Genomic DNA, 57,671 nt, shown 5'->3' with positions numbered 1-57,671 from the left:
CTGGATTGAAGAGAAGATCAAACTGGGACGCGTAGGCGAGTTGAGCGATATCACTGGTGCTGCAGTTTATCTTGCCTCGGATGCTGCAAGCCTTGTCACCGGAGCAGCCTTGCTGGTCGATGGCGGATGGACTGCGGACTGATGGCGGACAAAGTCACATCCTTCGACGTGGCCCGTCTTGCCGGCGTAAGCCAGTCGGCGGTCAGCCGTGTGTTTACCCCCGGTGCTTCGGCCTCGGCAGCGACGCGAGACAAGGTGACCAAGGCCGCTGAAGAACTGGGCTATCGTCCAAACACGTTGGCGCGCGCAATGATCACCGGCAAAAGCCGAGTGATCGGCGTCGTTGTGGCCTATCTGGAAAACCAGTTCTATCCGATGGCGCTGGAATATCTGGATCGCGCTTTGAAAGAACGTGGCTATCACATCCTGCTCTTCATGGCTCAAAATGATGGCAATGTCGGCCAGATCGTCGAAGAACTGATGTCCTATCAGGTGGATGGGATCATAACGGCCTCTGTCGACATGTCCAATGACATTGCCAAGCGCTGTGACGATGCGGGCATTCCGGTGGTGATGTTCAACCGGGGGCAGGAAACCGGTACTCTGGCACAGGTGACCTCGAACAATATTGAAGGCGGGCGTACGGTTGCGCATTTTCTTGCCTCTGGTGGCCATCGGAAAATCGCGCATGTTTCGGGCTGGCAGGGCTCTTCGACCGGACTTGATCGCATGCGCGGTTTTGTCGACGGCCTTAAAGATCACGGAGTTGAACCCGTCGCGATAGAGGATGGCAGATACAGTCAGGACGACGCCGCAATAATCGCACGGAAGCTGTGCGGTACTTCGGATCGGCCAGACGCAATATTTGTGGGAAACGACCACATGGCCTTTGCAGTGATGGACTGCTTGCGTTTCGAGCTTGGCCTGTCCGTTCCAGAGGATGTCAGCATCGTCGGCTATGACGATGTCCCCATCGCGGCCTGGCCCGCCTATGACCTGACAACCATTCGCCAGCCGATCAACAAGATGGTCACCGCCACCGTAGAAATTCTGCTTGCCCGGATTGAGCAGGGCGCGGCCTCTGAGCGCATTCAGATCCCTGGCCCCCTCAAGATCAGGGGCTCGGCCAGAAAACCAAAGGGCTTCAGCACATGACCTATGCCGAGAAGTGGAAAGACTTCCCCGATTATATCCTCGGGATCACCAAAGAAATTTGGGAGGATCGGGGAACCGAAACGCTCGACCGTTATTATGCAGCCGACATCCCTGTTCGTACTCCGATGGGCATAAGCCGTGGCAATCAGGGTGTCATCGCTGCGACCATGGCAACCTGCCACGAATTTCCCGACCGGCAGCTCTATGGCGAAGACGTCATCTGGTCTCAATCCGAAGAACATGGGGCTTTGTCTTCTCACCGGCTGCTGACGACGGCCACGCATTTGCAGGATGGTCAGTTTGGCAAGGCCAGCGGCAAGAAATGGACGGTGCGTGTCATTGCGGATTGTGCCGCCAGGGGCGAAACGATCTATGACGAGTGGCTGGTTCGCGATTACGGAGGTCTGGTGCGCCAGTTGGGATTTGAGCCAGAGAGCTATACCCGGGACCTGATCGCCGCCGAGGGTGGTCCGGAAGAGGCCGGGCGTCCCTTCACACCCGATATCGATGTCGATGGAGGCTATCACGGCACCGGCAATGACAATGAATGGGGCGCGCGGTATTCCGACACGCTCACCCGGATCATGAACAAGGATTTCAACCACATCCTCGCGGATTATGATCGCGCGGTGATTGGCGAATATGCTGGCGCGAAACAGGCGATTGGGCGCGAGGCAATCAGTCGGTTCTGGGTCGGTCTGCGGTCTTCGTTTCCAAATGCGACGTTCAATATCCACCATCAGATCGGCATGGACGGTGGCATGATGTCCCCGCGTGCCGCAATCCGCTGGTCTCTGGACGGATCCCATGACGGCTGGGGCACATTTGGTCGTCCAACCGGCGTGCAAGTGCATGTCATGGGGATGAGTCACGCCGAATTCGGCCCCTGGGGGCTGCGCCGGGAATTCTCGCTATATGACGAGGTGGCCATCTGGAAGCAGATTCTGTTGCAGTCCGGGGAGGTCTGAGTGACCCGCAAGGTATCATATCTGGATGCCAGCCAGGCGGCGCGGCGGTATCATACTCATCGCACCTCACTGCGCGCACGGCGGTTGAACAACCGCCCTCCGGGGGATGGGGGTTTGATCCAAACACCCCCAAATGCCAAGGAGAGAACACCATGAGCACCATCCAGCAACGCATCGTTCGTTACGGCGAGCTGAAACCCTGCAAGACCGCCTTCATCGACGCCCATACACCCGGCTCGGACCAAAAGGAGAACTTTACAATTGTCGGCGGTGGCGTGTCCGAAAGCCCCGACCAGCATGTCCACATTACAGACAAGATCGGCTTCAACATCGGCGCGGCGGGTCAACCGCCGAAATGCCGAAATTCGTTGCACAGCCACACCACGGCCGAGGTCTTTTTTGTTGTCAAGGGCCGCTGGCGCTTTTTCTGGGGTCGCCATGGCACGGATGGCGAGTTCATAGCCGAAGAAGGGGATATTTTTAACATCCCCACCGGTATTTTTCGCGGGTTCGAAAATGTCGGCCAGGATTACGGAATGATCATGGCGATCCTGGGCGGCGACGATGCAGGCGGAGGGGTGACATGGGCGCCTCAGGTTATCCAAGACGCTCAGGCCCATGGGCTGATGTTGGGGAACAATGGCATTTTGTACGACAAAAAACAGGGTCAGGAACTGCCCAAAGACGTGCGTTCGATGCCGCTATTGACCGAGGAGCAGCTCAAATCCTTCCCTGAAGTTCCGGTTGAGACCGTTATCGGCAAATATGTCGCGCGCTACTGGGATCTGATGGCGCTTTCTGCCAGCAAGCCGGTTGTGGTGATTGGCAAAAACGGCCTGATCAAGGACAAGCCCGGCTTCGAGGTCGAATTCCTAGGGCGCGGTTGCGGCATTTCAGAGCCGATCGCAGCAGAAAAGCCAGTGGTTCTAATGCCAACAAGCGGTCATTGGCGCATCACGGTCGATGAGTATGAGACCACCCTATCCGGTGGCGACACCGCACTGGTTTTGCCAGGTGAAAGCTATAGCGTCGCGCCCTCGATGACGGGTCAGGCGGGCCTCTATCGCGTCACCGCGACAGACGATCCGGCCGGTGCGACCTGGACGGGGAACTAGGCACAAAAAAAGGTGGCTGCCTGATGAATTCAGGTGCCAAGACAACATCAAATGGTAACAAGGGAGACCAGGATGACCCGAGTTCTGACGACCCATGTGGGCAGCTTGCCCCGTACGCAAGACGTCGTGGATCTCATTTTCGCTCGAGAGCGGGAAGAGCCCTTTGATGCTGCAGCGTTTGATGCCTGCATGACGGCGGCGGTCTCAAACACCGTAGGGCAGCAGAAAGAGGCCGGTATCGACATCGTTTCGGATGGTGAGACGTCCAAGATCAGCTACGCAACTTACGTCAAAGATCGCTACACCGGTTTCTCCGGCGACAGCCCCCGAAACGCGCCTGCGGACCTGAAGATGTTCCCAAGCTTCCTCCAACGATTGGTGGATTCGGGCGGCACCCCGCAATACGCGCGCCCAATGTGCACCGGTGAAGTCCGTTCAAAAGGGCAGGCAGAGTTGAACAAAGACATTGCCAACCTGAAGGCGGCGATGGCGGAACATGGGCTCGAGCGCGGATTCATGAATGCAGCCAGCCCCGGTGTCATCTCGCTCTTCCTGCAGAATGATTACTACAAATCGCGAGAGGCTTATCTTGCCGCGCTCGCCGACGCGATGAAGCAAGAATACGAGACGATTGTTGCCTCTGGTCTGGATCTGCAACTGGATTGCCCGGACCTTGCCCTGTCGCGACACATGTTGTTCACCGATCTCTCAGATGATGAGTTCGTCAAGGTGGCGCAGATGCATGTGGACGCGCTGAACCATGCTTTGTCTGATGTACCTAAGGATCGCGTCAGGGTGCATATCTGCTGGGGCAACTACGAAGGCCCCCATCTTTGCGATATCCCTATGGCCAAGATGTTTGACACACTGATGGCGACAAGAGCACGCTATGTCCTGTTCGAAACTTCAAACCCTCGTCACGGGCACGAATGGACCGTGTTCCGGGACCGAAAGGCTGACATCCCGGATGATAAGGTTTTGGTACCGGGTGTCGTCGACACAACGACAAACTTCGTCGAGCATCCCGATCTGGTCGCGCAACGCATCGAACGCTTTACCAACCTTGTTGGCAGTGATCGGGTGATTGCAGGCAGCGATTGTGGGTTTGGCACCTTTGCAGGATTCGGCGCGGTCGATCCGGCGATTGCCTATGCCAAACTGGCAGCCTTGTCAGAAGGTGCTGCTGTCATTTCGGGGAAATAGACGCCCTAACGCTCCTTCTGCCGGGCTTGATGTGTAACGCGTGGATAGGCACGCTTTCGGGTAACGACAACCACGCAGACTGGCACTATATCGATCCGGGAAAGCCGCAGCAAAATGCCTTCATCGAAATCTTCAACGGCAGCCTAAGGGACGAGTTGCAGAACGAAGAAATGTTCAACAGCCTGGAAGACGCCCGCCGCAAGCTGGTGTTCTGGCGATACGACTATAATAACGTCAGGCCACACTCATCGCTGGACAACCAAGCGCCGGCAGAAGCGCGCCGGACGCATGAGCAAATCGAAGGCTCCGCGCCCGACGCGCTTGCCCAAACCAACGACGAAGAATATGAAACCCAAACCCGCAAACTCTCGTTATGAATGAGGGAGCCTTGGGGAGCAGGTCAAACTGGCGAACGTTTTTCACCAAATCCAGGCCAATCATGCTATCTTCTTCCATTTGCGCCTCCATTCAGGTTGTTTGCAAACCCACCATGGCACATCGGGCCAGCGGGTGCGTCTACACATTCAAAACCCTGAAGTCGGCCTGCCCGCTGAGGATCAGAGGTCGATCTCTTCCCATCCTTCAGTGGATGGGCCGTTCAAATGCTCCGCCAGTTCCGACAGAGCGACTGAAACGAGTTGATTGAGCGTCGGGCCTTTCAGCAATTCAGTTGACGTTATTCGGATGTTCAATCCAGCGGCTATCCGGTTTTGCAGTTCCATCGCCATCAGCGAGTCCATCCCGAATTCCATCAACGACCGATCTCTGTCCGAACCCGTATGTTCGTCGAGGGCGAGGACACGGATAACGGTGGCGTTCAGCCAGTCGCCGATCAGGTCGCCATGCTGTTCGGCGGGGGAGGTGGCCAGAACCTCGATGAAATCAGCGTCGTCATTGACGCCTGTGTCTTGCCCGCCCTGTGGGGTGACGAGGTCACTCAGCAGGGGTCTTGCGTCGGGGGGCAGCCGGTCTCTGGTGATCGGAAGGATCGCGACCTGTGCAGAGGTCGCGCCGAAAAGGGCGTGTTCCAACATGTGGACGCCGGCATCCGGGTCGATCATGGCGAGACCCATCTCTGCCCATCTTCGTTGATGGGTTTCATCAACCCTGGCCGCCATCCCGATCTCTGACCAGCTTCCCCAATCCACGCTGAGCGCTGGAAGTCCGCGGGCGCGGCGGGCATGGGACAATGCATCAAGAAATCCGTTCGCCGCAGCATAATTGGCCTGCCCGGGGGCGCCGAGCAATCCGGCGCCAGATGCATAGGTCACGAAGAAATCGAGGGTCATGTGACTGGTCAGCTTGTCCAGAAGATATCCGCCGCGCACTTTCGGCGCCATGACCCGCGCAAGTGTCTCTGATGTCTGATCGGCTAGCATTGCATCTTCGACGACACCGGCGCAGTGAATCACGCCGCGCACTGGCGGCATGGTTCTTTCGATCTCAGCGATCAACGCGGCCATGGCGTTCTGGTCGGTCACGTCCACCGACCGCACGAGCACTGTTATGCTCTGACCCTTCAGATCATCCAGAATTGAGCGCGTAATTTGGTCCGGTTCGGTTCGCCCCAAAAGAACGAGGTTGGTCGCGCCCGCCTCTGTCAGCCATTGAGCCGTTCGCAGTCCGATCCCTTTCAAGCCCCCAGTGACCAGATAGCTTGCGTCCCTGTGGATGCGAGACGGTCGGGTCTGCGTCAGAACGATTTTGCCCCTATGCAAGCCCTGGGCCATAAAGCGAAACGCCTCTTTGGCCTGCTCAAGAGGCCAGGCCCGGACATCCGGCGGTGGAAGCTCGCCAGCTTCAATCTGGCTGAAAAGCCGCTCAAGAATACCACAGATGAGCTGGTTGTTCGTGGCTGTGACCTCACCAAGATAGAGCTGGTCGTAGCTGATGCCCGGAAACTCTTGTGCGACTCTCTCACTATGCCACTCATCATTCTTGCCAATTTCCACAAAATGTCCGCTAGGACGGAGCAGTGAAAGACTGGCCGGGATGAACTCGTTGGCGAGTGAATTCAGAACGAAATCGACGCCTTCGCCGCCCGTTGCAGCCTGAATGTCATCTACAAAACTCAGCGACCTCGAGTCTGCGACGTATTCGGCCCCCTGAGCAAGTGCCTCTGCCCGTTTTGCTGCGGTGCCCGCCGTGCCGAACACCCGCGCGCCTTGTCTTCGGGCGATATGGGCTGCGGCAGATCCGACGCCACCTGTGATGGCATGGATCAGAACCCGATCGCCTGGTTTCACCGTGCCAAGCTGGCAAAGCGCATACTCCGCCGTCAGATAGGCCACCGGCGTTGCCGCAGCTTGTGCCATTGTCAGATGCGCGGGCTTCTTGATGACCAGCGTCGAGCGCACGATTACGTAGGTTGCAAAACAGCGATCGGTCATCGCCACAACCTCGTCGCCCACGGCAAAGCCGGTTGTCGCGTCGCCAACAGCAGTCACGATACCCGCGCATTCATTGCCCAGAAACCCGGGTTCACCCGGATACATGCCCAGCGTGTTCAGCACATCGCGGAAATTCACCCCGGTCGCCGCGACCCGGATCTCGACTTCGTCGTGCTGCGGTTTTGCTCTCATCAATGGAACAAACGTAAGCCCATCCAGTGTTCCGCGCTCGATAACATCCAGCAATACCGGCTCGGATTCAGCAATGGCCGCAGTTTCACCCGATTTCAGCCGGGCGGCAAACCGGGTCTCGCCTCGGATTGCGACCTGATCTTCGCGGTCCGGAGTCCAAAGACATTGAAACAGCATGTCATCTTCATGCGGGTTTTCAGACGGGTCAAGATCTATCCGCAGACAATGCGCTTGCGGAATTTCCGAGGCGACGACCCCCGCGAACGCGTTGAGCGGTGCGCTGGCCAGATTGGGGGCCTCGCCCATGACGGATTGGGTACCGCGGGTCACGAAGCAGAGTCGAGGTCGACTGGGCAATGATTGCACTAGGTGTAGGGCAGGGACAAGAATGTCACGATGTGCCTTCTCCAGGCTGATGACATCGGGGGCGTCTGTCTCATCAAGCGGCCAGAGGTTTACGACCGCATGCAATGGGTCAGTTGCCTCATCGGCTTTTTGCAGAATCTGCGGCAACTGATCCCGGCTTTCGTCGGATTGCGGAACGAGATCTACATCGGCGCCCATTTCGGTCAGTTTGCGGACCAGCCGATCCCCGACACCGGACCGGTCGCTGAGGATCAGCCAGCGTCCCGGCAGTTCGGATCTATTGGTATCGCCGAGCGGAACCGGCTGCCAATGCACATCAAACAGCCAGTCCTGAGTTGCTTGTCGTGAGACCACCTGCATCAGTGCCCGCTTCTCGACTTTCCGGAATTCCAGATCGCTCACTTGGGCGATCTGAGTGCCGTCTGGGGCGAACACCGTGAGGCTGCAGCGTTGAAGATCGGGGTCACCGGTAGGTGTGTCGACAACGTGACAAGAGACCCGTTCGGGCACATCTGCCATCACTTCGAACTTTTGGACCGAGACCGGCATATAAACGTCGCCTGCCTGCATGACGCTTGCGATCAACTGGGCACACCCATCCAGAAGGGCAGGGTGCATTGTGAACCCGCGTGTGTTCAGGTCTTTCGACAATTCAAGCTCACCCCAGACTTCGGTATCGGTGTGACGAATTGCACGTACTGGCTGAAAGGCAGGACCGTATTTGACGCCTAAATCTTCGAAAAGCGTGTAAAATTGTTCGGGTTCGATCGTCTGCGTCGATGCTGGCGCAGGGGGGCAGGCAGTGGAAGCGTGTACAGATTTGTTGATCAGAACCCGCGCCGACATGTTGTGCCGCCATTCCGCCCCGGCATTCTGTTGATGGATCTGGCTGTAAATCTTGAGTGTTTTTATGCCGCCCTTTCCGGGTTTGAAAACGATCTGTAGCTGCAGGTCATCGCTTTCCGGCAAAATTAGACCTTCGAGAATGTGAACATCCTCAAGTGCTACATTGTCGTGACCTTCCGCAGTTCGGGCGGCTGAGAGGGCAAGGTCCAGCAGGCCTGCTGCTGGAAATGGTGCCACACCAAACAGACGATGATCACCGAGCCACGGCGTGGATTTCAAGCCGATGGAACCGTAAATGGATGTGATTGCGCCTGGAATGGCCTCGCCCATAAACGGGTGGCCGGACGAAGAGGTCGACCGCAGGGTGCGTGCGGCGGTCTCGCGCCAATAGCGCACGCGCTGGAAGGGGTAGGTTGGCAGGGCTGCGCGCGCTCCAGGTCTGGACAAATCCGGAAACAGGTTGGCCCAGTTCAGGGTTTGACCGCGCGCATAGAGTTTCGCCGCAGTTTCCAGCATTTGGGTCTGGTCTGCGGTGCCCTTGCGCAGTGACGCGAACCAGTTGGCCTTGTCGGCGTTTGGGCATTGTTGCGCCAGCCCAGTCAGCGTGGTGGAAGGGCCAAGCTCGACAATGTCTGCAAACCCGTCCTGATGCAGCGTTGAGATTGCGTTGGCAAACCGCACTGCCTCACGGGCGTGACACCGCCAATATCCTGCCGAATATGTAGACCCATCGGCAATCTCGCCAGTGACGTTGGAAACCAGTGAAATCTGCGGTTCTCTATATTGAATCTGAGAAGCGGTGCGTTCAAGCTGATCGAGGATCGGATCCATCAGCGGCGAATGGAACGCGTGCGAAACAACCAGCTTCTGGGCAGAAATTTCGTGCCGCTCAAGATCAGACAGGATATGTTCCAGAACATCCAGCCGCCCCGAAATCACTGTGTTGTTCGGGCCGTTGACCGCCGCGATCGAGCTATACTGTTCGTGCTTGGCCAGAAGATCGCGCAGCTCCGCCTCGGGAGCAAAAACGGCGGCCATTCCGCCGCCGTTCGGCAGGCTGCTCATGAGCCGACCACGCTCGGCGATCAGCGTCAGCCCTTCTTCCAGGCTGAAGACACCCGCAACGCAGGCGGCGGTATATTCGCCGACACTGTGCCCGACTGCCGCTGCGGGCACGATCCCCCAGGATCGCCAAAGTTCCGACAACGACCATTCAAGTGAAAACAAGGCGGGTTGCGAGTAAGCCGTATCATTCAGCAGCGATGGATCGATGGCCTCGTCAGAGCCAAAAATGACCGACAACAGCGGCTTATCCAGCTTGTCGGCAAGAAGCGCGTCGCAGCGGTCCAGCGCCGCTCGAAAGACCGGCTCGCTTTCATAAAGCTGCCGCCCCATACCGGCAAACTGCGCACCCTGACCGGAAAAGAGAAAGGCGACTTCAGGCGGCTCTCCACCCGGTACTGACCCGAATGCCGCTTTGTGAGGGCGGTGACCGGCCGAAATGGCGTCAAGCTGTTCAAGCGCATCGTCGCGGTCCGCGACGACAAGAGCCGTGCGCGCGGTCAGATGAGATCGGCCCAACGCCAGTTCTGCGGCAGCCTCACGGATCGATATGTGCGGGTGCTGTCGCAGATGTTCTGCCAGGTTGGTCGCGGAGTCGGTCAGGGCGGCTTCGTTACGCGCGGAGATAGCGAGCAATACCGGATCCGAATATGCGGGCGCTGGTGTCGAGGCTTGGGTCTCGAGCGCTTCTTCCAGAATGAGATGACCATTGGTTCCGCTGAAACCAAACGAGCTGACGCCCGCGCGGCGCGGAACGTCTTTGGTGCCGGGCCATTTTATCGTCTGCCTGGGGATGGCGATTGGCAGGTTGTCCCAGGGAATCAGTGGGTTCGGCGTGTTGAAGTGCAGATGCGCCGGGATTTGTTTGTGTTGCAGCGCCATGACCGTCTTGATGATCCCCGCGACACCGGCGGCGCCTTCGGTGTGGCCGATGTTGGTCTTGATCGACGCCACATGAAGCGGAGCGTCGGCAGATCGCTTTCCAAAGACCTCTCCCAGCGCCTTGATTTCGATCGGATCGCCCAACGACGTTCCGGTGCCATGCGCTTCGACATAGCTGATGTCATCAGGAGACACCCCGGCATCGCGCAGCGCGGCGCGCAGGACCTTGACTTGGGCCTGCCCGTTGGGCGCGGTCATCCCGGTGCTGCGTCCGTCCTGGTTCAACGCGGAGCCCCGAATATATGCCAGAACGCGATCCCCGTCGCGCAGCGCATCCGATTTGCGTTTCAATGCAATCATGGCGCATCCCTCGCCGCGAACATACCCGTCCGCATCGGCGTCGAAGGTCTGGCACCGTCCCACGAAAGACATCATTCGGGCGCGCGAAGTTAAAATTGCGCCGAACTCGGAGAGCGTCAGCGTCACACCACCTGCCAGCGCAAGATCAACCTCGCCGCTGCGTAACGCCTGGACCGCCGAATGCACCGACACGATCGAGGCCGAACACGCGGTATCAACGGCAAAACTGGGCCCGTGAAGACCAAAGAAATAAGACAATCGACCAGCGGCAATTGAATGTGACGATCCGGATGCGGAATAGGCGTCAGCCGTCAGATGATCATGCGCCGCCGCCGCCATAATCGCATAATCATGTGTGGTGAGACCAACATATACGCCGGTCTGGGTTCCCGATATCGAAGACGGCGCGATCCCTGCATGTTCCAGAGCTTCCCAAGACACCTCCAATAGCAACCGTTGCTGGGGATCGAGATTTACCGCCTCGCGCGGCGTTATGCCGAAGAACGCAGCATCGAAACTGTCGACCTGATCAAGAAAACCGCCGCAGCGCGTATATGCTTTGCCGGGCGCGTCCGGGTCCGGGTCATAGACTTCGTCGAGATCCCAACGCTCTTTGGGGACTTCGGTGACGGCATCCTGACCCTGCTCAACCAGCGACCAAAGTTTTTCGGGCGTATTCGCACCGCCTGGAAAGCGGCAGCCGATGCCGATGATCGCGATTGGCTCGTGGGCGCTGGATTGCGCCTTTGCGAGCTGCTCTTCCAGCCGCTTTATCGTGTCGGCCGAGCGACGCAACAGAGCATAGGTATCGGGGGTAGGACGATCGGTCATTGGTTATGTCCTTGATCCAGGCGATCCAGTTCTCGCAACAGGTGCTGAGCGAGTTCTTCTTCGGTCATGTCTGAGGTTTCCGTACCAGCGGGTTCACCCCGGGGCCCGGTTTCAAAGACGGCTGCCCCGGTCATTTCATCGGCGTCCTTAACATCGAGTTGCTCCAACAGAAAATCCGTGAGCGTAGCGATGGTCGGGTGATCAAATATGACTGTAGCGGGCAGGGGTAGCCCTGCGGCATCGCTGAGAATGTTTCTTAGCTGTACAGCCATCAGACTGTCCAAACCCAACTGGTTCAGCGGCTCATGCGCTTCAACCACATCTTCTGGTGCAAGACCGAGCACTGCGCGGGCATGGGTGCGGATAGCGTCGAGAAGCACTGCGCGCCGTCGGTTTGCCGGTGTCCGGGACAGTTGTTCGCGCAATTGCTGCACGGCCTTTACCTGAGCGGGTTCGGACGCCGCTGGCCTGTGAACCGCGCCTGCCATCCCGGAAAAAAATACGGCATTTGCGTGCGTACCGTGTGCAAGTTGTTGCCAGTCGGCATCAAGGATTGCGAGCTGCGGGCGTTGCTTGTTCGAAGATGCCGACATCGCAGCCCCAAGAGCGGCAAGCCCGATCATCGGGTCGATTTTTTGCAGGACATCCGCATCCTTGCCAACGCCGATCTCGGCACCCGCGCCGACATCACCCCACAGGCCCCAATTGATGGTGAGCGCGGAATGACCTTTCGCGCGCAGATACCACGCCAATGCATCCTCAAATGCATTGGCTGACGCATGGTTTGCTTGTCCGGCCGATCCTGCAAGCGATGCACCAGATGAGAACATCACGAAGTTCCTCAAATCCGGAAGTTGGCTGTGCAGTAACCAGCTTCCTCGTAATTTTGCGTTGAGCACTGTCTCGAATTTTGGCCAGTCCAGCGATAACAGCGCACCGTCATCAAGCGCACCAGCCGCGTGAATGACAGTTTTGACCGGCGGCAGAGCCGCGATCTGATCAAGGGCAATTTTCAATTCTTCTTCTTTGCCGATGTCGGCCTTTAGGACGGAAACTTCAGCACCGGCATCACGCATCCGGACGATTGCGCTTTCGGTTGCGGAAGAGGGGCTGCTCCTGCCAAGGAGTGCCACATCGCGCGCGCCGTGCTCGACAGTCCATTCCGCAACAAGAAGGCCCAGCCCGTTGAGGCCTCCGGTGATCAGGACCGTCTCATCCGAGGGGAATTCGGGTTTTGACGGCGACAAGTCCGAACCACAGTTGCGCAGGCGGCGCAGCAGCCTTTGGCCCTCTCGTATTGCCACCTGGGTTTCGCCGTCCTGCCGCATGAGTTCGGTCACAAGATGCGCGACAGACACTTTCCCAGCCTGCAAATCAATGCGTCGGCACTTCAATTCGGGATTTTCCATCGCCACGGTGTGGGCAAATCCCCAAAGCGTTGCCTGCGCAGGGTTTGCATTTTCTCCGGTATGGGTCGCCTGTCCACCCTCCGTGACGAAAACCAGTTCCTTTGGTGGATGTTTCAGTCGCGCAACGGCTTGAACAAGTTCCAGAGCACCGTTCAGAACTATTTTTTGGTCGGCGGAGATCTGATCGACGGGCATATCATCCGAGAGTACGGTATTCATCGCGCCAAGAAAAACGATCCGGTCAAAATCCTGAGCGTTCAAGGACTGTGCGATTTTTACTGGGTTTGCAGGGACTGAGACAACGCTCGCGCCGCTGGCCTTGATCTGGTCGGCCAGCTTCGCAGCGAATTTTCCCTCGCCTACGATCAGAGAGTAGCCCAGCAATTGCCGCTTGGCGGGCCAGTTCGCGATGAATATGGCCTGTTCCTGCAAGGTTCCCCGCGCGTCCGAACCCGGGAGCGCGATGGCGTCTTCGAAGCCGCATTCATGCAGGGTGGAAATCCAGCTGTCCCTAGGCATCAGGGCATAGGATCGCAAATTGGTGTCGGTGTAGGCCCACCATCCATCCAGCATGCCAACGGTCAAATCGCCAAAGCGTTGCGGGGCGGTGCCCTCCAAAAGAATCAACTTGCCGTTGGGGGCCATCAGGCTTGCAACATTCCCCAGCGTCCGGGAGACATCCTTGGTGGCATGCACCACATTGCCCGCGATCACGACATCAAAACCTGACTTGTCCAGGCCCTGTTCAAGCGGATCCTGACTGATATCGAGTGCTGCAAACCTGACGTTGGACAAATCTCTGAATCGCTGTCGCGCAGCGTTCAGAAACAGGGGTGAGATATCGGTAAAAAGATAGTCATAGCTGCGTTCTCCCAATCCTTCGAGGATTCCAGCTGTTGCGCTGCCTGTTCCCGCTCCAATCTCCAGAATGCGAAGGCGCCTGGCGTCGGGCGTGCGTCGTGAGACCTGAGCGACCAGACCCGCAATCGCCGCGTTGTAGGTTCTTGCAGGGGCCACGTCGGAATAAAGTTTTTCCGTTTGCGCAAGCGACCCTTCCGGGAACAGAAGCGTAAGCGGGTCGACAGCGCCCGACAGAACGGACGCCAATTCGCGCGCGCATCGGGCGGTCACTGAGATTTTCGGTTCGCAGCCCGGAAACTCGGAGAGCAGATCGCGACACAAGTTCTCCGCATCGGTCGGCTCAGGGGATCTGAGTACACGCCACCCGCCTGGAAGTTCAGCGAGAACCCCATCTTCGCCTAATATCTGTAACATCCTGACCAACAGTCTGCGATGCGCCGGTAGCACCGTCAGGTCACGCATCATGTTTTCCGCAACCAGAACCTCGTCGACCACAAAGCGAAGCCCAAGGGACTTCAGCGCATTGATGATATAGGCCGAGCAGAGTTGATCGAGGCGTTTCTGAAATGTGGGATAAGTGTCGTAAAGCCCGTTTTCGCGCGCCATCTTGTCCAGGTTCGGCAAAATCAGTTCGGCCAGTTCGCCGGGGGTGAGCTGCGGTGATTCCCTGTTCCAGATGACCTCGTGAATGATGCCTGAAACCTCTGGCGGTAGATCGACAGCTGCGAAATCCTGACGACTTACCCGCCTCAGGCTGATGTCACGAAACCGCATCAGGACCTGACCGGCATCGTCAATCAGTTGCAACTGCGCGACGAAGGCATCGCGCTGACCGATCGTATCCGGTTTGTCCACCGATACGTGGCACCAAAACCGGTCTGGCAGCGGGGCCAGGGATTCGATTCTGCTGACGGACAGCAAAAGGTACGGGTTCTCGAGTGATCCCATCGACAGAGCCGCAGCGATTACGTGCAGGCTTGAGTCAAGAAGGGCCGGGTGAACCAACAGTCCAGAGGCCTGTGCGGTAATCACATCGGGGCGCTCGACACGTGCGAGCGCTTGCCCCTTGCCTTCGAAAATCTCGGTTGCGCCGCGAAATCCCGGACCGAACGCTAGGCCCAGGCCGTCCAGCGCTGAATAGAATTCCGCGACATCGACGCGGTGGCTGAGCCGCGTGCGAAGCGCTTCCAGTGCGATCATGTCGGCAGGGCTGGTCGAGGTCAGTATCCGTCCTTCGCAGAGCCGCGTCCAGGTGTCGGCGTCCCGCTGTGCTGAGATCGTGAAGGCATGTGCGCCATTCTTAGCGCGCGCCATGGCGAACTGCACAATGACAGAGTGATCTTCCTCAAGATGCAGAGGCCGGTGCATAGTGAATTGCTCGAGCGTCGCGGTCTCACTCCCGAGAACATCCCGGCCAACCTGAAGAGCCCAGGACATGAAAACCGGCGAGGGAACGGCTAGGCCCCCATGGATGCGATGATCCCTGATCCAGCTCATCTGAGTGAGGTTGAACTGCATCTCAAGCAGGACATCGTCGCTGATCGACTGGCTGATCTTCCTTCCGGGAAAGCTTGTCGAGGCAGGTTGCGCCAGTTCAGGTTTGCTGGGCTCCTCAACCCAATACCTGTCGCGCTGAAAAGGATGTCCTGCAACCGGCACGATGCTGCGGTTCCATGGCGCATCAAACGACTGCCAATTCACCTCGGCGCCTTTAACGTAGAGTTGCGCAAGCGCAGCGAGCATCCGGGTTTCATCATCTTCACCCCGGCATAGTGACGCCACCCATTCGGGGCCATCCGAGTCGGAATTCAGTTGCGCCATCGTCATCAGAACCGGGTGTGGGCCGATTTCGAGAAGCAGATCGCACCCCGCATCCTTGGCGGTTTGCAGACCATCCTGAAACCGGACTGTGGAACGAATATGATCTCGCCAGTACCGAGCAGTGATGGAGTGCGGCGCGGCACGTTTGCCAGAGACGTTTGAGATGAGATCAATCTTGGGTCTGTCAAAATCGAAATTGGCGGCGAATGCCTCGAAACGGTCCAGAATCGGATCCATGAGTGGAGAATGAAACGCTTGCGAGACCTGCAACGCCGTTGTATGGATCCCGTCTGCGTCGAGTTTCGCACAAAATTGGTCCACGACGGCCCGATCCCCTGAAATCACCACGTTTGATGGGCCGTTCACGGCGGCAATGCTGAGGCGTCCGGGATGTTTCGAAAGACGATCCCGGATGTGCGCCTCGTTGGCGACCACCGAAACCATCGCGCCGTCCCCCGGCGCTGCGGCCATGAGGCGCCCGCGTTCGGCCACGAGTCTCAGGGCGTCTTCAGGGGAAAGAATATCGGCGACACAGGCTGCCGCAAACTCACCCAGACTGTGCCCCAGCACCATCTTGGGCCGAAGGCCCCAGCTCTGCCAGAGTTCTGCCAGCGCAAGTTCCACCGCGAGCAAAGCCGGTTGCGCCATAGCAGTGTTGTTGATGTCGGAGGCAGTCCCGTGCAGAATTTCAATCAGCGACTGCGAAAGCTCGTTTGCAAGCAGACGGTCGAACCGATCCAGCGTGGAGCGGAATACCGGATTGCGATCATAGAGAACCTTGGACATCCCGGCATATTGGGATCCCTGTCCGGTGAACACGAATGCCAATCCGGGGGGGGTGCGGGGCGCGGTCCCAGAAAAGACCGTTGCTGATGGACCGGTGTCGCGCAAGGCTGAATAGGCCTCGACTCCGTTTTTTGAAACTGTCGCGAACCGATGTGGGAAATGGTCGCGCCCAGCGTTGGCGCTGTAAGCGATGTTGGGCACTTCCAGGGCGCCGGTGACTTCTGCCGCGCGCAACGATTTGAGTTCTACCAGGGCCTCGGATGAACGGGCGGATACCGTCAAGAGGTGCGTTCCGCGTTCGGTTGGCGTTTGTATTTCCGGTGGCTTGGGTGCCTTTTCAAGGATCATATGCACGTTGGTGCCGCTGAAGCCGAACGAACTGACACCGGCCATTGCTGTAGTCGCTTCGGGCCAGGGTCCTGTCTTGTGCTGCGGCTCCAAATTCAGCCGATCCCACTGGATCAGCGGGTTCAGCGTTTCGAGATTGGCCTGCCCGGGCAGACGGCCGTGATGGACCGATAGCGCCACCTTGATCAGGCTTGCAACACCTGCAGCGGCTTCCAGATGTCCGATCGAAGACTTCACCGACCCAATCCGCAGAGGGGCTGAACTACCGCGATCAGAGCATAGCGCGGCACCCAGTGCGTGCACTTCGATTGGATCTCCCAATGCGGTGCCGGTTCCGTGCGCCTCGACAAAGCCGATATCGCCGGGCCCAACACTCGCGTCCTTCAGTGCTGCCCGCAAGACGGCCTCCTGCGCGACACCGTTCGGTGCGGTCAACCCGTTGCTGCGCCCATCCTGGTTGATCGCAGATCCACGAATGACGGCGATGATCGGATCATTGTCGTTTTGCGCGTCGGAAAGACGCTTGAGTACGATCATGCCGCAGCCTTCGCTGCGGACGAATCCGTTTGCACGCGCGTCGAAGGTTTTGCACCGCCCGTCCGGCGCCATCATCTGCGCTCGTGACAGTGCGATGGTGGTTTCGGGCGTTAAGATCAGGTTGCTGCCTCCGGCCAGCGCGACGTCGCATTCACGTCTGCGGAGGCTCTGGACCGCTTCGTGAATGGCGACCAGAGAAGACGAGCAAGCGGTGTCGATCGAGAGGCTGGGGCCATGCACGCCCAGGAAATAGGAAAGCCGGCCCGAGGCGACACTGTGCGCGACGCCAGAGGCCATGTATGCGTCATAATTTTCGGTTCCGGCGGCGCGCAAGATGCTGTGATAATCAACACCCGAAATGCCGCAGAACACCCCAGTTTTGGACCCTGACAGGCTGGCCGCCGGAAGGCCGGCATTTTCCAGAGCGCGCCAGGTAACCTCCATGAGCAAGCGTTGTTGAGGATCCAGACTTTGAGCCTCGCGCGGTGAAATTGAGAAGAATTTCGGATCGAAACGGTCGACGTCGTCGAGCCATCCCCCGAACCGCGTCGTGATCTTTCCTGCCCGCTCCGGATCAGGGTCATAAAGCGCGTTCACGTCCCACCGGTCGGTCGGCACCTCGGAGATCACGTCGCGCTGAGCCATCAGCACATCCCAGTAGTTTTCAGGACTATCGATTCCGCCTGGGAAGCGGCATCCAACCCCGACGATCGCAATCTTGTCACGGGTTTCCAGCGCTTCGACCCGATCGCGGAGTTGCGCCGCGAGCAGGGTCAGTTTCTTCTGAGAAAACTGGCTTATTCGATCAAGAAAATCGCTCATTGGTTCTCCCTTCTGCCAGCCGCGATCAGGGCATCGATTTCATCGTCGGTCAGGGCGTCGATCTCTGCAACGGTATCGGATGTTGTGGCTGCCCTGGGCTCTGCACAGTCATTCGCAACGGGTGTCGCTGCGCGATAGAGAGCGCCGAGATGATCGGATAGGGCATTGATGCTGGAGTGATCGAACACCAGCGTGGATGGTACTCCGTTGGCTGCGGGAAATGCCGATGACAGGCGGTTTCTAAGATCCACCGCCATCAGTGAATCGAGACCCATTTCGCGCAGTGGCCTTTCGGGATCCAGAAGGTCGGGATTGCCTTGACCGAGAGTCTCGGCCACCTGCGCCGTCACATAGGTGAATATGAGCTCGGATCGTTTTGCATCCGCCGCCCCGGCGAGCGCTGACGCAAGGGGCGCTCCAACAGTATCTGCCCGCTCGCCGACGGGCGCAGGTTTGGAAGCTTTGGCGGCGTGTTCCAGATGTTCAATGAGTGGTTGCAGTATCCGGCCCCTACGCGAAGTTAAAAAGTCGCGCCAACGGAAGGGTGACGCGATCACATGTGCCTGCCCGGTGTACGGTGTGGCGTTCAACAGGGCCAGGCCGAGCTCTTCACCGATACTTTCGATGCCTTTTTTTCGGAGCTTTTTGTCGACCGATTGATCGGCGGCGATGCCAACCCCGCTCCACGCGCCCCATCCAATGCTGACCGCAGGCAGCCCCATCGATTTCCGACAATGCGCCAGGCCGTCCATAAAGGCGTTCGCCGCCGCATGATTGGTTTGCCCGGCAGAGCCCATTGCGCCGGATAGCGACGAATACATAACGAAGAAATCAAGCGGGGTGCTGATCGAGTGTTGGTGCAATAGCAAACTGCCATCTATCTTCGGCCCGAAGGGGATCGCGAACCCTTCCGCATCAATCTGGCTCAGGCTTCCATCCGCCAGCAACCCGGCGGCATGTACGATGCCACGCAGGGGCGGGTGCCCGTCTGCAATTTTGTTGAACAGATGGCCCACCTGATCAGCACTCGAGATGTCACATGCGCAAACGGAGACCGAAACGCCGCGCTGGGTCAGAGCTGATACCACTGCTTCGGTCTGTGAATCTGGTGCGCTGCGGCCAGCCAGAAACAAGGTTCGAGCGCCGCAATCAGCCAGGTATCGTGCTGTCAACAAACCCAGACCACGCAGTCCTCCGGTGATCAGATAACTGGCATCGGGACGAATTGTGCTCTGGAATTCGGCCGGGGCCGGGTCCGGCAACAGAACCACTTTCCCAATATGATCTGCGCGCGCCATGTACTGGAAGGCCTCATTCGCGCTTTCCAGGGCAAAGGAGGAATGATGCAGCGGCGAGAATTCGTGATTTTCCACACGCCGAATGACATCCTGGAACAGTGCGGCGCTGACCTTGGGGCTGTCGGCTCGCAATTGCGCGATGTCGACGACATGGTATTGGCCGTTGGGACATTCCTTGTGGAATTCCTCGGTGGTCCAGATGCCCCGCTTGCCGATTTCGATGAAACGACCCATTGGCGCCAGGCAGGAAACGGTTGCCGTGATGAACTCTCCGGATAGGGCGTTCAAGGCGAGATCTGCACCCCTTCCCCCGGTGATCTGGTGGACCTCTTGCGAAAACTCCAGAGTGCGTGACGAAAAAACATGCTCGACACCTTTGTCGCGCAGCCAGGCGCGCTTTTCCGGACTTCCGGCGGTTGCGATGACATTGGCGCCGACCTTTTGGGCAATCTGTATCGCCGCGGAGCCGACACCGCCTGCGGCGGCGTGGATCAAGACCCAGTCGTCTGGCCGGAGGCCGCCTTTCTCGATCAGAGAATAGTGCGCTGTCATGAAAGCAAAGGGCAGCGTGGCGCCTTCAACCGGCGTGGCGACGCCTGGCAATGGCGCAACCTCAGTTGCCTGGGCGATCGCATAGCGCCCCAAGGCGGCTTCGGCCAGGGCAACAACCCGGTCGCCTATTCGCCATCTGGACACGCCATCTCCGACGGCGGAAATTTCTGCAACGCATTCACCCCCCAAAGGTTCAGGGTCGTCGCGCATATCCAAAGCGTTCATGACATCGCGCAGGTTCAGACCTGCGGCAATGACACGCAACTCGACCTCTCCGGCGCCCGGTGCGCGTCTTGGGGACTCGACAAGCGAAATGTCTTCGAGTGTGCCGCTGCGGCCTTTGACCAGATGCGCGTTTTCGGATTGCTGCGGCAGGATTTGGGCAGGCACCAGCCGGGGTACGAAGAGCGAGCCACGGCGCATGGCAAACTGGCGTTCGGGACTTGCCTCGGTCAAGCACGAGATGATCGCACCCGCAGCGTCATCCGGCGATGCGGTCGCGTCGATGTCCAAAAGGTGCGGGTCCAGCTCAGGCAATTCTTCGGCGATCGCCAAAGCCATTCCCCAGATTGCGGATTGGCCGGGCGAGATGCTGTCCCCGGGCGTGACGGTTTGAGATTGTCTTGTCACAACGGCCAGTTTCGGCCCAGCGTCGCCAAACGAGGTTGAAGCGATTGAGCGGACAGTTTTGCGCAGATTGTCCAGTCGTTTTTCGGTTGCGGAATTGTCCGAAAGCGTTTGCAGATAAACGATCATGCAGTTCTTGGAGATGATTCGCTTGGAAAGCGAACCACCCTCAAAGCCTTGCAGCACTTTGGTATCCTGATCGACGGCTCTTGCCGATGAAGCGATGGAGCCCGCAATACCGTCTGCGTCACCTAAAACAATCCATTGCGTGACCTGATCCGGAGCAGTCGCGTCGGCCTTCTGCGCGGCAATCAGAGTTTGACTGGAATGTTCATGAGGTGGGACAAGGCTGATTGCCGAGAATCCGGTGCCATTGAGCAGATGCAACCATTCGTCATTCGACAGCAGTGGATAGTTTTTTCGCAAGTTGGTATCGTTGAACAGCCACCAGCCCTCGGTCAGGCCAAAGGTCAGATCGACCCAGCGCTCGCGTTCGGTGATTTCGAGCATGAACAGGCAGCCGCCGTGGGCAAGCAATGATCTGAGGCGACCTATTGTTGCCGTTAGATCTGATGTTGCGTGGATCGCGTTCGCGCCAATGATGATGTCGAAACTCTCAAGCTCGAAACCCTGTTCCTGCGGATCCCGCTCCAGGTCGAATGTTGAGAATTCGATATTCGGATGGTTCGAAAACTCCTCTTTTGCACGTGAGACAAGAGCGGGGCCGATATCGGTGAACGTGTAGTGGATGGAAAGCTCGTGCAATGCGGGCAAAACCGAGGCGGTGGTACCCCCGGAGCCTGCTCCGACTTCGAGTATGCGTATTGGATGCCCGGTGTTGCGGCGATCAACGAATGCGCGGACCGCCGCGGCGGCCAGTTTGTTATAGGTCTTGGCCTCGGGTGTGTCGCGATAAAGCGCGCGTGCCGTGGACATATCTCCGTTGGGAAAGAGATCCTCGACCGGGTTTCGATCGCCTTTCAGAATGGGGCCGAGATTCGGGCCGCAAGCCGCCATCAGGGTCAGGCGTTCGCATGACGCGGGGTAGGTCTCTAGCGCGGACCTGGTCAGTTGATCCGGTTGTCCGGGGTCCGGCATGGCAATGACTTCCACGCGGTCTGCGTCGAGTGGTATAACGATGCCATCTTCGGCGAGGATTTCCATGTATCGCCGCAGCTGACCGTAGAGGTTTGGTGCGATGTCAAGGGACTGAGCAAGCTGGTGCAGATCGACGCGCTCCCCTGGCTCGGGGCTCCAGCCAAGAGTGCGCAGCCCTTGCAGAATCCAACGCGTAGCTAGGACGTCGATGTCAGGCAACGCCTTGTTGTAGGCCGCGAGAGCGTTCTCGTTTGCGGCCTGAGACAGAAGCGGGCTGGTGGCGCGCTCCAGTTCGATCAAGGTGGCTTTGTCGGCCGCGCGCTCATAAGGAACCCAGTCAATAACATAGAGTGCTTCATCGGCGGCGGCACGCGCTGGCCGCAAAAGAATGCCCTCCATTTGGCCGACCAGGCCGGATTTGTCATGGATTGCCAGATCAGCTTGCAGCAGTGCATCGTTATCGGAACCCGAGCTGCGGGTTGTGACCGTGGCTCTGAGGCTATCACCCGGGGCACGGAGCCATATGACACGTCCGAAGGAGAAGGGTAGAAACACGCGATCCTTTGCAATATCCGCTGGCAATGCACAGGCGATGACCTGAAGGCAGGCATCCAGAAGCGCGGGTCCGATAAGAAACCCGTCTGCATGTGTGACAGACCCAAGCACTCCCGAGGCGGTCATATGCCCACGCTCTGTGACCGAGTTTTGATCGACCTCTATTCGGTCCAAAAGGCGCAGGCTTTGTCCAAACTCCAGGCCGCGCGCGCTGAGAGCATCATAATGTTCTTCGGCCTCGATGACATGCTTGCTTGGTGACACGGGTAGGTTGGGCGGGCTGTCTTCGGACAATTGCGGCTCGGTGAAACGGCCTTTGACGTGCAGTGTCCATTCGTTGCTGCCCTGCTCTGCCGAGGCGATTTCAAACAGATCACCAGCGTCGTGGGATGTAACAGTGGTCTGCACTGACCGGAGTACGTCGCTATCGAATGACATCGGCTCGACAAGAAAAATATCTGCCAGTTCCTTGCTGCTTGAGAACACCTCGCGCCCGGCAGCCAGAGCCATCTCAACGAACATTGCACCAGGGGCGATACACTTACCGCGAACGACATGGTCTGTCAGGAACGCGAAATCAGAGGCTGCAAGTGTGGTTTCGAATACCCGGGTCTGCTGATTTGCGAGGAAGAGTTCGTTGCTCAGCAAGGGATGGTCCGTGGCGCGGGCACCCGTGGATGAAGCAGACCGGGCGGAGAACCAGTATCTCGATCTCTGAAACGGATAAGACGGTACGTCAGTAACAGAGGTGCCTGGATCTGCCACCGTCTGCCAGTGTATCGTGGCACCCGCCAGATAAACCTTGGCAAGCGCGCCTAAGAGTGCGCGCCGGTCGTCTTCACTCTTGCGCAGGGAACAGGCGAGGACCGGCGTATCATCGTTACATGCGTCGTGGACAAGCGGGAGCAGAGCTGCCTGTGGCCCGATCTCGATGATGAGATCAGGTTTCATATCCATGAGTGTCGACATGCAATCGCGGAACATGACGGCGTTGCGCATGTGATCGCGCCAATACCGCGCGGTCGCAATTTCGGGTCCGGCACGTCCGCCCGTCAGGTTGGAGATGAGCCGCATTTTTGGTGGGCTCATAGATATCTGCGCAGCGACACGCTCGAACTGATCCAACACGGGCTCGACGAGTGGAGAATGGAAAGCGTGAGAGACGGGCAGCGCGCGTTGGTTCACGCCCTGCGCATCGGCGATGCTGCACACTTGCTGCACCGCTTCGGCTTCGCCAGAGACCGTGATTTGTGCTGACGCGTTCACAGCGGCAATCACAACTTGACCTGATGCTTTTGCGATCATTTCTGTCACCGCATCTTGCGATGCGGAGATACTGGTCATCGCTCCGCCTTTCGGAAGGCTTTGCATGAGACGCCCGCGCTCGCAAATGAGTGTCAGCGCGTCCTCGAGCGAGAAAACCCCCGCAATCGTCGCAGCGACGAATTCCCCCACAGAATGGCCAGCCACAAAATCGGGTTCGACACCCCACGACCGCCAAAGTTGCGTAAGCGCATACTCGAGCGAGAATAGTGCCGGTTGGGCAAATTCGGTCTGGTCTATCAGCTTGTCGTCAGCTGTGTTTCCGAACATGACGTCGAGCAGCGGTAGTCTGAGTTTGGGGTCCAGAGCGGTGGCGCAACGGTCGAGCGCTTTTCGGAATACGGGCTCGGTCTCGTAGAGCTGTTTTCCCATGCCAATGTGTTGCGATCCCTGTCCGGTAAACAGAAATGCCGTCCTCGGGGGGTCCTGCCGCGTTAACCGGCCCCGCACGATCCCCGATCGATCCGCGCCTTCCGCGAAAGCGCTCAGGCTTTGGGCACATTCCTCAGGGCTATCCGCTATTGCAATCGCGCGGTGCTCAAGATGGGCTTTTCCCTTATTCGCGGTAAGGCAGAAGTTGGCGAATGCTTGCTGCGACAGCGCTTCTATCGAACTGGCGTACCTGCTTGCGACACCCAGAAGCGCGGCCTCGGGCCCGTGTGCGGACACGGCAAGGATCTGCGGGGTTCGAACCTCGGGCTCGGTTGGCAATTCACGGGGTGCCTGTTCCAATACGATATGGGCATTGGTTCCGCTGAAGCCAAACGAACTCACACCGCCTATGCGGGTGCCGTTTATCTCGGGCCAGTCCCGGTCGTCGGTCGCAAGCGCCAGCGGCATCCTGTCCCAATCGATGTAAGGGCTGGGTGTATTGCAATGCAGACTTTGCGGAATCCTCTGATGATGCAGGGACAGCGCAAGTTTGATCAGCCCGGTAATCCCGGCAGCCGCTTCGAGATGACCAAAATTGGATTTGACCGATCCTACAATCACGGGTTCAGAACGATCCTGGATGTCGGTAAAAACCTGCCCCAGCGCGTGCGCTTCGATCGGGTCGCCCAGCGACGTCCCCGTGCCGTGCGCCTCAATATACCCGACCGATGAAGCGGCGACGCCCGCGTTCTTCAGGGCGGTCCGGATCACGCTTTCTTGCGCGGGGCCATTTGGAGCTGTAAGACCGCTGGATGCTCCGTCCTGATTGACGGCACTGCCACGGATCGTTGCCAAAATCCGGTCGCCGCCAGCTTTAGCGTCGGATAGGCGCTTTAGGGCGATCATGCCGCAGCCCTCTGCGCGACCGAAACCGTCGGCATCGGCGCTGAACGCTTTGCACCTCCCGTCGGGGGCAAGCATTCGGGCTTGCGACAAGGCTACGAATATATCGGGCCCCAGTATCAGGTTCACGCCGCCGGCAAGAGCAAGGTCGCAATCTCCGGTGCGCAGGGCTTGGCAGGCCTGATGAACGGCAACCAATGAGGAGGAGCATGCCGTGTCCAGCGTCACGCTTGGTCCCTGCAACCCCAACAGATAGGATATTCTGCCCGAAAGCGTGCTATGGGCAATTCCGGAGGCGAAGTGGGCATCCAAGAGAGACGGATCGCCTGTCTTGAGTTGCAGATAGGCGTAGTCACTTGCCGCTGCCCCGACAAACAGCCCGGTTGCAGAACCATTCAGTCCGTCAGGGGCCTGAGAGGCGTGTTCCAGCGTTTCCCAGCACACTTCCAGCAACAGCCGCTGCTGTGGGTCCATTCCTTGTGCCTCGCGCGGGGCGATGCCGAAAAAACCCGGATCGAACTGATCGATCTGCTCCAGAAACCCGCCAAAGCGAGTCGAAATCTTGCCGGGCGCTTCAGGATCGGGATCGAAATAGTGATCATGATCCCAACGATCCTGCGGAACCGTTGTCACGGCGTCCACTCCATCGCGCAACAGCGACCAGAAGGAATTGGCGTCCTGCCCACCACCCGGAACACGGCAACCGAGCCCGATAATCGCGATCGGTTCCCGCGTGGCGCGTTCAAGCGCTTCCAGCTTCGTTTCAGCAGCACGCATCGCGCTGAAAGCACGTTGCAGCGGCGTTTGCGATTGCCCGGTCTGTGGATCGTTGTCACTCGCCATTTTGTCCAAATCTCGCATTCAGCAAGGACTCGATTTCCTCGTCACTTAGATCCGTCACGCTTTCGGTTGAAATCATGGTCTGATCGGCAGGCTCTGGCGGCGATTCATCGGACGTGTCGGGTTTTGCTTGCGTTGCATCAAATGTGCCCTCCAAAAATCGGGCGATTGCGTCGGGCGTCGGGTGGTCAAAGGCGAGCGACGCGGGCAGGGGCGAGGTCAGCGACAAACCTTGCGACAGTAGGTTGCGCAGGCGCAATGCCATCAGCGAATCCATACCAATATCCATCAAACGGTCATATTGCGCCGGTGGATCATCCTCGGATCGGCCAAGTACTTTGCAGACGGTACGCTTCACATAGCCACGCAACATATCTCGGCGCTCATCAGGAAGTGCGGCAGCAAGATCGGCATGCAGCGACATTGCGGGTTGGTGGGCTTCATGGGCTGTTTCTGAAAACGCCGCCGAGACTTCTCCGGGAACCGACCGGCCGGGCTTGCGGCCCAGCACCAGATGTTGCCCCATCACCGAAGCTGGCGATGCGCTTTCAGGCCAGGTGCCGGATTTCTCGAACCCGGTCCGAAGCAGTGCTTCCCGCCATAGCGTGTCGCTGAGCAACGGGTTTTCCGTACGCAGGTTATCGTCAAAGCCCTGCCAGCCTTCTATCAGTCCGGTCGAAATGTCAAACCAGTCCAAGTGGGTTGTGGATTCCACCAGCATCAGCATGCCGCCAGGGCGCAGCAGCTCACAGAGCCGCTCAAGCGTGTCCGGCAGATTGCGACTCGCGTGCACCGCGTTGGCTGAAACGATCAGGTCGAAGCTTTCTGGTTCAAAGCCTTGCCCCGCGATCGGCAATTGCATGTCAAACACGCGATAGTCGACATCCGGATTGCGGCCAAATCGTTCGCGACCGAAATCGAGAAACACATCCGACACATCCGAATAGACATAATTTACCGAACCCGGCGGCAAAGTGGCCAGCAAAGACGAAGTTGTGCCGCCGGTTCCCGCGCCAACCTCGAGAATCGAAAGTCGCCCCGCAGGGCTAAGGGCACCCGCCAGAGACAACAGGACCGAAACGGCCAGTTGATTGATATAGCGCATCGTTGCGCTGTTTTCATAGAGGCTTCTGGCAAGCGAGAAGTCGCCCTCTGGAAACAGGGTCTCGAGCGGGTTTTCCGCTCCTCTCACGACCGACCCGGCCATCCCGGCGCAATGCCGGACATATTCCAGCAGTGGTCGATTATCGCTGAACTCCTCTTCTGCCTCTTCCCAAAGCTGCGCCATTGCAGTGCGGCGCAGTTCAGCCGGCGCTGAATAGTGGTCATTCAGTACGTTCAACTCTCCCGTCCCGGCAAGGCGATCCAGCCAACGGCGGAGCAGCGGCCGATATATCCCGTCTGCGCCAAGGCGCGCTTGGACCTCCTGCAAGGAAAGAGCAGTCGATGGCGCATCAAACACACGAGCATCAACTAGCGTATTGCGGGCCGTGGCAATAGTAATCTCCGAGAAAAGGGCCCATTTCTTTGGATAGGAATAGACGTTCAAATCCAGCGGCGCACGTTCGGCCTGAAGGTCTAGGGCGGACGTGGCAAGTTCCCAGGTGTTAGGGCCGCTGCTCTCTGTGGTTTCGCGAATGTCGATCCAGTGCCGTTTGCGCTGAAATGGATAGGTCGGTGCGCTCGGGCTTGGATTGTTCGAAGGCGAACCATCGTACAGGCCTTTCCAGTTGATTGATGAACCATCGGCATAAAGCTGACCTAGCGTGCCCAGAATATCGCTCCAATCGTTTCGATCTCGATGGAGCGTGCCGAGCAGATCCAGCTTGTGCTGCGGCAGAGAATCCTCGATCAGGCCCAGGAGGATGGGGTGCGGACCAATTTCGATCACATGTGTAATGTTATGTTCAGCGAGGGCTTTCACAGCCTCATTGAAACGCACGGGTTCACGCAGATTGCGCGCCCAGTAAGCGGCGTTTGCCATTTCGCCCGAGGTGTCGAGAGAGCCAGTCACAGTGGAAACCAAGGGCAGTTTGGGGGCGCCGAAATCGACCCCCGACATTGCCTGTTTCATAGCGTCTGCAACAGGTTCGACAAAGGATGAATGGGCCGCAAAGGGCACATCCAGCAATCTGGCACGGCATCCCATTGCTTCGAACTCTCTGACAGCGTTCGCTATCGCATCTTGTGGGCCGCTGATCGTGGTGTTATTTGGGCCGTGAAACGCTGCGATGCCGACCGTGTCCTGCTGTTGCGCGATATAGTTCGCGATCTCGTGATTGGGCGCAGCAATAGCGGCCATTGCACCACCGGTGCCCAGACTTTGCAGCAGTTCGCCGCGCCTGAGCCCGCCGAGTACAGCGTCACGCCGGGTCATCAAGCCCGCATAATAGGCCGCGGCATACTCACCAAGCGAGTGGCCGAGTACAAGCGAGGGAACGAGTCCAAAACTGTGACAGAGATCGACCATCGCGCACTGCATCGCGACCAGTGCGGGCTGCGCGACCGCTGTGTTCTGTAATACCTGCCCGGCGTCATCCCCGAAAAGTGCCTCTTCCAGCGAGACCGACATCTGCTGATCCAGATCGGCAGATGCCTGCGACAGGGAATTGCGGAAAATGTGCGAACAATCCCGCAAACTTGTGCCAGCACCGGCGAAATGACCACCTTGGCCGGAAAACAGAAAAGCGATCCTGGGCTGGCTCCTGTTTGCAGTATTGCCTATGATCGCGCGTTCATTCGGTTGACCACGCTGGAAATCGTCGATCGCGTCGATCAGATCCTGCCCGTTTTGACCTGTAAGCGCCAACCTGTGTCTGAACGCTGCGCGACCAGTATTGGCCGTTTGGCACAGGTGTTCCGGATCGGCGGCCTCGCGCAACCGATCTGCATAGCGTTGTGACAGGGTTTGCAGCGCCGTGCCGGATCTTGCGGATAGCGTAAGAAGATGTGTGCCTCGCCCTGGTGTTTTCGACAGGTCGGAAACAACTTGAACGGACGGCGCCTGTTCCATGACGAGATGCGCGTTGGTTCCGCTGAAGCCAAATGAACTGACCGCGACCTTCAGAGGTCTCTCTGCCGGTGGCAGTGGAGTAGCTTTTGTCGGAACCGACAAAGGCGCGGACCAGTCTATTTCAGGATTGCCGTCTGTAAGATTCAGATGCGGCGGAATCTCTTGACGCGACAAAACGAGAAGTGCTTTCGCTGCGCCTGCTATCCCTGCCGCCGCCTCCAAATGCCCAATGACGGTCTTTGCCGAGCCGACGCAAAAAGTGTCCCGCGGCGATTTTGCGGCTCCATACACGGCTTGAAGCGCGCCGACTTCGATCGGATCGCCCAACGGAGTGCCTGTTCCATGTGCTTCGACATAGGCGACATCCCTCGCATCGACGTCCGCCGCCTGAAGCGCAGACCGGATAACCGCTTCCTGCGCGGGGCCATTGGGGGCGGTCAACCCGCCGCTGCGCCCGTCCTGGTTTACAGCGCTGCCGCGAATGAGGGCCAGAACGGATTTGCCGTCGGCGAACGCCGTGGAAAGACGCTGCAATGCGAACATTCCGCATCCCTCACCACGCACATAGCCGTCTGCGGCCGCATCGAAAGTCTTGCATCGGCCATTTGATGCCATCATGCGTCCGCGTGAGAAGGTGATGTTCATCTCTGGCGTAAGGATGACATTCACGCCCCCGGCAAGCGCAAGATCGCATTCCCGCGCGCGCAGGGACCGGCACGCCTCATGCAGCGCGACAAGGGACGACGAACATGCCGTATCGATCGACAGGGCCGGGCCCCGGGTATCGAGAAAATAGGCCAGCCGCCCAGCGGCAACGCTGAAGGCGGTGCCCGTGCCAAAATAGGTCTCTATCCGATCCCGATCCGAGAACAGGGCGCGCCCATAATCTGAATTCGAGATGCCCAGAAATATCCCCGTGTCGGACCCGCGCAGCGTCTCAGGATTTATGCCCGCTGTTTCCAGCGCCTCCCACCCGGTTTCGAGAACGAGCCTGTGCTGCGGATCGAGACTGGCGGCTTCTTGCGGTGCGATCCCAAAAAACTCGGCGTCAAAATCCTCGATATCGTCCAGAAAACCACCGTGCCGGGTTGTCATATGGCCATCCAGATCGGGGTCTTCATCGTAAAATTGGTCTATCGACCAACGGTTTTGGGGAATTTCGGAGATCGCATCGGACCCTGACCAGAGAAGGCGTTCATAGTCTCTAAGGTTGTTGACGTGCCCGGGCAGCCGAAGGCCAACGCCGACGATTGCCAACGGTTCACGTTCGGAGGACTCGACCGCTTCAAGTTGCGCGCGCAAATGGCGAATTTCGGCCAGCGCCTTCTTTACGGTGGCCCCTGCTGAATTGTCGGTTGAACCACTCACTTGGGTGCCCTCCCGTCAAGTTCGGCTTGAAGCAGGGCCAGCGCCTCTTCGTCGCTGATATCCGCCAGATCGGAGGTCTCGGATGCCGGGGCCGAAACATGTTCGGGAGATGCGGGCACGATTTCCAGTTCCCAGATCCCCGCCAACCTGGACACGAGCCGGTCAAGTGTGGGGTGATCAAACAGAAGCGTGACGGGTAGAGGGCGCCCCCCGACCCGAACCAGTGTGTTGCGGAACTCCACCGCCATCAGTGAGTCAAGCCCGACGTCTTTCAGCGCGCTTTGCGGCGGAACAACGGTTGTCGGCGTCAGCCCGATTGTGGATTTTGCCAGATCTGTCAACAGTCCCAGTAGGGCGTTGTAGCGGTCGCGTGGCGGTATGCTGCGCAACGCGTCAATCGTTGATTTTGCGGATTCTGCTGATCTCCTGGGTCCTGCAGTTTTGCCCGCATCAGGGGCCACAAATGTGTCAAAATAATCGCGATCCAAGTTGCTTGGCGCTGTGCTTGTGAACCGTTGCCAGTCGATATTTGCGACCATTGACCAAGGACAGCCCGAGGTGATCAACCGCTCAGCTTCGGCGAACCCGTTCTCGGGTTTGATTGGCAGCACTCCGCGGTCCGCCCACGGATCGCGGCCTGCCTGTCTGAGTTCTTCGGACATTCCAGCTCCGTCCCAGGGTCCCAGGGACATGCAGGTTGCAGGCAGTCCGCGGGCACGACGCCGTCGCATCAGCGCATCCAGCGCAGCATTGGCCGCTGAATACACAGACTGGCCTGGAGATCCGAGCACCAGCCCCGCGCCCGAGAACGTAAGGAAGAAGTCCAGCTCAAGGTTGAGGGTCAATTCGTCCAGAATATGCGCGCCAGCAACCTTACCTCCAAATACCTCCGAGACGTCCTGCGCCGTTTGCCTGGTAAATGCAGCGTCGCGAAGCGAACCAGCCGCGTGAACGACACCCTTCAGGGGCCCGAGTTTCTGAGCCTGTCCCAGCGCCTCTGTCATTGCACCCCGATCCGCTGCATCGGCGTTTATGACGACGATATCAGCACCGGTTTCACGAAGGTTTTCGATTTCCGGAATATTCTTGTTTGCACCGGATCGGCTGCTTAGCACTATTTTGCGCGCGCCGCCGCCAATCAGCCAATGGGCGGCGTCGAGGCCAATTGCTCCGGTGCCACCCGTGATCCAATAGCTGGCATCGGGATCAATTTCGAAATCGGGATGGCTATTGCTGAGGACGATCTTTCCAAGGTGCCGGGCTTGCGCCATATGCCGGAAGGCCGCCGCCGCTTCGGTCAGTGCGAAATTATGCACTGGCAATGGTTCCAGTGATCCATCGGCGAATCCGTCCAGAACGGGTCCGATGAGGCGTTGCACGAGCCCGGTGTTTTTCAGAGCTTCCTCGCCCAGATCAAAAGCGTGGTAACGGACGTCCGGGCGCATCCCTTGGGCATCTTGCTGGCTCAGGATGTCGCGTTTGCCGAGCTCAAGGAAGACTCCGCCGGCGGTTGTCAGCTTCAAGCTTTCGGTGATGAAATCATCTGCCAGCGAATTGAGCACAACATCGACACCGCGATTCCCGGTCAGGTCTCTGATTTGCGCGGCAAATGTGAGGTCCCGCGAGCTGAACACATTCGTGATTCCCATTTCGCGCAGATATTTCCGTTTGCGATCTGACCCGGCGGTAGCAAAAATCGTGGCGCCAATTTTGCGAGCCAGCTTCACAGCGGCCATGCCGACCCCGCCCGCAGCGGCATGGATGAGGATTGTGCTGCCTTCTTTCAGAGAAGCCAGTTCATACAAACCATAAGCTGCGGTTAGAAAAGCGACCGGCGTTGCTGCAGCGCGTGCGTCGGACAGGTTATCCGGGACCGGAACGAGAACCGAGGCCGGAGCGACCGCTTCGGTTCCATGCGCCCAAGGGATGAGGCCCATGACCCGTTGACCGACTTCAAAACCCGACACTCCGGGACCGATCTCGCTTACTTCGCCCACACCTTCAGCGCCAAGGGGTACCGGCGCGCCGGGGTACATTCCGAGCGCCGAGAGCACATCCCTGAAGTTTACGCCCGAGGCACGCATCGCTAGCCGTACCTGGCCTTCAGCAAGGGTGTGCGGCGGTATCGGGCCGAGCGCAACCGAAACAGCGGTGTTTTCTCCGGTCCTCTCGAGTCGAACATGGTCGAGCGCGTCATGTCCGGACCGCACCAGGCGCGGGCGCAATCGATCTGCACCGCGCCGTGCGACCAGACGGGGGGCGTCTGCTAAAAGTTCAGCAACTGGCAAATCGGCATCGCCCAGCAATTCGAGGTCAATAACCCTCGGACGCAGTTCGGGGTGTTCCAGTGCAAGTGTAGACATCAACCCGGTGATTGATGCACAATCCGGATTTCCTAAATCATGTGCAGCGGCAGCCACAGCACCCCTGGTCACGATCGTGATTCTGGGGGGGGCGTCCGGCAAAGCGCTCAGGACTGCTTTGGTGAGGTTCAGAACTGCAATCACGCCTTCGGGCTGGCGCACCCCTGTGCAGCCGCCGGGGGCTGTATCCCATTGGCCCGATCCACAGCACAGTATGATATGTGCCAGCCCGCCAGGAGTTGTTCTCAGCGGCTCAAGAAATGAATGAATTGCGTTCTCGTCTGTCGGATCGAGATTGAGCAATCCCCCGACGCCAGCTGTTTCGCTGCTATCGAAGCAGGCCAGCGTTACCTTTCCCTCAGACGTGGTCAGCAGGTCGGCGATGATTGCCAGCTGTGTTCGATCCCCGCCGAGATTCACGATAAGCCAGTTGTCGTCCGCTTGATTGACCTCCGGCAATTCGGGAGCAAGTTCCCAGATTTCGCGATAGGACCCGACCTGAAGCTGACTCAGCGATCCGTTGTTGTCCGCGCGCAAAAATTCGGCGCCGTCGATCTGGGCGCAGGCCGCTCCAGTCGAGTCAAAGAACGAAATATCTGCACTAAATGCATTCGCGGAACGATTGCCGAGCCTGACCTCAACCGATTTGGGCCGCGTGTCCGAACCGCTGACGCGAAAGGTCTTGACGCCGACCGGCAGAAAGGCGGCCAACTCCGGATTATCGATGCATCCGTCTACCACCACCGAGGCAAGCTGGAAACCGGCATCGAGGATGAACGGAGATATGCTGAACCCTTCAGGACCGTCGCCATCGGCAAGCAGGGCGGTTCCGGTTCTCTCAGTTGTCGTGACATCGCGCAAGCGTTGAAAAGCGGGTCCGAGATCCAGACCCGAGCGGGTGTAATTTTGTCCCTCAGGCTGATGGGATGCTCCTGACCAGTCTTTGTGCAGTTCTCGTGCGAATGTCGTTGAGGTGGCAGTTGTCTCGGCCGTCGCCGTTTCTCTCCAGCATTGGCCATCCCAGCTATGCCATTTCAGACTGCTCCCCCCATCAGGCTTGCGCTGAACGGATATCTGCCACTTCGTTTCGGACTTAGGATCCAACACAAGCGGAGCGCCTATCGCGAAGTCCAAGATTTCGATCGCGGGTCCGAACACAGCACTTGCTGCTGCGATCAAAGCCTCAAGTATGGCTGTTCCCGGCATCAGAACTTGGCCAAAGACACGGTGCTCCGACAACCAATCCCAGGCTCCGTCCAGATTGCCATCGAAGACGTCGATGGCCTGTGATGCGATATGCTGGCGGCCTGAAAGCAACGGATGGATCGAGGCCTGAACTTGATCTGCCGCCTTTTGAGTCTGGCTTTGTGGTAACCAATGCCGCTGATGGTTCCAGGCATAAGGCGGCAACGACACGACCCTTCCCTCGGGCTGAAAGGCGTTCCAATCCGGCGTCACGGCGCAACCGAACAGGGATGCAGTTGCTGCTGCAACCGTGTCGCCTTCCGGCTGGCCGCGACGGAGCGTCGCGATTGATGTGCTCTGGTCGGATGCCGTGCTGGCGTGAATCGCCGCCGCCAGAACCGGATGCGGGCCAATCTCCAGAAAGCAGTCGATGCCGTCCTGTGACATGGTCGCTACCGCTTCGGCGAAACGAACCGGCTGCCGGACATTGTCACAAAAATGTTCGACCCCGACAGGCGACGCCAATCTGTCCCCTGTGACGGTCGAATATGCGGCCATCCGGGGTTCAGCGCCTCTCACATCTGCCAGTTCCGTGCGCAACTCTGGAAGCAATGCGTCCATCTGTGCGTTGTGGAAGGCATAACGCACCGGCAGTCGGTGCATCGCAATGCCGCGCTTGACGAGCGTTGTTTCGAGCTTGCTGACCGCGTCGACCGTGCCTGAGAAGACGCAGGTTTCGGGGGCGTTCATCGCCGCGATGCTTAGATCGTCTGGAGCGATCGGTAGAAACTCTTTTGCCACCTCTGCCGACAAGTCGACAGAGGCCATCGCGCCAGAACCATCAGCCCGCTGCATGAGACGCGCCCTGTGACAGACAATGCGTGCCGCTGTGTCAAGATCGAGCGCCCCTGCCACCGTCAGCGCCGCAATCTCGCCTACGCTGTGGCCAACCACGGCCTGAGGCTCAATTCCACGGGCTTTCCACATCTCGGCCAGCGCGAACTGGACCGCAAACAAGACCGGTTGGGCAATCTCGGTCTGGGCCAATCTGGATGTTTCTTCCGGACGGTGAATCTCTTCAAGTAAGGAATGCTGCCAATGTGGTTGCAGCGTGGCTTCGCATAGCTCAAGCGCTTGTAAAAATGCAGGTGAGGATTCCGCCAATTCGCGGCCCATTCCAACCCATTGTGCGCCCTGTCCACAAAACACGAAGGCCAATTTACCCTTGGGAACTGTTTCCGGGATCGACCCGTACCGCGAGGCTTGAACCAGTTTTTCCGTCAGTTCTGCTTTGGTTTTGCCGTGGACCGCCAACCGGTAAGAGTGATGCGTGCGGCGCTGTGCTGCTGTGAAACTGATATCCTGCAGGCTTTCATGAGTTTCACCAAGAAAGGCGGCCCATGCGTTGAGGCTTGTGGTGAGCGACTCGGGGCTCTGGCCGGTCAGCGGTAGAATGACGGGATCGTTCCCACGTGTATCGGAGCTCGTCAAGCCGACCAGATCCGGTGCATTTTCGAGCACGACATGTGCGTTGGTCCCACCTACGCCAAATCCGCTCACGCCCGCTCGCAGGGGCGTGTCCAGGCGTAGCGGTGTTGTTTCCCGCGGAATAATCAGACGGGTTCCATCAAGCGAAATATGCGGGCTGAGCGTTTCAAAGCAGGGCTGTCCCGGTATTTCGCCGTTCACCAGCACCAGCACAGATTTGATGACACCAACGACACCTGCCGCAGCCTCCAGATGTCCGAGATTAGCTTTGCATGTGCCCAAATAGCAGGGATCGGTGCCATCTTCATCGTGGCCGATCGTACTGGCGATCGCTTCAACTTCGATCGGGTCGCCCAGCTCCGTCCCGGTTCCGTGGGCCTCGACGAAACTGATGGATTGTGGTGAAACCTGCGCGGCTTCCAATGCTTCGCTGATAAGTGCCTCCTGGGCTGGCCCATTCGGTGCCGTCAGCAATGTCGACTCGCCGTCCTGGTTGACCGCTGATCCGCGAATGATTGCATGGATCCGGTCCCCATCCGCGATCGCGTCTGACATTCGTTTCAGTGCGAGAACACCGCATCCCTCGCCCCTGCCGAACCCATCGGCGGATTTATCGAATGCTTTGGATCGTCCATCCGGCGCCATGAAGCCTACTTTGGACAAGGACACCATTAGGTCCGGCGTAATCATGAGGGAGATTCCGCCTGAAAGCGCGAGATCGGACTCGCCCAACCGTAGGCTTTGACACGCGGTATGGAGAGCGACCAGTGACGACGAACAAGCCGTATCGATCGAGATACTGGGTCCGCGCAAATCCAGAAAGTGAGATAGTCGGTTGGGAACCACGCTATGGACACTTCCGGTCAGCGTGCGCAAATCCACCGCAGAAATGTCTCGGTAGGCCAGGGTTTGATAATCGCTGTGATAGCTGGCAACAAATACGCCCGTGCGGCTACCGCGCAGGTCTTGCACGCGTTGTCCGGCATCATCCAGAGCTTCGACGGCGCATTCCAGAAATATCCGCTGCTGCGGGTCCATCGCATCGGCCTCGCGAGCGAGAATGCCGAAGTAATCTGCATCAAAATGGTCGATCTGGTCGATAAATCCACCTCTCCGGGTGATCGATTTGCCGGGCGTCGATATTTCAGGATCGTACCATTTATCGACGTCCCAGCGATTGCCGGGGATTTCGGTGGTGGCGTCGCGTTTCTCTTTAAGGAGTGTCCAGAATTCACCCGGAGAAGACGCACCCGGAACACGGCAAGCCATGCCGACGATTGCAATCGGGTCCGCTTGCAGAACAGGGGCGGCGCGGCCGCGCATTTCCCGCGCCAGACTGGTCAGCTTCAAGGCCGAAAGCCCTGAAAGAAGTTGCTCCGAGCGTTTCATCCAGAACTATCTCTCTTTGGTTTTCGGAGCGCGCTGTATACGTCGTCGTCAGAGCTGTTCATGAGATCGCTCATCAAATCATCAAGCCCATCCATCTGCGCCGGTTGAACTGCCGGAGCGGGATTGGATCTTGGTGACGTGCTTCGGGGCGGCCCACCAGCGAGATGCGAGGCAAGCGCGGCGACGGTGGGGTGGTTCCAGATCAGGGTTGCGGGCAACGCCCTGTCCAGGGCAGCTTCAAGCCGGTTACGCAGTTCGATGCCCATGAGCGAGTTCAGGCCAAAGCTGCCCAAAGCACGCTGCGGGTCAATGTCCACGGGGTCGGATTTTAGGATTGCGCCAAGGTTGTCGCGGATAAACTCAACCAACAGTTCCTTTCGTGATGCAGCATCAAGCTCTGCCAGCTTTTTGCTGACTTCCGATGGAGCCGCTCGTGTTTCACCGGCCAGCTGATCGAACAGGGGCGCAGGTTGACCACGCGTTGTCTGGCCATAGGTGGTCCAATCGACATTCATCACGGTTGCGGATGCGCGATTGCGACAAAGCCAGGCAAAAATCGCTTCGGATTGCTCCGGTGCCATGGCCCTGACGCCTAGCCGCTCAAGTTCGGTGGAATCGGATGCCGCCTTGCCCTCCGCATGGGATCCCACGCCTGGCCACACACTCCACCCGATATAAATCGCGGGCTGACCGCGGGTCTGCCGCTTTGTTGCAAGTGCTTCGACTGCAGCATTGGCGGCCACGTAGTTGGCCATGCCAGCCGGGGCAAAAACATGCGCGACCGATGAGAACACGACAAAAAGATCGAGATCACTCAGCAATGCGTCCAGATTTTGTGCGCCTCGGTATTTGGCTTCAAGAACCTCGTCGAACTGATCGGCGGATAAGTCGGCGGAAAGGCCGTTCCTCACTTGGCCGGCCGCGTGGACAACGGTCTTTATCGGCGGGCGGGCTTCGCACTCGTAGCTGCGCAATGCCGAGTCCAGAGAGGGTTTGGAACTGACATCTGCCTGAATGTAGTGCACCGAACTGCCCGCAGCCTCGATCTCGCGCAGGAGCCGGATGCGGGCACCGTTCACTGATGCAGGGTCAATGCCTTTCCAGTCAGAACGGACAGGCAGCACTGAGCGGCCCATCAGAACGATGTGTCGGGCACCCTGCCGCGCCGCCACCAGTGCAATGCGTCCGCCTACACCTCCGAGCCCCCCCGTGATCAGGCATGCGGCGTCGCTGCGCCACGGCGCGCGTGCATTTGGTAGGCGATCAACACCGGCACGCATGCGCAGACCGTATCGATGTCCTTTCCGATAGGCTATCTGATCTTCGCTTTCGGTAGAAAACAGATCAATCAATATGTCGCCGGCTGCTTCACTCGCATCGGATTGAGGATCAAGATCGATAAGGCGTACAGACAACTCCGGATGCTCGCTTGCGACCACCCGCGCTGCCCCCCAAAATGCGGCTTGATCCGTGTCCAATTCCGGCTCGTCCGACGTCACCGGATGGGCCCCTTTGGCGACAAAAAACAAGCGCGGCGGTTTGTAGTGGTTACACTTTGTCAGGCGTTGCAACACTTCGAGCGGCAGAAACGGCGATGTGTTTTCACCGAAACCCAAGACAACAACCCGGTCTGGCATCTGGTCGAGGACGGTAAATTCGTCGATGCCGACGCATCGCACCAGGTTTTCGAACCGACCCAACTGCGCAGTCAGGTTCACTGCGAAATTGGAAGATGCCCCTACAATGAGCCATCTGGTGCCCGACTGCGTACTCTTGTCTGGATCCGCTTCGGTTCGAACCCATTGGGACGAATACAAGCAGGACAGAGTTTCGGCATCCAGCGGCGACGGTCCTACTTGATTGTCCGTTGCATGAGAGAGCTCTGCCTCTTCCAGCCAATGGCGTTTTTTCTGCCAGGGGTAAGGGGGCAGATGCACTGCACCGCGGTTCACTGAGGCAGCCGTGTCCCATTCCACCGAAACGCCTTTGGTCCAAAGTGTCGCCAGGGATGTGAGAAAGGCAGTTCCCTCTGGTTCATCGCGCAGCGTGGTTCCAACGGACGCCACCTCTGACGCCAGATCGCGCGCGGTATCTATGATAGCGGGCAAAAGAACGGGGTGAGGACCCAGTTCCACTACAATTGCATCATGTCCGCCGATCGCCTGAACAAGCGCGTCGTGAAATAACACCGGTTGGCGCAAATTCTTCGCCCAATAGGCGTTGTCGAGCGCGGTTCCGTCGATCAATGCTCCCTGAACGGTGGAATACATAGGGGTAAGGGCATGGCGTGGCACCAGGTTGGCAAGATCTTTGCTCAATTCATTCGCCAGAGGTTCCATCTGGGGGCTATGCGATGCCACATCCACCTTGACGCGGCGGCAGAAAATTCCGTCGCGCTCAAACTCATTGAGGGCGCGTTCCAGAGCGCTGATCTCGCCCGAGATGATACAGTTGCGCGGTCCATTTCTCGCGGCCAGAGACAATTCACCCCTGTATGACCGCAGTCTTGCACTTATGGCATCCGGATCCAGTTCGACTAACGCCATGCCTCCGGTCCCACTTGTTCTGGCCATCAGCTGACTGCGGTGCACAACGATTCTGAAGGCGCTTTTCAGATCAAGTGAGCCAGCAATCGCGGCGGCGGCGACCTCACCCATGCTATGCCCGACAACTGCATCCGGTTTCACACCTTTTGCTTGCCAGAGCGCAGCGTAAGCGATCGCCAGAGCCACCAAAGCCGGCTGGATGACGTCAATTCTGTCGAGGAGGAACGCGTCATCGCCAGGGTTCGAATTGAGCTGAGCCAACAGCGACCAGTCGACCAGATCGGCCAGCAAAGAATCACACTCATCCAGTTTGTTCCTAAACGCCGGTTCGCTGGCATAGAGTTCGCGGCTCATGCCTGTCCACTGCCCGCCCTGACCGGGTGCAACAAACACGATCTTGGGCTTGATGGCGCTGACTGACCCATCTGCAATGGCCGACCCGCCGCCGGTTTCTAGCTTCAGACTGGCGATCAGATCCAACCGATCGGATCCGACAAATACCGCCCGTTCCCGCAATGCGGTACGCCCGAGAGCCATGGCCGAGCAAAACCGCCCGATCGTGGTGGCGCTTTCAGTCTCGATCAAGGCAGCACAAGTCCGGGCAAGCGCCTGAAGGCCGGGCTTGCACGCGGCGGATAGCGGCAGGACCAAAGGCTTCTGCATTGCCGGTTCGACGGGGCTGGCTGTTGGCTTGGGCGGTTCTTCAACAATGATCTGCGCGTTCGATCCGGCAATGCCAAAGCTGCTGATTGCAGCCCTACGCCTGTGATCTTCCGGAGCCCAGGCGACCGGCGCCACCGGGACTGCGAGGTTCAGCCCGTCCCAGTCGATCTTCGGGTTTGGGTGCGACATGTTCAGGCTTGCAGGTATGATGCCGGTCTGAACCGCGAGGCTTGCTTTCAGCAACCCGGCCAATCCTGCGGCGCCCTCGGTGTGGCCGATATTTGTTTTCACCGAGCCGACATAGAGTGGTTGGGACGTTGCTCTGCCCGCTCCAAGCGTTTCGCCGAGCGCGGTCAGTTCGACCGGATCGCCAGTTGCGGTGCCTGTTCCGTGCGCCTCGACATAGCCGATCTGATCGGATGGCACTTGGGCATCGCTAAGAGCTTGCCCGATCAGGGACTTTTGCCCGGCTATTGCCGGTCGCCCCATAAAGCCGCTATTTCGTCCATCGTTATTGATGGCGCTCCCCCGGATCACCGCCCGAATCTGGTCGCCGTCTTCCAGTGCGTGATCGAGACGTTTCAGCAACACCATTCCCGCTCCTTCGCTACGTACGTAGCCATCGCCGGAGGCATCGCCGAATTTGCAGCGCCCGTCGGGTGCCATCATCCGGCTTTGCGAATAACCAACTGTGATGTGTGGGCTGAGGATGGCGTTGACACCTGCTGCAAAGGCCAGTTCGCTTTCCCCTGAACGAAGCGACTGGACGGCCAGGTGAACAGCCGTCAACGAAGAGGAACACGCCGTATCCAATGTCAGGCTTGGTCCTTCGAGACCAAGAAAATACGACAACCTGCCGGCAGTGGTGTAACGGCCGGATCCAACCGTCATTTCAAAATCGGTGTTTTCGGGATGGCGCATCAGACGAGCTTCGAAATCGCTGAGCCATTGACCCACATAAACGCCCACACGCCTACCGGATAGGCTGTGCGCATCGATCTGGGCATCCTCGATCGCATGCCACGCGGTCTCGAGAACCAGGCGCTGTTGCGGGTCCATGCGTTCGGCTTCACGTGGTGAAATGCCAAAGAAACCTGCGTCAAATGCGTCGATATTGTCCAGAAACCCTCCGAAACGGGTCATGATCCGCCCCGGTGTCGCGGGCGTGCCAGAGTAGAGCTGTCCGACATCCATACGGTCTGCGGGGATCTCGCCAACAGCGTTGATCCCATTCACCAGCAAATCCCAGTAGGATTGCACTGATTCCGCGCCTCCGGGAAACCGCAATCCCATTCCGATGATTGCTACGGCATTTTCGGACTTGGTCGCGACAGTCATACCAGCTATCCCAGACCCTCTTTGGCGACCCGGCTTTGGCGCAGCGCGCTGGAAATCGAGGTCAAAAGGCGCATGGTCACATCGTTCAAATAGAAATGTCCGCCTTGAAACAGGTTCAGATCAAGCGGCCTACTTGTCCAGTCCTGCCAGGATGCCAGCATTTCGGAGGATACGAGGGGGTCCTGGTTGCCGCCATAGGCGGTAATTGGGATGGGCAGACGATGGGGCATGTCGCCTTCCACCCGTTCCAATACCCGGATATCTGCGCGCAATGCGGGCAGAAGAAGCTCTAGTATGCTAGGCTCGTCGAGAATTTCGGGGGGGATGCCTCCGTATCGGCGGTTGATCTCATCGACAAATTCCTGATCGCTCAGGTGATCAAGCGGAGACACGGGGCTTGGCCGGTGCGGCGGTTGTCGGGATGACAGGAAAAGTCGGCGCGGAGGAGTCCAGCCAGAGTTCACGATCTCTTTTGCAGTGTAAGCGGCAAAGACGGCGCCCATGCTATGGCCGAAAAAAGCGTAGGGGCGATCAGTCAGAGGCAATAGCGCTGGCAACAGACTTTGGACCAGATCGGACATTGAATCCAAGGGCGTTTCGGCATGCCTGTTAGCGCGTCCGGGTGGTTGTACCGCGACGATTTCAAGTTGATCACCAACCTCCGCCTGCCAGGTGTGATACATTGCTGCCCCGTAGCCGGCGCAGGGAAAGCAAAACAGGCGAATGGCACCGGGTTTTGCCTGCCAGGGCAGAAACCAATTCGATGGGCACATGTTACGCTGCATTGTGGTTGCGTTTGTCACGAATTTGCACCAATGGCCGCTGTGGGAGCGGATTGTCGACATTGATTGCGCAGCAAACACACCCACATATCAATACCAGGGCTGGCCAAGAGAGCGAGTTTTCCCGATCTTAAGAGATCGGATTCCGATATGCACGGCGCTCGTGACGCCCTGCATTGCCGGATTTCAATGCGTTTCACCAACATCTCCCCTCAAGGCTTAATGTGTCAGAATGAAATGTACAAATTAGACATATCAGTCTCAAACGGACTTTCAATGATTTGGATAATTCGATTCGGCGCAAGCATTACTGCAGAGTTGATCCAATGGTCAGAGCTTCGATCTTATGGCCCTCACCGTTCTTTGTACCTCCGCCAGCATCGGATGATCCGTGAGATACAGGCCAGCCACCCAGCCGATCACCGCCAAACACGCGGACGTAAGAAAGACCAGAACAGATTGATCAGGCCCGGCTATCATGGCAAGCAGACCGGGTCCAATTAGCGCGAGGATGCTTGCTTTGAGGCTTCGCTGGAGCGACACAGCAATGTCACGCCACGAGAAAGCAACGACCGACCGCACAATGTAGGTAGAGATCGCCACGCCCAAAGCTACGAGGGCGAAGGTGCTCCATGCGACTGCGGTTATTCCAAACTGGGCTGCCACGGCGATAATCGGCAGCGTTGTCGCAACCTGCAGTGCTGAGGCAAAAAAAACCTTCTTTGTGGCACCGGTCGCAATGATCAAAGGGTAGTTAATGCCGGGCGGGAAATTCAAAAACAGGGCTGCCGCGATGATCCGCACCAGGGGGGTGACCTCATCCCAGTTCGGTCCGAGAAGAAGGCGCACCAGCACCGGCGCATACAGGAAGATGAGGCCGAGCGCGGGCCAGATGACCACAGTGAGGCGATCAATGGCGGCTAGGTAAACACGACCCAGATCCACCTTTTGCCGCCCACGATTTGAGAACACCGGAAGAGCGATGGCGCTGACGCCGGCGAGAACGGTACGTTCGGGGAACTGACAGATCATGGAAGCCCGGTGAAGCAAGCCAACACCCAGCGGAGAAAGCGTGATGTTCAAAATGGAAAGGGTCAGTAGCTCGGACAATCGCTGCAGCAAGGCAGAACCACCGGTGAAGATGCTGAAGGACAGAACCTCGCTCCACGCGCTGGTATCCAGCCTGAATATCTCGAAGCGCGGTCGCACCCACATAAGCAGGACCGAGCCAACAAGCGCGGAAGCAACATTAGCCCAGGCAAAGCTCAGAAAACTCAAGCCAGACGCCGCGCATAAGATCAGGACTCCTGAATTGACAACTGAAGACGCGACATTGATGCCGGCCAGAGACTTGAACTTGAGGTCGCGTGCAAGCGACGCGTGCAGTGGAAACACGACCGCTCCGGTCACGAAGGCAAGCGCGGCCACAGGCAGATACCGCTCAAGCCCTGGGGCACGGAGCAGGGATGCCAGGACCGGGGCGCCGACAAGAAACACAATCGCCAGCACCAAGGTGATCATGAGATTGATGGTAAATACGGTCCGCATCTTTGCCGTGGTCAGGTCGGCATGCTGAACGATAAACGCCGATGAACCCAGTTCGCGCATAGCCTGAGCAACGGAAAGCGCCGCCATCCCGAGAACGGCGATGCCGAACTCACTTGGCAGGATCAGACGAGCGACGATTGCGGTCGTACCAATACTGAGAACCGCGCTGATATATTTTTCGCCGGTCGCGAAGGCGAACGCTCGTCTGACACTCGTCATGAATTCGTTTCCGCTCCAACACGCCGAAACCGGCAACAGCGGCTAATACCAACTGCTTACTGTAGATTTTCCTTATCAGGACGACGTTACTTTTGTTGCTTCGGAATGTTAACCCCTGTTAAAAGACGGGTGGAAGAGGGCCTCCACAATCGACCGCACAAAGAGGCGAAGTCTGTGTACCTAGTTTGCGAGATGGGCCAGTGCCGCCCGGTATCCAAATGGGGCAGGAATGTCCGTCAGCATAAAATCCTCTGCTTGCGCGCTTGGGTCCGAAAAGGATAACAGCTTGGCAAGTCCTGTGGATGCGACTGTTACTGAGAAGCTGTCGAGCGGCAAAGACAGGCCGCGACCGTCCGCTTTGATTGTCGCTTCCTTTCTGGTCCAGCAAGCATAGAAACTGCCGAGGCGTTCTTTGGCGGGCAATCCCATTAACGCGCTGAATTCCGCATCTGAAAACGAGCGCCTAGCAAGCTCGGTCAGGTCCTCGAGTTCTCGGATTGCCTCTATGTCCACACCCAGCTCGCCCTGTCGGGATATCGCCAGAAGGCCAAAGCCTTGCGAGTCTGAGAAGTTGAACGAGATCGGAGCGCGCCCATTCGACACCACCAGTTTGGGTTTGCCGAACGGGCCCGTGGAAAAAACCAGATCTTCGGGTGAAATTCCTGTCGCGCCCGCTAATACCATCCGTGTTTGCCCGCGCGCGGCAATGAACCTGTTTGCGAGCAGGTTCGTCGCAAAACGGCCTGCCCGATCTCGTTCGGCCTGGTTGAGCATGGCTGACAATTCGGATGGCGGCAGTGCAGGCGTGTCCAGCGACAATGTCCATAAATCGACCCGGGTCTGCCCATGCTCGATTTTGACCGCAGCCTCAGCGTCTGCTTTTAGTGTGCCCGTCTTCAGAATGTGCTGAATGATGCACAGACGGCTTCGCGCCTTTGTCATTCGTCTGGCCTCGCGCCCGCTAAATCCAATGTATCAAGATATCGCTATGAGATACAAAAGACTTTTTCCGGATACATTGTGTCGTGGAATTGATGTGTTTTCGACATGGTACATTCTTAAGTGCCTGGCAGCTAGGACCCGAGTCTGGCTTTTGAATGGGGCTTGAAATCCAGGCTGCTATGGTAGGATCGTACCTTTATCACGTTCCCTGCCGGTCTGCGGGGGAAAGCGCGGCGCTGCCCGGACGTGTTGCGGCTTGACTTGGTTCTGGCGAACTGTTTCAACTTGATGCGCTCGCCAATGCGGCGGCACTGGATAATTTTTTGTTTGCGTGTTCTAGGGAGTCGTCTGACTATTCATTCAGACCGGTTGCGGTTTCTAAAATGACTGTTTCACCTCAATCCGCTACCGTTAAATCCAATTCCTCAGATGTTTTGGAACAACAGCAGGCGGATGCACGCGCACTGCTTCAGCGCCTTGCGCAACGGCGTATTCAAGTCAAGCTGGCAGATGGAAAGCTACGCATCCTGGCGCCGAAAGGCAGTGTCGATGCGCAACTCAAGGCCGAACTGGCGCAGCTGCGCGACGTTATCGTCAAAGTGCTGGCGGACGGGCACCAGCAGAACAGAGAACCCAGAAGGCATGTGCCCTTTGGCAAGGTTTCTCGCGTAGGTGAAATGACCATGTCGTTTGCGCAGCAGAGGCTGTGGTTTCTGAACCTGCTCGACCCGAATTCGCCCGCCTATGTAATCTCGAGTGCTTCGCGGGTTCGAGGCGAAGTGAAAGTCGATCTTCTTCGAGAGAGCATAATGCTGCTCAGCGACCGGCATGAAGCGCTGAGAATGCGTTTTGGAGAGCGGGACGGTCGGCCTGTTGCGGAAACTCTTGATCACAGCCCGCCCGATGTCGATGTGATCGAGGAACCGTGTGTGCCTGTCGAAGAGAGAGAAGGCGTCGCAAGAAAGTTGATCGCCGATCAATTGCGTGTGGCGATGGATCTTGCTAACGGCCCGTTGGTCGCCTTGACCGTCATTAGTTTCGCGCCGAACGATCATGTTTTGCTGTTTCGCGTTCACCACATCGTTGCTGATGGCTGGTCGATGTCCGTTCTGACGCGAGAATTCATGGCAATTTATGAATGCCTCAAAAACGGCAAGCCATTGGCGCTGCCCGAAGTGGTCGCCCATTGCGTCGATCATGCAGCGTGGGAAAAACGCTGTGTGGATAGCGGAGTTTGGGACCGTGATGTCGCGTATTGGAAGTCTGCGCTGGTGGGTTCACCTTCGGCAGTGGAGCTTCCGCTCGACCACCCCAGACCCGCGCAAATCAGCTATCGCGGCGGGCGCATGTCAACGGAGTTCGATTCTGAAACCCTGAAACAGGTTCACAGGTTTTGCCGGACGCGGGGCGTAACGCCCTTTATGATGCTGATCGCTGTTTTGCAGGTGCTTTTGTATCGCCATTCCGGTCAAGAAGATGTTCTGGTGGGGTCACCGATTGCCAACAGAAATCTGGCGGAATTTGAGGCGATGATCGGGTGTGTGATAAACAACGTGGTGCTAAGAGGCGACCTGTCTGGCAATCCGGACTTCAGCAGTTTTTTGCAGCAGATCAGGAACACCTCGCTCAAGGCGGTTGAGCACAGCGAACCGCCGTTCGATCTGGTCGTAAACGAGCTGAATCCGGATCGCAGCCTGAACCACGCTCCGATATTTCAGGTGCTGTTTACTTTGATGAATTTTGACTATGAGGATGGCTCGCCAGAGGGCATGGAAATCGAACCTCTTCCGATTGATGCGGGGACGACCCGTTTCGATCTTGCTGTGGAAATGGCCGAGTATCGAGGCGTTTTGAAGGTTTCCTACGAATATTCAACTGATTTGTTCGATGCGGCGACAATCGAATTGTTTCATCGGCGCTATCTGTCGCTCTTGAATTCAGTGATGTCCGAGCCTGAGCGCCGACTTGATGACTTTTCAATCTCGGACTACGAGACCAAGCAACCAGTCGTATCTGCTCAGCGCGATATCGAGATTCCGCAGGACCTGACCACACCAGGGTTGATCGTCGAAGCCGCGTTGGCGAACCCCGAGCGTGATGCAATCATTCAGGGGGATGTCAGTCTCAGCTATGAACAGTTGCTGGTACGTGCCGAGGTTCTTGCAGGACACCTCATCGAGCGCGGCGTGAGGGTCGGCGACATCGTTGCGGTCGCCAAAGAACGCGGTCCTGAGCTTATCGTAGCCATGCTTGCCGTCTGGAAGGTCGGGGCTACTTACCTGCCTGTTGATCCCTATCATCCAAGTGATCGGCTGGCGATGATCTTTGAGGATGCCGAACCTTTGGCTGTGCTTGCCGATGCGAATCTATCCGGGCAATTGCCCTGTGATCCGTCATTGGTGATCGTTACGGACAGAATTTTCGAGCGGCAGCCCGTTTCCGCTGCAGCTTGGGCGGATGTTGCATCAAATGACCTCGCCTATCTGATCTACACCTCGGGCTCGACTGGCAAGCCCAAAGGTGTTGAGATCATGCACCGCAACCTCGTGACTTTCCTCAAAGCCATGCAGCAGACACCGGGCTTCGGTTCCCAGGATGTTCTGCTGTCTGTCACGACGCCAGCCTTTGACATTGCCGGGCTCGAATTCTGGTTGCCTTTGATCTCGGGCGGCACCGTCGTTGTTGCTGATCGTTCTGAAACGCTGAGCGGGAAGGCATTGGCGAACCTCATTGATCAACATCAGATAACCGTCATGCAAGCGACACCGGCGACCTGGCGAATGCTCATTGATGAGGGCTGGGTCGGAGCGAACCGCATGAAGGCCCTGTGTGGCGGCGAGGCGATGCCACGCTCATTGGCCGAAGCGCTGGTTCCAAGGGTTGGCGAATTGTGGAACATGTACGGCCCAACCGAGACTACGATCTGGTCTACGCACAATTTGATCCGGCATCCCGATCAGGCTGCCTATATCGGTCGGCCAATCGCGAATACCCAGGCATTTGTGCTCGATTCCGCCGGCAATCTGGCCTCGACGGGGGTTGTCGGCGAATTATGCATTGGGGGTGACGGGGTTGCGCGCGGGTACAGAAATCGCAAGGACCTGACCGACGAGCGCTTTGTAGAGATAAAGGCACCAAACGGGCAGATGATCCGAATCTATCGCACTGGCGATCTGGTTCGGCGCACTCACGATGACCATTTGATGTATCTGGGGCGGAATGATTTTCAGGTAAAGGTTCGGGGCTTTCGGATCGAGTTAGGAGAAATTGAAACCCGCCTGTCGGAATTGGCCGAAGTCGCAGATTGCGCCGTATCGGCCATCAACGGACCCGGTGAAGAAATGAGCCTTGTCGCTTATGTGGTTCCCAAGGGCGGCAAAGAATTTTCTGAATCCGAAGCAAAAACACGTCTGCGCGCCACGATGCCGGAGTATATGGTGCCAAGGTATTTTCTTACGCTCGATGCCTTGCCGCTCACACCGAACAACAAGTTGGATCGCAACAACCTGCCTCTACCTGATCTTTCCGCAATGAAACAAATCGAAGAGGCTGATCTCGGAAATGTCGTGATGAGCCCGGTCGAACGAAAGGTCGCGGGGATTTGGAAGTCGATCTTGCAAATTGGCGCGGTCGGGTTGCACAGCAGCTTCTTCGATGTGGGCGGCCACTCGTTGCTGCTAGTACGTCTGCACGAGGAGCTAAAGAAGGAATTCGGTGAGAAGATGTCGGTGATTGAGCTGTTTCAAAAGACAACCGTTGCGCAGCAATCTGATCGGCTGGGCGCAGAACAGCTTCGCGCTGAAACGTCAGCGGTATCGCGAGCAAAATCACGCGCGGAGCGCTTGAAGCATGACTGAAACCCCAAGTGGTTCCCAATTTCCTGAGCATGCGATCGCAATTGTTGGATTGGCCGGGAAGTTTCCCAATGCCAACACGTTGGACGAGTTCTGGATCAACATTCGCGACGGCGTGGAATCACTCGACAACCTAACCGAAGAGGACCTTGATGCCGCTGGCGTGCCGACCTCTTTGTATCAGCATCAGGATTATGTGGCGAAAGGTACCTATCTGAAGGACTCTGCCATGTTCGACGCGGAGTTCTTTGGCATTTCACCGGCCGAGGCTGAGATCATCGACCCGCAACAGCGCCTGTTCCTAGAATGCGCGTGGCATGCGCTGGAACATGCAGGCTACGCTCCGGACGCGCTGGAGGTTCCAGTGAATCTCTATGCCGGGACAAGTATGAATTCGTACTTCCTATCAAGTATTATGGCCAATCGCGGCAAGGCCGAGGCCGCAGGCGGTTATCAATTGATGCTGGGAAACGACAAGGATTTCCTTTGCACGCGCGCATCCTACAAGCTGAACCTGACCGGCGCGAGCATGACGGTCCAGACCGCGTGTTCGACGTCGCTCGTAGCGGTGGAAATGGCCTGTCGTGCGCTTGCTCGGGGCGAGTGCGATCTGGCGATGGCGGGTGGCGTATCGCTAACCTACCCGGAACGGACGGGCTATCTCTATCAGGAGGGGATGATCTTCTCGCCTGACGGTCATTGTCGGCCATTCGATGAACAGGCAAAAGGCACGCGGGCTGGTGCAGGCGTGGGGATCGTCACGCTCAAAAGGTTCAAGGATGCGATCGAGGATGGCGATACGATCCACGCTGTGATCCGTGGGGCGGCCGTGAACAATGATGGTGCCGACAAGGCCGGCTATACCGCGCCCAGTATTGATGGGCAGATCGAGGCGATCGTGCTGGCGCAGAATGTTGCCGGAGTTGACCCAGAGACGATAGGGTATGTTGAAGCCCATGGTACAGGAACACCGCTTGGTGATCCGATAGAGATTGCGGCGCTGACAAAGGCTTTTAGGGATGGGACTGACAGGGTCGGATTTTGCCGGTTGGGGTCTCTGAAAGCAAACATCGGCCATCTCGATGCAGCGGCTGGCGTCGCCGGATTGATCAAGACCGTATTGTGTCTGAAACAGAGAACGTTTCCACCTCTGGTCAACTTTCAGACGGCAAATCCCAAGCTCGAGCTTGAAACCAGCCCCTTTGTGGCTTCGGGTGAGGCCGCGCCCTGGCCGGATGAGGGCCATCCCAGGCGCGCAGGTGTAAGTTCATTTGGAATTGGGGGAACCAATGCACATTTGGTGCTTGAAGAAGCGCCCGATCCAACTCGCGCCAAGCAAGAAGACAAAGAACAGCTTCTCTTGGTTTCCGCTCGCGACGCCGACGCGCTGGCGCAGGCGTGTACGAATCTTGCCGATGCCCTCGAGGCGCCAGGGTCCCCGTCGCTTTCGGATGTCAGCTTTACCTTGGAGTCCGGGCGCAAGCATTTTGAGTTGCGCAGGTTTGTCGTTGCGAGCAATCAGACCGCTGCGGCAACGACACTTCGGCGCAAGGTACGAGGTGTACGCCACCTAGGAGGAGAGCGTCGCGTCGCATTCATGTTCAGCGGGCAGGGCAGTCAGCACTCAGGAATGGGTTCGCAGCTATACGACAACGAACCCGTATACCGCACGGCTCTGGACCGGTGCTCGGAGATCTTGCGCCCGGTTCTGGATTTGGATCTCACAGCCGCGCTTGCATCCGGGTCAAAGGCCGATCTGACGCAGACCTGGTTGACCCAGCCCGCACTTTTTGCGGTGGAATATGCGCTCTCTGAATTATTGCGGAGCTATGGAGTGGTTCCATCTGCGATGATCGGGCACAGCATCGGCGAGTATGTCGCAGCGCATCTAGCGGGGGTCATGTCGCTTGAGGCCGCGCTCAAGCTGGTCGCCGAGCGAGGCAGGTTGATGCAGTCCGTGGCTGTTGGATCGATGGCCGCGATCGAACTGCCCGAAGGTCAGCTGCGGTCACGGATTGGAGAGGAGGTCGACATCGCAGCCGAAAATGCAGTTGATATGACAGTTATCTCTGGTGAGACAAAGGCCGTAACCGATGTCATCGGACGGTTGGAAAGTGCCGATGTGGTTTGTCGGCTTCTGCACACGTCGCACGCGTTTCATTCCCGAATGATGGAGCCGGTACTTGACGCATTTCGCGACGCAGTCGGCAAGATCACGCTAAGCCCGCCGGAGAGGCCCTATGTTTCGAATGTGACCGGGGACTGGATCACCGGCGAACAGGCGGTATCGCCGGACTATTATGCGCAGCATTTGCGCGGAACGGTCCGTTTTGCGTCGGGATTGCGCAAGCTGGCAGAAGACGATTCTCTGTTTTTGATGGAAGTTGGCCCCGGTACAACCTTGAATAATCTGGCTCAGATGAACCTCAAGGGTTGGCAGGATCGCATTGCGTCGACGCAGGCACATCCGAAAGATTCAATGACACAGAGGTCAGCGCTTCTGGATGCAGCGGGTCGCTTATGGAGCGCGGGCGCCCGCGTTGACCTGGCTTTGCTACGCGGCGCGCCGGAAAGCCGCCGCGTTCCCTTGCCGACATATCCGTTTCAGCGAAAACGCTTCTGGATCGACCCAGACGTATCGCAGGCCACGACAAATTCTTCGATGTCAGCGAAGGACCGGCCCACCCAACTGATCGGCAACCGGACCTGTATCAGCAACCCGACCTGGGTGATGTCGCCCAAGGTACAAACTATTCAAAAGCATGAAGGGAGTTGGGTCATTCTGGCTGATGACCCAGAATTTGGCGCCGCGGTATCCAATGCGCTCCAAAATGCAGGGTTGGTTGCCGGACAGGTGGTTGAACTCGCTATCGACGAAAACAAGGACGACCCGTTCGAAAAACTGACCGATCCCATCAATACGGTGGTTGTAGCCCCCCATTCTGGCAAAGATACGTCGCAGCTGTTTCAGATCTTGCGTAAAGTCGGGCTGGCTGTGGAGCGTTTTTCCACCGATCAGGCGGTCCGGGTTGTGGTGCAGACCTCGGGTACCTGCAGCGTATTGGGTGAACCGGTCATCGCCCCGGATCACAGCGTGGTTGCGGGTCAAGTTCTTGTAATGAACGCAGAGTCCGAAAAGGTTCATGCCCGTCAGATCGATCTTGATCCTGCATGTCCCGAATCCGCAGCGCAGGATTTGGCGATGGAGTGCCTGCGGTTCGAACCCGAACTCGTCTCTGCCGTGCGAAATGGCAGCCGATGGCACCGCGCATATTCCGAGATTGATCTGGATATTGAACCGTCGGACTTGCAGGTTCCCCTACGCGCAAAGGGCGTTTATCTGATTACCGGAGGGTTGGGCGGCGTTGGTCTGACAATCGCCCGGCATTTGGCACAGCGTGCAAATGCACGGCTGGTATTGACAGCGCGCACGACGTTACCGCCACGGGAAGAGTGGGAAACAGCGATTGCCGATGATCATCCCAAATCAGCGATCCTGAAAGAACTCAAGACCATAGAAGAGACGGACGCCGAGATCATGGTCGTCGCGCTGGATGCGAACGATCGGGTCGGTCTCAGGCGATTGTCAGATCGTATCGCCGAGGAATGGGGGCCGGTCGATGGCATCGTTCATGCGGCCGGTGTTCTGGGCGCGAACAAGCTTTCGGCGCTGATGGACGAGGATTCATTTGACAACGTGCTGTCACCCAAGGCGGCTGGTGTTCGGGCGATCGCAGACGTGTTTAAGGATACGCCGCTCGACTTTGTTGCGTTGTTCGGATCGATCAATTCGATCCTGCCGGCGGCGGGGGCGATGGATTACTCGGCGGCAAATGCATTTTTCGATTTCTGGCCCGAGAGTTTGGAGCGTCCGCAGGCGTGGAAACATGTCATCACCTTCAATTGGGGAGGGTGGGCGCGCGTCGGAATGGCGGCGCGTCTGCGTGATGGCGACGACGATCTGATTGATCCCGATATGGCAGCGCAAATATTCCTTGGTGGGCTCGCAAGCGGTGCACAGCGGCTCGTTGTCACCAATTACGACTTGGCCGATACGCTTGCGACCATCAAGAGCGTTCTGCGATCCCGGCTGCATGGCGAGTTTGTCGAAGCCGTGCCGACAGATGTGCTGGAACCCGCTGCGCTTGACGATTCTGTTCTTACGGCGCATGCAAATTTCGAAACAGAATTTCAGAAAAAAATTGCGGCTGTTTGGATCGAATTGCTGGGCGCACAGCTGGAGGGACCCGACGACAATTTCTTCGAGTTGGGGGGGCATTCCCTGATGGCAACCCGGCTCATTTCGCGGCTGGATGTGATTGCGTCCGTCAAGCTGACGCTGCGTGACGTGTTTGACGGACCTACCATTCGTGAAATGGCAACGCGCATTGAAACCGAATTGGGAATTTCAGGATTTGAGGATGGCGATGACGACGCAATGGAGGAGATAGTCATTTGACGGCTTCGAGGCTTCTGGCGGATTTTCGTGCGCGTGGAATCACGATTTCTCTCGCAGGAGAAGATTTGAAGGCCGAGGCCCCGGTGGGCGCGATCACGGATGACCTGCGTCACGCCCTGTCTGATCACAAGCAGGCCTTGATAGCGCTTCTGAAAGAGGAAGCAGGGCCCGCCTTGGTACCTCGACCGTCAAAGGGCCAGATATCGCTCTCGCATTTTCAGGAGCGCATATGGATCTTGCAGCAACTATCGCCGCAAGCGACCGAGTACAACATTGTCACCGCGTGGCCTTTGGGCAGCAAACATCCTGCGGCGCAGTATCCGGGTGCAATCCGCGAGGTCTGTAGTCAGCATTCGATCCTCAGGACGTTGTATTTTGAAGCCGATACGGGTCTTGCCGGGCGGGAAGTCGGTGTTGAAAAGGTCGAAATAGCAGAATTCGACCTGAGCAATCTTGGTGTCGAAGAACAGCACGACAGCATCCTGAAAGAGATCGAGGGACATACCGGTCGACCCTTTCGTCTGGCCGACGAACCGCCGGTAAGGTTCGGGGTGTTCGATCTCGGGCAGAACGGCGTGGCTGTGCTTGTTTCGGCTCATCATATCGCGCTGGATCATTGGTCGTTGAGTCTGTTGCAAAGCAATATCGGTCGGGCGCTGGCCGTTCCGAAGTATTCGCAGACGTCACCAAATCTGGACTACGCCGATTATGCCGCATGGTCGCGTGCGGCTTTGGACTCACAGCGTCTGGAGGCTCATATCGATTGGTGGGTTGACCGTTTAAGCGGCAGTCCCGGCCTCTGCTCTTTTCCGGCAGATTTCGTGCCGGATCTGGTTGGCCGCGGGAACAGTATCTCATTTGCCTGGGATCATGATCTGACTGCGGACATTCAAGCGCTGGTCAGGCAAGAGGGCACCTCGGTCTATATGTGCCTGCTCGCCGCCTGCGCTGTTGCGCTATATGGCTATACCGGTCAAAGTGATTTGTTGCTAGGAAACTCGATTGCGGTTCGTGATCAACCGGAACTCGAACAGATCATCGGACCTTTTGTGAATACCGAGGTTTTACGCCTCAACGTCAAAGGAGACATGAGCTTCAGCGACGTTCTGGCGTCAGCAAAGGCAGCCGTTCTCGATTCCCATCCCCATTGCCAGGTTCCGTTTGAAATGGTCGTAGAGCGCCTGCAACCCGCACGCAGCATGAATCGATCGCCCCTGTTCCAGATAGCGGTGGTTATGCAGAATGCGGGCGATGGTCAGTCTGAACCGATCTACGGTGGGGGGGCGGTACATGATATGACCTGGTTCACGCATATGCGCGACAACCAACTGGTTGGATCAATCGAATACCGTAGCGACATATTTGCTCGGTCCTCACTTGAGAGGATTTTGAACAGCCTTGAAGAAATCCTTCGTCACGCCTCCAAGAATCCAAGGCTTTCGGTCGCCGAGATTCCGCTCGTATCGACAAAGGAGGCGGAACTCCTCGCCGGGTTTTCACAGGGTTCCGAAGTCACAACACATGTTCCGCTATTTGTTGAAAGCTTCGAGGATGTTGCTCAATCTGAGCCCGACCGTATTGCGGTCAGATTCGAAGATCGGTCGATAACTTATGGTGTGCTTAACGCAAAGGCCAATCAACTGGCGCTTCATCTGGCATCTAAGGGGATCGGTACGGGCGATTTGGTAGGCCTATGCCTTGATCGGTCGATCGACCTTTCTGTTGTGCAATTAGGTATTCTAAAGTCTGGTGCAGCTTTTATACCGATCGACCCGCAATTTCCGGCGGAACGGGTCAGATACTTACTGTCCGATTGCCGTGCTGCGGCGATACTGGCGGATCGCGGAACCGCAGACGGGTTTGGTTTTGACACAGGGTCAACCACGCTGATCGTTTGCGAAGATGACCCGCCATGGACGGGGCAAGAGACCAACAACCCGACCGTACGTGCAGCGGCGGCAGACCGTGCTCAGGTGATCTATACTTCGGGCTCGACCGGCGCACCAAAAGGAGTCCAGATCACTCATGGAGCAATGGCAAATCTTTTTGCAGTGATGCGGCGAGAGCCCGGCCTTGGCAAGGAAGATATTGTCGCTGCATCAACGACGGTTTCCTTCGACATTTCCGCTGTCGAACTACTGTTGCCTTTGAGCGTCGGTGCGCGCATCGAATTGCTAAGTCGCGATGTTGCAACAGATGGCTTTGCGTTGGCAAAAGCCCTTGCCGACACCGGTGCGACGGTTGTTCAGGCCACTCCGTCTGCGTGGCGATTGTTGCTTGAGGCCGATTGGTCGGGTGGAGACCATGTTCGCGCCATCACCGGTGGTGAGCCACTGACCCGCGATCTGGCGGATAGGCTTTTGAAAAAGGTTGGTACGCTTTGGAATGGCTATGGTCCGAGCGAAACGACAATCTATTCCACAGCAACCTATGTTCAGCCCGGGTCTGACCCGATTAGCATTGGTCGCCCTCTGGACAATACGCAGGTCGTTGTTCTGAATGAAAGTCTAAAACTGACGCCGATCGGGGTTCAGGGCGAGATCTGCATCGGCGGCGCTGGCGTGGCCATTGGGTATCTGGACAGAGCCGAACTAACAGCAGAGAAGTTCATCGATAATCCGCTTGATAAAGGGCGGCTATACCGTACTGGAGATATCGGATGCTGGATGGTGAACGGGAACTTGATGCATCTGGGCCGGCGCGACCATCAAATAAAGATTCGTGGTGTTCGTGTTGAACTGGGTGAAATCGAAGCCGCTCTGTTGCAGGTGCCTGGAATCAAAGAAGCGGCGGCGGCTGTACATGACGCGGACCACGACGATCGTCGGTTGGTGGCTTATGTCATTTATGGCTGGGATCACGAAGTCACGGCGAGTGAGGTGCGTCATAATCTCCGCGAGCGACTCCCGGGATACATGGTCCCCTCTCTGATCGTCGATCTTCCGGAATTTCCGATGACGCCGAACGGCAAGCTGGATCGCGAAGCGCTGCCGAGTCCGTTTGCGCATCAGATGGAGGAACAGGTTTTCGAAGCTCCGCGCGCTGGCATGGAAGAAAAACTGGCACGGATCTGGCAAGATGTTCTGGAATTGGATCAGGTTGGGGCGACGGACAATTTCTTTGAGATCGGCGGGCATTCGTTACTTACGCTAAGAGTTGCAAAGCAACTTCGCACGCAGTTCGGCATTGAGCTTGACCCCCGTGTCATGTTCTTTCAAAATTTGCGTCAGATCGCGGCAAAGTTCTCCCAGTAGTTCCGACCAGGCATTTATTGTTCAACATGATCCCAGTTTTCTTTGGCAGTTCGAGACGACGCTTATTCGGAGTCTACCACGCCGCACGCGCAGGCGTGGGCGGCAGAAAATCTGTCCTGATCTGTTATCCGTGGGGCCACGAGTACATCCCGGCGCACCGGTCTCTAACCAAACTTGCCGAAAATCTCGCCGAGGCAGGGTTCCACGTCTTTCGATTCGATTATTTTGGCACCGGCGATTCGGGCGGTGAATGCGAGGAAGGCAGCATATCCGGATGGCTCGATGATATCAATGCGGCCGAGGTCGAGCTCAAGGATATGTCCGGCGCTGAAGATGTGTCAGTGATCGGGCTACGCTTTGGTGCTTATCTTGCGGCGCGGAAAGCAGCGCAAAGCCCGCGGTCAACAAAGCGCCTGGTTCTCTGGGATCCGGTGATTTCCGGAAAAGAATACGTAGATTCGCTGTTCCAGACCGCGTCGAATATGCCAATCGGAGCCAGGCCGCCGCCAAAGCGACCGGCAGAAATTGGTGGCGGACACGAGATCTGTGGGTTTCCATTGACCGAGGCGATGGAGGCAGAGATGCGCAGATTGGACTTGCTGCCACATATCCGCGAATATCCCAATGATCTGCTGGTTATCGAGTCTACGAACCTGGACAGTCACGATCAATTTCGAGTTGCCTTGCACGAGCGAAAGCCAATGGTCGATCTTGAGCATATCGAATGCCGCGCTGCTTGGCGTGAGGATTGGCCCAACAATGCGGGTGTGGTGCCCGTGCAGGCTTTGCAACGAATAGTCGAGTGGATGACATGACCGTTCAGTCCCCGGCACGTCCCAACATACTGGAACGGGTCGTTCGATTCGGAGGTGACCGCGCTCTTTGTGGGATCGTTACAAGACCTGCGGACAACAGCAATCGCCCGGCGATCATCATTTTCAATACGGGGATCATCCATAGGGTTGGCCACCACCGAATGTACACCAAGCTTTCCCGGCGCTTGGCGGAGCGTGGCTATTCCGTGGTGCGTTTCGATTTTGCTGGAATTGGTGACAGCCCGGCACAGCGCGACGATCGGTCGCCACTCGAAGAAAATTGTAGCGGGATTCGTGAGGTGATCGACTGGACCGAGGCAAACCTCAAATGTGACAGGGTCGTTCTGGTTGGTCTTTGTTCTGGCGCGGATCATTCGGTAGTCTACAGCGGCGACGACGCCCGCGTGTCCGGAGTGGTTCTGATGGATCCGTCTATCCCAAGGACGCGCTGGTTCCATGTGCTTGATAAGTTCAGGCGGTTGAAACAGCCGGTAGTCTGGACCAACTTCCTGATCGGAAAAGGGCGGTTCTGGAAGCGGGTGCGGCACAAAGTTGCAAAAGGCGATGCACCTCCGCCACCGGTTAGAGAACAGTTTTCGAGGCAAGATATGGAAACTCCCGAAACGGTAAGCTACTTGCAATCTGCTTACCAAAAGATGGTGAATAATGGGATTTCCATTCTGGCCATTTTCTCGGGCGGCCACAGCTATCAACACAATTATCGCCGCCAAATATTGGACGCATTGCCGGATGTGAATTTCGGCGACCGTCTGGAGCTTCACTATTTCTCGGATTGCGACCACACGTTTACATATGAAGCTGATCGACGCCGGTTGTTTCGGATGCTGAACAACTGGCTTGATAATCTCTGATTCGACTGAAGCAGTTTTAGGGATCATAAGCAGATTGCTAAGTCTGGAACC

General features: G+C 57.7%; 19 protein-coding genes and 1 pseudogene (1 of these 20 running past the window's edge). 11 read left to right on the top strand and 9 right to left on the bottom strand.

Features of this window, described 5'->3' with window-relative positions; all coding sequences use genetic code 11:
* The 6 genes and pseudogenes from M3P21_RS16585 to M3P21_RS16560 form a co-directional block, all read left to right on the top strand.
* Positions 1-142, top strand: partial view of an SDR family NAD(P)-dependent oxidoreductase gene (locus M3P21_RS16585; RefSeq protein WP_249711652.1) — the final stretch only. It extends 623 nt beyond the left edge of the window; only the last 142 of its 765 coding nucleotides appear in the window; its start codon lies off the left edge, out of view; its stop codon occupies positions 140-142.
* The gene (locus tag M3P21_RS16580) at positions 139-1,155 is read left to right on the top strand and encodes a LacI family DNA-binding transcriptional regulator (RefSeq protein ID WP_249711686.1); all 1,017 of its coding nucleotides are present in this window, start codon (positions 139-141) and stop codon (positions 1,153-1,155) included. Before M3P21_RS16585 ends, M3P21_RS16580 begins: the two co-directional genes overlap by 4 nt.
* The gene (locus M3P21_RS16575) at positions 1,152-2,123 is read left to right on the top strand and encodes an ester cyclase (RefSeq protein WP_249711650.1); all 972 of its coding nucleotides are present in this window, start codon (positions 1,152-1,154) and stop codon (positions 2,121-2,123) included. Before M3P21_RS16580 ends, M3P21_RS16575 begins: the two co-directional genes overlap by 4 nt.
* A 152-nt stretch (positions 2,124-2,275) precedes the next feature.
* Entirely contained in the window at positions 2,276-3,238 is a 963-nt protein-coding gene (locus M3P21_RS16570; protein ID WP_249711648.1) for a cupin domain-containing protein, read from the top strand.
* Between the two features lie 72 nt (positions 3,239-3,310).
* Positions 3,311-4,441, top strand: coding sequence for a cobalamin-independent methionine synthase II family protein (locus M3P21_RS16565; protein WP_249711646.1), 1,131 nt, complete (start codon positions 3,311-3,313; stop codon positions 4,439-4,441).
* A 62-nt stretch (positions 4,442-4,503) separates the two neighbouring features.
* Positions 4,504-4,818, top strand: a pseudogene (locus M3P21_RS16560) (integrase core domain-containing protein); the annotation flags it as partial.
* Positions 4,819-4,998: 180 nt separating this feature from the next.
* On the opposite strand, the gene M3P21_RS16555 reads toward M3P21_RS16560, so the two are convergent.
* The 9 genes from M3P21_RS16555 to M3P21_RS16515 form a co-directional block, all read right to left on the bottom strand.
* Positions 4,999-11,370, bottom strand: coding sequence for a type I polyketide synthase (locus M3P21_RS16555; protein WP_249711642.1), 6,372 nt, complete (start codon positions 11,368-11,370; stop codon positions 4,999-5,001).
* Entirely contained in the window at positions 11,367-17,954 is a 6,588-nt protein-coding gene (locus M3P21_RS16550; RefSeq protein WP_249711640.1) for a type I polyketide synthase, read from the bottom strand. The genes M3P21_RS16555 and M3P21_RS16550 overlap by 4 nt, the downstream gene beginning before the upstream one ends.
* Positions 17,951-25,525, bottom strand: coding sequence for a type I polyketide synthase (locus M3P21_RS16545; protein ID WP_249711638.1), 7,575 nt, complete (start codon positions 25,523-25,525; stop codon positions 17,951-17,953). Before M3P21_RS16545 ends, M3P21_RS16550 begins: the two co-directional genes overlap by 4 nt.
* A complete protein-coding gene (locus tag M3P21_RS16540) occupies positions 25,515-29,903 on the bottom strand; it encodes a type I polyketide synthase (RefSeq protein WP_249711636.1) in 4,389 nt (1,462 codons plus the stop codon). Before M3P21_RS16540 ends, M3P21_RS16545 begins: the two co-directional genes overlap by 11 nt.
* Positions 29,900-36,328 (bottom strand): type I polyketide synthase, encoded by a 6,429-nt coding sequence (locus M3P21_RS16535; protein WP_249711635.1) that lies wholly within the window; start codon positions 36,326-36,328, stop codon positions 29,900-29,902. The genes M3P21_RS16540 and M3P21_RS16535 overlap by 4 nt, the downstream gene beginning before the upstream one ends.
* A complete protein-coding gene (locus tag M3P21_RS16530) occupies positions 36,325-40,875 on the bottom strand; it encodes a type I polyketide synthase (RefSeq protein ID WP_249711634.1) in 4,551 nt (1,516 codons plus the stop codon). The genes M3P21_RS16535 and M3P21_RS16530 overlap by 4 nt, the downstream gene beginning before the upstream one ends.
* A gap of 5 nt (positions 40,876-40,880) precedes the next feature.
* A complete protein-coding gene (locus tag M3P21_RS16525) occupies positions 40,881-41,648 on the bottom strand; it encodes a thioesterase II family protein (RefSeq protein WP_283781016.1) in 768 nt (255 codons plus the stop codon).
* Positions 41,649-41,987: 339 nt separating this feature from the next.
* Positions 41,988-43,424, bottom strand: a complete 1,437-nt coding sequence (locus tag M3P21_RS16520; RefSeq protein WP_249711632.1) for an oligosaccharide flippase family protein — start codon at positions 43,422-43,424, stop codon at positions 41,988-41,990.
* A 180-nt stretch (positions 43,425-43,604) separates the two neighbouring features.
* Positions 43,605-44,366, bottom strand: coding sequence for a 4'-phosphopantetheinyl transferase family protein (locus M3P21_RS16515; protein WP_249711630.1), 762 nt, complete (start codon positions 44,364-44,366; stop codon positions 43,605-43,607).
* Positions 44,367-44,749: 383 nt separating this feature from the next.
* On the opposite strand from M3P21_RS16515, the gene M3P21_RS16510 reads away from it, so the two are divergent.
* The 5 genes from M3P21_RS16510 to M3P21_RS16490 are packed head-to-tail and all read left to right on the top strand — an operon-like array spanning position 44,750 to position 57,620.
* Positions 44,750-48,223 carry a non-ribosomal peptide synthetase gene (locus M3P21_RS16510; protein WP_249711628.1) on the top strand — a complete coding sequence of 1,158 codons (3,474 nt, stop codon included), beginning with the start codon at positions 44,750-44,752 and terminating at the stop codon, positions 48,221-48,223.
* The gene (locus M3P21_RS16505; RefSeq protein ID WP_249711625.1) at positions 48,216-52,679 is read left to right on the top strand and encodes a type I polyketide synthase; all 4,464 of its coding nucleotides are present in this window, start codon (positions 48,216-48,218) and stop codon (positions 52,677-52,679) included. The genes M3P21_RS16510 and M3P21_RS16505 overlap by 8 nt, the downstream gene beginning before the upstream one ends.
* Positions 52,676-55,933, top strand: a complete 3,258-nt coding sequence (locus M3P21_RS16500) for a non-ribosomal peptide synthetase (protein ID WP_283781015.1) — start codon at positions 52,676-52,678, stop codon at positions 55,931-55,933. The genes M3P21_RS16505 and M3P21_RS16500 overlap by 4 nt, the downstream gene beginning before the upstream one ends.
* A gap of 26 nt (positions 55,934-55,959) precedes the next feature.
* Positions 55,960-56,748 carry an alpha/beta fold hydrolase gene (locus tag M3P21_RS16495; protein WP_249711684.1) on the top strand — a complete coding sequence of 263 codons (789 nt, stop codon included), beginning with the start codon at positions 55,960-55,962 and terminating at the stop codon, positions 56,746-56,748.
* Entirely contained in the window at positions 56,745-57,620 is an 876-nt protein-coding gene (locus M3P21_RS16490; RefSeq protein WP_249711682.1) for an alpha/beta fold hydrolase, read from the top strand. The genes M3P21_RS16495 and M3P21_RS16490 overlap by 4 nt, the downstream gene beginning before the upstream one ends.
* Positions 57,621-57,671: the final 51 nt, after the last annotated feature.

Origin of the sequence: Ruegeria spongiae (assembly GCF_023502395.1) — a bacterium.
Taxonomy (GTDB): Bacteria; Pseudomonadota; Alphaproteobacteria; order Rhodobacterales; family Rhodobacteraceae; genus Ruegeria_C; species Ruegeria_C spongiae.
Note: the sequence above shows the minus strand (reverse complement) of the source record. Positions and strands in the feature narration are given on the sequence as shown.

Excerpts from the sequence above, each read along its gene's own strand:
- M3P21_RS16555 (WP_249711642.1), bottom strand. The coding sequence starts at position 11,370 with ATGACCGATCGTCCTACCCCCGATACCTATGCTCTGTTGCGTCGCTCG.
- M3P21_RS16490 (WP_249711682.1), top strand. The coding sequence starts at position 56,745 with ATGACCGTTCAGTCCCCGGCACGTCCCAACATACTGGAACGGGTCGTT.
- M3P21_RS16575 (WP_249711650.1), top strand. The coding sequence starts at position 1,152 with ATGACCTATGCCGAGAAGTGGAAAGACTTCCCCGATTATATCCTCGGG.
- M3P21_RS16530 (WP_249711634.1), bottom strand. The coding sequence starts at position 40,875 with ATGACTGTCGCGACCAAGTCCGAAAATGCCGTAGCAATCATCGGAATG.
- M3P21_RS16510 (WP_249711628.1), top strand. The coding sequence starts at position 44,750 with ATGACTGTTTCACCTCAATCCGCTACCGTTAAATCCAATTCCTCAGAT.
- M3P21_RS16545 (WP_249711638.1), bottom strand. The coding sequence starts at position 25,525 with ATGGCGAGTGACAACGATCCACAGACCGGGCAATCGCAAACGCCGCTG.
- M3P21_RS16520 (WP_249711632.1), bottom strand. The coding sequence starts at position 43,424 with ATGACGAGTGTCAGACGAGCGTTCGCCTTCGCGACCGGCGAAAAATAT.
- M3P21_RS16505 (WP_249711625.1), top strand. The coding sequence starts at position 48,216 with ATGACTGAAACCCCAAGTGGTTCCCAATTTCCTGAGCATGCGATCGCA.
- M3P21_RS16515 (WP_249711630.1), bottom strand. The coding sequence starts at position 44,366 with ATGACAAAGGCGCGAAGCCGTCTGTGCATCATTCAGCACATTCTGAAG.
- M3P21_RS16565 (WP_249711646.1), top strand. The coding sequence starts at position 3,311 with ATGACCCGAGTTCTGACGACCCATGTGGGCAGCTTGCCCCGTACGCAA.
- M3P21_RS16550 (WP_249711640.1), bottom strand. The coding sequence starts at position 17,954 with ATGAGCGATTTTCTTGATCGAATAAGCCAGTTTTCTCAGAAGAAACTG.
- M3P21_RS16535 (WP_249711635.1), bottom strand. The coding sequence starts at position 36,328 with ATGAAACGCTCGGAGCAACTTCTTTCAGGGCTTTCGGCCTTGAAGCTG.
- M3P21_RS16525 (WP_283781016.1), bottom strand. The coding sequence starts at position 41,648 with ATGTGCCCATCGAATTGGTTTCTGCCCTGGCAGGCAAAACCCGGTGCC.
- M3P21_RS16570 (WP_249711648.1), top strand. The coding sequence starts at position 2,276 with ATGAGCACCATCCAGCAACGCATCGTTCGTTACGGCGAGCTGAAACCC.
- M3P21_RS16495 (WP_249711684.1), top strand. The coding sequence starts at position 55,960 with ATGATCCCAGTTTTCTTTGGCAGTTCGAGACGACGCTTATTCGGAGTC.